A 57,671-nucleotide genomic window follows, 5' to 3' on the forward strand; every position below is an offset into this window, starting at 1 on the left:
TGAAAAATAGGTGGTTAGTAAACGAGCGAAATTCTCATGTATTCTGGTTAAATTTCGAATTTGGTCTTTCGAAAACCGTAAAGCTCTTTTAAAATCATAAACCCTTACTTTTCTTTCATTCTCTTCCTTTTTCAATTCATCTGCATCCATTTCACCAGTTGAGAGGGCAGATAATAATGCATCAATTTCATTCTGTGATAAAACCTCGCCAGACAATCGAATCACCTCCGTAGTTTCAGATACTTTTATGTCCGTCGCTTTTTATTGGAGAATAGACGAGGTAGTATAAACTTGAATAACCTTACCTTCCTGCATCAACTCGTTCACTTGTTCCTTAAGTTTATTTTCAAACTCCAGTTTGCCCTTTTTATCATTCAGTTGTTCAGATTTCATCTCAGATAATTCTTTAATAACAATGTCATTTACTTGGAAAATTCTTTTTTCTAATTCCTCTTTTGCCTTTTTACCGTCTGTTTCCATCATATATGTCACTCGAATTAACGTATTATCCGTTAAGTTAGTCGTAATTTCCGGTATTTCAACAGAATATTTAATAACCTCATCAATACTCGGTTCTTTATCTGCAGAGTCGCCTGTATAATTCATTAACACAACAACAGCGATGATCCCAAGCAAAGAAATAGCTGACAAAAATACAAGTATTATGGTGATTAATTTATTCTTCATCGTTATCCTCCCGGTTCTGCTGATGTCCTAAAACGTTTATGCTGCGATAAAAATGATTAATCAACTGTATAAGTTCTCTTTCCTCAGTTGCGACGATTAACTTTTTTCCATTGGTAAGTGTTATAGTCGTATCTGGATTGGCTTCTACAGACTCAATGAATAATGCATTTAAAAAGTATTTTTTTCCGTTCAATTTGGTTACCTGTATCATAATTGGGAGGGCTAAAGGATTTCTTTAGCCCCTGCCTCCTTTACCATTACCTTTTCAAATTAACTAATTCCTGAAGGATTTCATCAGATGTTGTGATAATTCGGGTATTAGCCTGAAACCCGCGTTGTGCCACAATCATGTCTGTAAATTCTTCAGATAAATCCACATTTGACATTTCAAGTCGACCTGATGTCAGTTTTCCTCGACCTGCTGTGTCAGCTGTTCCTATATTAGGTTCACCAGAGTTTACAGATTCCTGGAATGTATTATTGCCAGCTTTAGTTAAACCGGCCGGGTTAGTGAATTTAGCTACTCCAATGGTGGCTATCGTGCTACTAGTTCCATTTGCATCGACACCAGTAATTTCGCCGCCCTGTCCAATACTGAAGCTGACAGTACCAGCAGGGATAACAATATCAGTACCAGGGTCAGTATTATTCTGAACCTTAAATCCCTCACTCGTTACAAGTGTGCCTTCTTTATCTAAATAAAAATTCCCCGCACGAGTGTAAAATGATTCAGTTCCATTTCTAACCACGAAATATCCATCACCTTCAATAGAAAAATCCAGTGTACGATTGGTCGTTTGGGCACTTCCCTGTGTATCAATATTATCAATTGAAGCCAGTGAGCTTCCGAGGCCTACCTGAATAGCATTCGTACCGCCCTTATCAGCAGTGGCTCCACTGGCACCGGAAACAGTTTGGCTCATTGTATCTTTAAATGTAACCCTGCCCTTTTTAAATCCATATGTGTTCACATTTGCGATGTTATTACCGATTACATCCAATTTTGTTTGGAAGTTTTTTAATCCGCTAATACCAGAATACATGGAACGTAACATATTATTATTTTTCCCCTTTCAGCTTGGCTGTATCAGTCGATCAACAGCCTTGGCTTCCTCTCATGAGGTCCAGCCATCCATTTTTTATTTTAAAATGATTGCCCCATTAATATTTGTGAATATTTGGGCTCCCGCTTCGTCTCTATCCATTGCAGTAATGACCGTATTATTTTTTGCATTTACAATGAGAGCTGCATGATCCATCAACACCAATGAATCATTTAAACCCTTGCGCCTTGCTTCAGCCAATTTCACTTCCAACTGGCCCCATTGATGTTCATCTATTTGTAAATTTCGTTGTTGGATGCGCTGTTGGGCATGCTTGCTGATTGTAATACCTTTAGTTGCAGTTTCCAGTTCAGGCCTAAGAAAGCTTTCAAATGTATCATTTCCACTTTTCATTTGGTTTTTTTGTGCACTTTTAAGTGGATTGGCAACCGGCAATTGTGGCCTGAATATAATTTTTTGATCCATTGACTTCGCCTCTTATCTTTATCCTACTTTAATCAATTGATTGAGAAGCAAAGAGGTTTTCGCTTCATCATTCACCTCTAGTTTGACTTTTCCATCTCTTTGAAAGACCGAAGATACTTCTGCAGTGTGTTCTTCACCTTTATCATCCAGCCAGGTCACTTGTTTCCCTATTAAACGACTTGCTTCGGCAAGATTATTGCCCTCTGATAGCTGATTTATGGAAGAAATATTTGCTGGCTCTAAAACAGTTCCATCTTCTAGAATAAATTTCACACTCTCATCAACAAATTGAATTGATTTCACGACACCCTTTCCTTCTACAACCTCGGTGTCCCCACCTTCGTTATCTGGGTTCGCCATTTTATGATAGGTCACTTCCTGCCCTACAAACTGTGAATAGGTGATTAATAGATTTTGATTTTGTGAGTTCACAAAGCTCTCTAACGTCGTATTCATATTCGTCATTTGTTCAAGACTTGAGAAGGTTGCCATTTGCGCTATAAAGTCCGTATCGTCCATTGGGCTGGTTGGATCCTGATTTTGTAGCTGTGTTAGCAATAATTTCAGAAAATCATCCTTATCCAGGTTATTTTTTACTTCCCTCGTTTGATTTTGCAAGGAACTGTATAAAAGACTTGTATCAATCGTTGTCAAAATGATTCCTCCTATATTTCTTGATTAATGATTGATTCTTCCAGAACACTTGAAAAGCCTGAAAATAATTCTTCATCATGATCCCCAACATTATGATCTTCCTGGTGTTCATGCTGATTTCTCCTCTCTTCAGAAGGAGATTCTTCTTGAAAAAGCGCATCCTGTGATTGTTCAAGGTCTATTTTGTCGAAATCAATTCCCTGTGTAGCCAATGAGACTCTTAATCCTTGAAGTTGGGATTCTAATAGCTCTTTACCTTTTTGTGTATTGGCAATAATTTTGGCTACCAGCTGTCCGTCTTTTTGTATTAATTCAATCTGCAAGGTTCCCAGGTTCTCCGGTGTCAATCGAACAAATAATCTTTGAATACCATTTTGGTTTGTATAATTCGCTTTAGCTAAGAGAGATTCAAATGATTTAATAAATTCATCTGCTCCAACCGCTTGTCCACCTTTTTCAAGGGTCAAGGCAGGACTCTGCTGCTGTGTTTGTAACTGCAGTTCTCCAATCATGACTGGTTGGTTTAACGGAATATCTGCACTTTTTGCAGGCACGGGATTGAATCCTGCAATAGAACCACCATTTTTGAAGTTTACTGTATACGTTTTGGATTGCAGATTGTATGCATTCATTCCTATATCTCTTAGTGAGGCAGGATTGTTTTTTACATCTGCCGGGATTGCTTTTTTTGTTTCATTCATAGCTGTCAATTTATCTTTCCAGTTCAATAAAAGAGCATCCAATTGACCTACACTTTCTGTCCCTTTTTGATTGAACGTATGCTCATGGCTCATCACAACCAATTTCCCGAAATTCAACAGAGTAAGAAATGCATTTTTTTGATCATTCGTTAAACCTTCAAATGGTTTTGCTAACCCATTAGTTAAAATGCCATTCAGTGTTTCAATATCCTCTTTAGTGGGAGGCAATTGAGTAAAGTCAATCTCCTTAAAAGTATCCTGAGAATCCACTAAACTCCTGAGCGCTTCTTTAATTGCTTCAGAAGGATTTTCACCGAGGAGTTGTTGAATAAACTCTAATTTTGGGATAGCTTCCTGATTATTGGTTAGCAGTATATTTAACAGCTCAAATGCTTCTTCCATCTCTTCAAGTCCCTCTTTTTCCAGAAAACTCAAAGTATCATCTACTTCAACTCCATCATTCAGTACTTCATATACTTGATCCTCGGTTTTCTCTGGTTTGTCCAAGCTCTTTTCGTCTTGGAGCATTTTATGAAAAGGTTTGTCCTGAGATTTTTTATTCATTTGCACTTGGTCCTTAGGTAAAGCAGTTGTTTTTACAAATTGGTTGTTAGGCAATACACCCATCTGATTCATTCATTCACCTCCTTTCAATCTTTGCCTTTCCCCTTAAGAATCTTCAGCACCATTAGTTTTCTCAGCCGAGATTTTTTCCATTAATACGGCAGCTTTTTTAGCTTCCATCTTTTCCATAATGTCAGCCAAGGTTTCTGTAGTAATAGAGGATAAGATTTTCACCGCTTCTTTCTCATTCATTTCTGCTACTATTAAGGCCGCCTGCTTGGGCGCCATTTTCTCATAGGTATCAATGATATCTTTTGAGGATCTTGAGTTTTGTTCTTTTTTTTGATCTAGTTCTGAAATCGTCTGTTCCAGTTGCTCTACGGATAACTGAATGCGCTTCAGCTCAATCTCCTTGTTATCCAGCAATTTTTCAAGACTTTCCGTTTCTTTCTCTTTATCCTTAAGCTCTGACTTAAGACTTGCAATTTCTTTCACATAGTCCGCTTGATTTGTCTGTTTTTCTACCTTTTCCTCACTCTCACCTAAAAAGGGAATATTTTCAGCAAGTTTTCCAGCTTGACTCCCTATACTTTTACCTGAGAAAGTTGCAATGATTACCACAATTCCAGCTATAAATATCAGAACAATCAATAAAGTAAGAACCAAATTCAGTTTACTAAAGCCTTTGTTTTTCTTTTCTTCCATACGATCCAACTACTACGCCTCCATCATGAACGGCTCATATATTGTTGAATAGATATTTCATCCATTTGCCGATTTTCTTCGTATTTCATTGTATTAAAATATCTTTGAAAATCTTTCTCTTTGATCTTCTCGTATTTCTTTACCTCTACATTGCTTTCAATCAGAAGCTGATGATAAAAGTTCATTTTAGACCGTGTATCCATCACGCGCTTTTGATAATGGGCAATCATCTTTTCATGATTATCCAAAAAATGCTGATTATATCTGACTTGCTGTACGGATAATCCCTGTTTTAATTGCTCTGATTGTGAATCTAATAACTCTTCTTTCTTTTTCAGCACTTGATAGAGATTTTCGGCTTCTGATTCAAACTCTTTTACAGCTTCTGTATATTTTGACGCTGAATCGTTCTTTTCTTTTTCTTTTATCGTTAATATTTTTTCGAATTTATACTGATAGTGCATTGAATCATCCACCCATCTCTACTAATAAGTTCAATTGTTCGATACTTTGCTGTTTCGTCACTTTTTCATTTACACCCTGTTTTAAATACTCAATGATTGCTGGATATTTAGTAATAGCTTCATCGATGATTTGGTTAGAGCCTTTTTTATAGGCACCAATATTAATTAAATCTTCTGCTTCCAGATAAGCAGCTAGGGATTGTCGTACCTTTTCAGCTGCTTTAGCATGAGTTGGTTCTATAATATGAGCCATTATTCTACTGATACTTTTTAAAATATTGATTGCTGGAAACTGTCCCTTATTGGCAAGGTCTCTATCTAAAACAAAATGTCCATCTAATATTCCTCGTACTGTATCAGCAATAGGTTCATTCATATCATCACCGTCTACCAATACTGTATAAAAGGCTGTTATCGTTCCCTTACTGTTCGTTCCGGTTCTCTCTAGCAATCTTGGCAGGATACTGAAGACAGAGGGAGTATATCCTTTAGTTGTCGGCGGTTCCCCAACAGCTAACCCCAATTCTCTCTGTGCCATGGCAATCCTTGTAACCGAATCCATCATCAGCATGACATTCATCCCCCGATCGCGAAAAAACTCAGCTATGGCTGTTGCTGTATAAGCGGCCTTAATTCTCATTAAGGGCGGCTGATCAGATGTGGCCACAACTACTATCGATCTTTTTAATCCATGAGGGCCTAAATCTCTTTCGATAAATTCACGGACTTCTCTCCCACGTTCACCAACAAGAGCTATCACATTTAAATCAGCTGTAGTATTCCTGGCAATCATTCCTAATAATGTGCTCTTTCCTACTCCGCTTCCGGCAAAAATTCCGACCCTCTGACCTTTTCCAACCGTTAGTAAACTATCAATCATGCGGACACCCGTTTCAATTCCCTCATCAATGGGCGGACGTGACATTGGATTTGGAGGATCCTGCTCTGTTGCTGTAGAGGATAAACCGTATGGAAGTGATCCTCCATCAAGTGGGTTTCCGATTGCATCAAGTGCCTTGCCTATCAAACCTGTTCCTACTTTGATCTCGAGCGGTTTTCGAGTCGCCTCTACAATAGAGCCGGGTGCTATCTCACTTACAGCACTATACGGCATTAAAATGACAATCTCATCCCGGAATCCTACTACTTCAGCCTTTACCTTGTTCTTTTTGCCGGTATGGATCAAGCATACATCTCCAATTGAGCTGGCCGGCCCCTGAGACTCAATCATAAGACCTACCACTCTTTTAATTCGCCCGTATCTCTTAAACGTATCGAGGGTATCAATTTGATCTATTAATTGAGAGACTTTCATGAGAGGTCCTCCTCAAGGATTTCCTGAAGCTTAATTCTGATTTGTTCCAGCTGTTCATCCACACTTGCTACCAAACGTCCATTGGATGATTCAATTACACATCCATTTCCTTCTAACTCATCATTCGGATAGATATAAAACTCTGTTTCTCTTGGAAATAAGGACATTAATTCTTTTTTATGTGTTAAGACAAAAGAGTAATGAAGTGGAGGAACATGCAGTTCAATATTTTTATATTCTCGCGCTTCCTTAATTGCTTTTTTCACAATAAATAAATAATCTTCCTCATTTTCGTCTAAGTGCTGATTCATAATTTTTTCAGCTACCTTTATTCCGAGGTTGAGGATGGTAAACTCAGACTTTTCCACAACAGATTGGTATTCTTTTTTAGCTTGGTTCATTGTCTCTTGTGCAAGGTTCAGCATGTGCTGATATTCTCTTTTTGAGTCCGAAGCACCCTGTTCCTTGCCAATGAGATACCCTTCCTGTCTGGCCTCTTCAATGAGAATTTGTTTTTCCTTATCCCATTGCTTTACTTCTTCCTGTATCTTTAGATAAACTTGGTCAGCCTGTTTCTGAGCTTCTAAAACAATTGCCTCAGCTTTTTGATTGGCTTCCTTCAAGAGCCGATTTAAATCAGAAGCTACTGACTCTTCTTGAAAAAGGGACTCATTCTGTTCATTCATTATTTTTTTAATCTGGATTATTTTCTTCTCTTGCGCATGTGTTTCTGTATAATGGGACTTTATAATTCTAGACAATAATGTCATCTCCCCCACCACGGGCTAGGACGATTTCACCGGCATCCTCCAGGCGTCGAATAATCGCAACAATTCTTGACTGCGCTTCTTCTACATCCCGTAAACGAACCGGTCCCATAAATTCCATCTCCTCTGTAAATGTATCGACCATCCGTTTGGACATGTTTTTATAAACAATTTCCTTAACCTCTTCACTGGCGACTTTAAGAGACAGCATTAAATCTTCGTTTTCTACATCTTTAATCACCCTTTGGATGGCTCTATTATCCAAGGTGACAATGTCTTCGAATACAAACATTCGTTTCTTGATTTCTTCAGCTAATTCTGGATCCTGTATTTCTAAAGCATCCAAAATGGTTCTTTCTGTTGAACGGTCAACGCCATTTAACACTTCTACAACAGCTTCAATTCCACCGGTTTGTGTATAGTCTTGCGTAACAGTTGCAGATAGCTTTCGTTCCAGAATTTGTTCTACCTCATTGATTATTTCAGGTGATGTGCTGTCCATTAAGGCAATCCGTTTTGCTACATCTGCCTGCATTTCCTGAGGAAGCTCCGATAAAATCTGTCCTGCCTGTCCCGCTTCCAAATACGATAGGATTAAGGCAATCGTTTGAGGATGCTCATTTTGTATAAAATTTAGGATTTGGCCTGGATCTGCTTTTCTGACAAAATCAAAGGGCTTCACCTGCAGAGATGATGTTAATCGATTGATAATGGCCTGCGCCTGGTCACTGCCCAATGCTTTTTCTAATACAGTTTTGGCATAACCAATTCCACCCTGAGAAATGTAATCCTGTGCCAGCGCAATCGTATGGAACTCATCTACGATATCTTCCTTCTCTTTTGGGCCCACCTTTCGTACGCCTGAAATTTCTAAGGTCAGCTTTTCAATTTCTTCTTCCGATAAATGCTTATAAACATTAGCAGATACATCTGGTCCCATTGAAATGAGCAGGACTGCAGCTTTTTGTTTTCCCGTTAGACCAGTTTTCTTATCTCTGATAGACATGTCTTCTTACCTCCTAGTCTTCCGTAATCCATGATCTTAAGAGCTTCGCAAATTCATCAGGCTTTTCTTTCGCCAATTTTTCAAGTTGCTTTCTTTTAACAGTGGCTTCTGATTCTGCTTCGTCTTCAATATCGGCTACCAAAACAGGAGGGATCGGTTCTTCATATTGTTCTATCTCAATTTCTTTATTCTTTCTGGATTTGATAATAAAAATTAAAAGCAAAATAATCGCTAAACATAATACACCGCCAATAACATAAATCCACCACGGAATACTGCTTTCCTCTTGTTCGTCAAATGTAATTTTTCCATTAAATGGCTGGATGGAAATCGCGATTTTTTCCTCTAATTGATCATCTGTCAAAGGATTCTCATTTTCTGATTTATCGATACTTGTTCGCACAATCGTCCCCAATATATCTCTAATATCAGTTATTCTTTCTTCTGGGAGAGAGTTGGTGTCATTGGCATCAGGTGGTTCAACCATAACCTGAATCCCCAAATCTCTTACTTTGTATGGTGATTCACTAATCTCTTTACGTATTCGATTTACCTCTGTATTTACTGTTTCCTCAGTCTTCTCATAATCGCCATTTCCATTTGACCCTTCAAGATACTGCGAACCCAATGAGTCTGAAGGATCTTCAGTAACAGGTGTACCGCCTTCTGCTCCTGCCCCCCCTGTATAGGTCTCAGATAGTTTTTGGGCACTAATCGTAAGACCTTCCATATTCTCCTCATCCACGGGTTCAACAAGATTTTCTTCTCTATTTTCTTGGGTAAAATCTACATCAGCTGTTACAGAAACAACAACTTTATCGTTACCCATGATTGTTCCAAGCATACTTTGAACCCTGCGCTGTATATCCTTCTCTATCTCTTTTTTTATTTCATTTTGAGATGCAAAGCTATCCGTACTATTGCTGCCATTATTATTTAAATCAAAGTACTCAAAATATTGATTCATAATGACGATATTATCTGTAGGAAGATTCGGGACGCTTTTTGAAACTAAATGATATAACGCTTGTATTTGCTTCTCTTCAAATTCCTGTCCAGGCTTTGTATTTAATACAATGGAAGCCGAAGCCTCTTCTTTTGTATCGCTGACGAATACCCCCTTGTCAGGGAGGGTGAGAATAACCTCAGCGCCTTGAACTCCTTCTATCCCTTTAATAAGGCCTGCTATTTCATTCTGCATAGCATCCTGTTTAATGACATTAAATTCATTATCAGTCATACCAAAGCTTGCATTTTCACTGAAATACGAATAATCTATACTTCCTGATTTCGGAATACCCTCTGCAGCAAGCTCAACTAGCAAAGTATCTGCCATTTCACTTGGAACTAGTATCGTACTGCCATTGTCAGCGATTTCCGACTTGATCCCTCTGCCATCCAGATTCTCTTTTATAGATCCCGTTTCTGTTGGTGAAAGATCACTATATAGAGGAACGAGCGTTGTTCTTGAAGTAAGATAAACCACAGCAGCAGCAATTAGTATTACTGCAGCCATCATACTGATATAGAGTGTTTTCTGTTTACTAGAACGACTCTTCCAAAAATCTTTGATTTGATTTCCAATTTTTATGAACGTTTCCTTCATCATGATCCCCCGAACTTAGCTTTTGCATCAATATTAACGTCCACAGAGACTTCCCTGTCGTTTGTAGGGAATATTAATTTCGTTGGGACAATGCATATATTATTTTTTCTACATGCTCATTCTCATTATTTCCTGATAAGCTTCGACTGCTTTATTGCGGACTTCCATTGCTGCCTGCAGCGTTATACTCGCTTTTTGTGATGTAATCATTACATTATGCAAATCAACATTTTCACCAAGTGCTAATTTTTGTGTCATCGCAGCTGATTCTTGCTGAGTCGTATTAATTTCTTCAATAGATTTCTTGAGGACGGACGCAAAGGAGTTTTGAGATTCGTATGGTGTAGTATTGGGTGATTTAGGTAGTTTTTGAGTGAAAATTGAAGAAACAGAGTTGTTTAATTGAATTGGTTCCATCCTAATAGCCCCCTAATTTTATTTTCCTATTTCAAGTGCTTTCATCATCATCCCTTTGGATGCATTGAATACTGTAACATTCGCTTCATATGACCTTGTTGCGCTAATTAAATCAACTGTTTCACGCAATGGATCAACATTAGGCATTTTAACGTAACCCGTTTCTGGATCAGCGTCTGCATGGGCTGGATCATAGACAAGTTTATAATCAGGTTCCTCGATATACCCAGCTTCATTGGCTGCCTGATTACTTGGGTCGTAAACCATATTGACCTCTTCCTTAATCGAAGCAACTCTAACACCATTACCAACAGTAGATTGATTTGTTTTATTCATAGCAGTATTTAAAAAACTCGAAAACCCATTATCCTTTGTTTGCAATACAACCGATTTCCTTTGATAAGGTTGCCATTCCCCATCAACATACTTGCCTCTTGTTGTTTCAGCGTTGGCCATATTGGATGAAATCACATCCATACGCAGTCGCTGTGCTGTTAACGCACTGGATGTAATGTTCATGCCAGTGAACAAACCCATACCTACTTACCTCCCTGTATAACACTTTTTAATGTTTGAAAATTGCCATTCAGACGTTCAATCAATGCATTGTAATAGATTTGGTTAGTAGCCAAATCGCTCATTTCACTATCCATATCCACACTGTTTCCTGTACTATTGTAATTCTTATTGTCACTGGTTACTTGGATGGCACTGCTTCCTGTTTTCTCAAATTCAAAGTGTCTGCTATCGGTTTTAAATGATTGATTATTTATTTGTGTTGCTTGATTTAATTCAGATTTAAAACTCACATTTTTCGCTTTATAGTTAGGCGTGTCGACATTTGCAATATTTTGGGAGATAGCTTTCGATTTTAATGACGAGTAATTCAACCCTTGTTCTAGCAAGTTGACTGTGTTGGAAAAAAGCTTCATTTTATCACCCTTTCATTCTTAAAGAGTTTTCCCTACTCTATTAGTTATTCATTTACTACGACAAATCCTTCTATATATTGAACATCTATTCAATATACTACTATATTCACTATTATTTTACAGAGTAATATTACATATTTCTTTATTTTAAGTATAAATAAGACAAAATAGTCACATTTATAAAATATTTGTCATAATTTATATTAAAGAAAATTAACATAAAATGATAAGTACAATAGTCCTATTTTGACCAAGAAATTAACTTTTTTTATTTTTTATAGTTTATTTTTGCATTTACCTGGCTATTTTCACATTTTGTTCAAATATCAGCTGACAAAAAAACCGAACCCTATTTTATGGGTTCGGTTTTTTTCATTACAAATAGAGGTAAGAAGATAGCATGAAAACTTTTCATTGTTTCCCCACTAAAGTAGAGTAGTCATTTTTTAGTTTTTTCAGAAATAAAAAAGAGGATGGGGCATAACTTATAAACGATCCTGAAAAGACGAACGATATCTATTTTTTCGACTCTGAGTTAAGCTGAAGAAAGTACGTTCCATTGCGCGCTTCCTCCACTCGCTTTCCGCGGGGAGGAAGGCTTTAGCCTCCGTTACTTCCCGCAGTAGTCGGTGGCTTCCGCTCCATTCCACTAAGTTTAATAATGGTATACAGAAGTAACCAATCTATTGAAAACAAATAAAAATCCGAACTATTAGGCGTATTAAAATATCACCTATTAGTTCGGATTTATCACTGACTGAAATACTTATGTCCAAGCCTCTATTATTTGCTGTATTAACGTTTTAAACCTTCAAGCTCGTTTAAGAATTTAGCATTCAATACTTTGATATAAGTACCTTTCATACCTAAAGAACGAGATTCAATTACACCGGCACTTTCTAATTTTCTTAATGCATTAACAATAACAGAACGTGTAATTCCTACTCGGTCAGCTATTTTGGAAGCAACTAATAAACCTTCATTGCCTTTTAATTCTTCAAAGATATGCTCAATAGCTTCTAATTCACTGTAAGATAATGAACTGATAGCCATTTGAACAACAGCCTTGCTTCTAGCTTCCTCTTCAATTTCTTCTGCCTTTTCACGCAAAATTTCCATTCCAACAACAGTAGCACCGTATTCACCAAGAATTAAATCATCATCAGCGAATTTTTGTTCTACGCGGGAAAGAATTAGAGTACCAAGGCGCTCACCGCCACCTACGATAGGAATAATTGTTGTCCAGCCTGATTTGAATAATTCTTTGTTTTCAACAGGGAAAGCTGTATATTCGCTCTCAACATCAAGATTGGAAGATGTTTCTTTAACATTAAAAAGATTATTCGTATACTCTTCTGGAAATTGACGGTCTTCGAGCATTTTTTTCATACGCTCATTTTCAATTTGTTGGTTGATCTGGAAACCAAGTAATTTACCTCTGCGGCTGACTACGAAGATATTCGCCTGAATTACTTCACTTAAGCTTTCAGCCATTTCCTTAAAGTTAACTTGCTTTCCGCCTGTTTGTTGCAGCATCGAGTTTATTTTTCTTGTTTTATTCAGTAAATCCATTGTTTACTTCCTCCTATATTGTCTTCTTTTATGGATATTTATCAAGTTTATTGAGTGAACAGGATAATGGAAAAGAGTAAAATGTAACTAATTAGTTGTACCCTTGAGCAATAATCTGAAACATCAAACTACTTATAATATAAACTCACTTAAGTCTTTATTTTTAGATATTGCGCCCAGCTTTTCATCCACATACTTAGGGGTAATCATGATGTTCCCCATAGAAATTTCAGGAGCTTCAAATGATAAGTCCTCTAAAAGCTTTTCCATAATAGTATGTAATCTTCTTGCTCCAATGTTATCCGTGTTTTGGTTCACTTCAAAAGCAACCTCGGCTATCCTACGAATAGCTTCGTCTGAAAATTCAATTTCTATACCTTCTGTTTCTAATAATGCTATATATTGTTTAATTAGAGCGTTGTCAGGTTCTATTAACACTTTATAAAAATCATCCACAGATAATTTTTTAAGTTCTACTCTGATTGGAAAACGCCCTTGCAGTTCAGGAATAAGGTCAGAAGGCTTTGCTATATGGAAAGCACCTGCAGCAATAAATAAAACATGATCCGTTTTAACAGTACCGTATTTCGTTACGACTGTCGAACCTTCAACAACAGGCAGGATATCCCTTTGGACTCCCTCTCTGGATACGTCTGCTGAAGAGGCGCCGCCGCTCTTACTTGCTATTTTATCTATTTCATCAATAAAGATGATACCAGTCTGTTCAGCTCGTTCTATAGCTACCTGTGTTACCTCATCCATATCAATTAATTTTTGCGCTTCTTCATTTGCCAATACCTTACGTGCATCTTTAATAGCTAATTTTCGTTTTTTCTGTTTTTTAGGCATTAGATTACTGAATGCATCCTGCATATTCATGCCCATTTGTTCCATACCGGATCCCTGAAGCATATCAAACATGGATGGAGCCTGTTCTTCTACCTCAACAGTAATTACTTCTTCTTCTAACTCACCTTTTAATAAACGCTCTTTCATTAATCTGCGTTTTTCATATATATTTCTTTCTTCTTCCTGATTATCTTGATCAGATGAATTAGTAGTATCACCTGAACCGCCGAAAATCATTTCGAAAGGATTTTTAAAGGAAGACGACTTTTTGCCAGAAGGTACTAACAAATCTATAATTCGATTGTTAGCATTTTCTAATGCTTTATCCTTCACTTCCAGCATTCTTTCTTCTTTTACAAGTCTAACAGAAGTTTCAGCTAAATCACGCACCATGCTTTCCACATCACGTCCGACATAGCCAACCTCTGTGAATTTCGTTGCTTCCACTTTAATAAAAGGCGCTTTCACAATTTTAGCTATTCGTCGAGCTATTTCAGTTTTTCCAACACCAGTCGGTCCAATCATGAGAATATTTTTTGGTACAACCTCATCACGCATGTTTTCTTTTAAAAGACCGCGTCGATACCTATTTCTTAATGCAATAGCGACTGCTCTTTTAGCATCCGCTTGCCCAATTATGTATTGATCCAATTTCTCAACTATTTGTCTCGGTGTTAGATTTTTGATGTCCTGTTTCATTCTGACCCTCCTTTGTTCATAGCTCTTCCAAAATAATATTAGAATTCGTATATACACAAATTTCAGATGCAATTGTTAACGAAGCATGAGCAATTTCTCGAGCTGTCATATTTTCACCGGAAAATCGTTTTAAGGCACGTCCAGAGGAAAGCGCATAATTCCCACCGGAACCGATTGCCAATATTCCATCATCAGGCTCAATCACTTCTCCGGTACCTGAAATCAGCAGCATATGATTCGTATCCATTACGATCAACATAGCTTCAAGCTTACGTAAAACTTTATCGCTTCTCCAGGATTTAGCAAGTTCAACTGCTGCACGCTGCAAGTTTCCATTATATTCATGTAACTTACTCTCGAACATTTCAAATAATGAAAAAGCATCCGCAACAGAGCCTGCAAAACCGGCTAACACTTTTCCATTGAATAGTTTTCTCACTTTTTTTGCAGTGTGTTTCATAACAACGGCATTTCCCATTGTTACCTGACCATCACCAGCCATTGCACATTCCCCATTATGTTGTACTGCAAAAATGGTAGTAGCATGAAACTGTTCCATAATACAACTCTCCCTCACTAAAATTAAGGCACATATATCTTTCAAGCTCTCGGATGGCTGTTTCTATAAACTTCTCTTAGTCTTTCCTTACTGACATGCGTATAAACCTGCGTCGCTTGTATGGAAGAATGACCGAGAAGTTCTTGTACAGAACGTATATCCGCACCGCTATTTAATAGGTGTGTCGCAAAACTATGCCGCAACATATGTGGATATAAATGTTTGTTTACGGATGCTTTATCTATAATATTCGTTAAAATATACCGAACACCCCTCGGGGTTAAAGGGTTACCTCTTTGGTTAACAAACAGAAAAGCATGCGTTTGTGAAGATTTTTTTATTAACTCTTTTCTTGGTCCTTCAATATATTTCTGCAATGCTTTTTTTGCATGTTCGCCAAAAGGAATATAACGATCCTTCTTACCCTTCCCATGGGCAAGAACAGTCATAAGAGAAAAATCCAAATCCCCCAGTTCCACACTGCAACATTCACTTACCCTCATACCTGTTGCATACAGGAGTTCTAATATAGCCAAATCCCGCTTTCCTATTGTTGAAGTATGATCGATAGCTGAAAATATCGCTTCCATCTCTTCTTCATACATAAACCTAGGCAGCCTCTGTTCTTTTTTTGGCAACGAAAGCATTGCAAATGGATTTTCATCCACCATATTTTCCCTCATGAGAAACTTATAAAACGATCGTAAGCAAGATATCTTCCTGCTGATACTTCTTTTAGACAAATTACGTTCAGTGAGATTCGTAACATATAATCGAGCATCAGGATATGTGACTGCTTTCAAACTGGAAATAACTTGTTCACTCATGAACAAGAAAAATTCCTCTATATCCTGTTTGTAATATGCAATAGTATATTTTGAATAGTTTTTTTCGATTTGTAAATACTTTATATAAAATTCTAAAGAAGTTCCATTATTCAAAAAAGTCACTCCTGTTCAAGGGTTACTAAATACTAACATATAATAGTAACCCTTGCAATTATTTTACTAACTATTCAAAAAGTTCCGAATTGTTTGTAAAGCGCGTTCAGCATGGGCTTCAGCTCGTTCTTGTTTGGATTTAATCTTCCTTCCTAAATCCGGGAATAAGCCAAAATTAGCATTCATTGGTTGGAAATTTTTAGCATTGGTTGATGTGATATAATGAGCCATGCTTCCCATTGCTGTTTCTTGAGGGAAGGTCAATGGTTCCTGTCCTGAAGCCATCCGTGCTGCATTGATGCCTGCAATTAAGCCTGAGGCAGCCGATTCTACATATCCCTCTACACCTGTCATTTGACCTGCAAAGAATAAATTAGGCTTTGCTTTTAGCTGATATGTAGCTTCCAGCACTTTAGGCGAATTGATAAAGGTGTTTCTGTGCATGACACCATATCTCACAATTTCAGCATTTTCCAGACCTGGAATTAACCTAATTACTTCTTTTTGCGGGCCCCACTTCAAATGAGTTTGGAATCCAACAATATTATACAAAGTTCCAGCTGCATCATCCTGACGAAGCTGAACAACTGCATATGGTCGTTTTCCTGTTTTAGGATCTTCAAGGCCAACCGGCTTCATCGGGCCAAATAGCATCGTTTTCTTTCCACGTTTCGCCATTACTTCAATCGGCATGCATCCTTCAAAGAAGATTTCCTTTTCAAACTCTTTTAACGGAACAGTTTCTGCTTCAATTAAAGCATCATAAAAAGTATTAAACTCCTCTTCAGTCATTGGGCAATTTAAATAGGCTGCTTCCCCTTTATCATACCGTGATTTCAAATAAACTTTGTCTAAATCTATACTGTCTTTTTCAATAATTGGTGCAGCCGCATCATAAAAATAGAAATAGTCCTCACCTGTTAATTGGCTGATCTCACGCGATAATAATTCACTGGTAAGAGGACCCGTCGCAATAATTGTTATCTCATCTTTCGGTATTTCCGTTAATTCCTCATTATGAATTGTTACATTTGGATGATTTTTTAATGTATCTGTTACTCTGCCTGCAAACTCATGGCGATCAACAGCAAGTGCTCCCCCTGCAGGTACAGAACAGTGATCTGCAGAATCAATAATCAGTGAATTTAATTGACGCATTTCCTCTTTCAATACTCCAACCGCATTGGTTAAAGTATTCGCTCGCAAAGAATTGCTGCAAACCAATTCAGCGAACTTATCAGTATGATGTGCCGGAGTTTGTTTCACAGGTCTCATCTCATATAAATCAACCTGTATGCCTCTCTCGGCCAATTGCCAGGCCGCTTCGCTGCCGGCTAATCCGGCACCTACTACTATTACTCTTTGCATTATGTATACCCTCCAGCTATATTTATTACGTAAATCGTTATATCATGTAACACATTTAAAAACAATACATTTTATAAGTCATACGTATCTGTTATTAAAAAGTTTCAGGATCTTTCACGTATTTTATTCAGATTTAAGAAGGAAGAGCCTCAGCTCTTCCTTCCTTTAACTCTGCGGTTCTTCCTTATAATTACAATCAAGACATGTAACTTGAATGCCTTTTTTAAGTTTTTTCTCAACTAACGGTCCCTGACATTTTGGGCATGGTCGTTGTATCGGCTTATCCCAAGAAATGAATTCACAAGCCGGGTAACGATCACAGCCATAGAAGATGCGGCGTTTTTTGCTTTTTCGCTCAACGATGTTTCCTTCATGGCATTTAGGACATTTCACACCGATTTCTTTAACAATCGGCTTGGTATTCCGGCAATCAGGAAAATTACTGCATGCCGCAAATTTTCCGTAACGCCCCATTTTATACACCATCGCTGATCCACATTCTTCACATGTTTCGCCTGTTGGCTCATCCTTTATTTCGATTTCTTTCATCTCTTCTTCAGCCTTGGCTAAATCCTTTTCGAACTCTTTATAGAAGTGATCGATAATATTAACCCATTCAACTTCTCCATCTTCTACATTATCCAGTTCGTTTTCCATTTTAGCTGTGAATTCTACATCCAGGATGTCAGGGAAGAATTCACTCATAACCTCAATAATAATCTCGCCAAGCTCTGTCGGAATAAAACGCTTATTATCTAGAGCTACATAGCCTCTCTTTTGGATAGTGTCTAGTGTTGGCGCATAGGTTGATGGTCTACCAATGCCTAATTCTTCAAGGGTTTTAACGAGCCTTGCTTCTGTATAACGCGGAGGCGGCTGAGTAAAATGTTGATTTGACTCGATGTCCTTCGAGAATACAACATCCCCTTCTTTCAAATCTGGCAGTAAATTTTCCTTTTCTTCATTATTATCATCATTGCCTTCAATATATACTTTCATAAAACCGGCAAATTTTACTTTGGACCCATTTGCTCTAAATACGACATCACCGTTTTTTAAATCTACGGCCATCGTGTCCATAATGGCAGGCGCCATCTGACTGGCAACAAATCGTTCCCATATTAATTTATATAAGCGGTATTGGTCACGAGAGAGATATTGCTTCATCATAGAAGGTTCCCTGATAACCCCGGTCGGCCTTACTGCCTCATGGGCATCCTGTGCTCCAGATGTTTGCTTATCCTTCCTTTGGGTCTTTGGTAAGTATTCTTCCCCAAACTGAGATGTAATCCATCCGCTTGCTTCTTTTTGAGCAGTTTCTGAAATCCTGGTAGAGTCCGTTCTCATATACGTAATCAGACCGACAGTTCCTTCTTTGCCAATCTCAATACCTTCATACAGTTGCTGAGCAATCATCATGGTTTTCTTTGCTCTGAAATTAAGTTTACGAGCCGCTTCCTGCTGTAAGGATGATGTTGTAAACGGAGGAGCTGGATTACGTTTTCGCTCCTTCTTCGTTACCGATTGTACTAAGAATTCGTTTCCATTTAATTTTGAAAGTATATTATTTACATCGTCTTTAGATTGCAATGGGACTTTCTTGCCGTTCAGAGATTGAAAATTAGCTTCAAAATCCTTCTTGCCTTTCAGAAACGATCCATTAATGGACCAGTACTCTTCCGGTTCAAACGCCGCTATTTCTTTTTCACGATCGATAATCAGACGTACAGCAACGGATTGAACACGTCCGGCACTCAAGCCTTTTTTTATTTTTTTCCATAGAATTGGGCTAATGCTGTATCCCACAATACGGTCTAATACTCTTCTCGCTTGCTGTGCATCTACCAGATTCATTTTAATAGGTCTTGGATGTTTAAATGACTCTTTAATCGCGTCTTTTGTTATTTCATTAAATACGACACGGCAATCAGAGCTTACATCCACACCGAGACTATGAGCTAAATGCCACGCGATTGCTTCCCCTTCTCTGTCGGGGTCAGCCGCGAGATAAACTTTCTTGGCTTTTTTTGCGGCTGTCTTTAAATCTTTAAGTACATCACCTTTACCGCGAATGGTGATATATTTTAATTGATAATTTTGTTCAAAATCTACACCCATCTGGCTCTTCGGTAAATCGCGTACATGGCCCATGGATGCTTTTACTTTATATTTTTTTCCTAAATATTTTTCAATGGTTTTCGCTTTAGCAGGCGATTCCACTATAACTAAATAATCCGCCATTTCTTTCCTCCTTAAGAGGGTATCATTCTCTATATTCATGCATGTATGATTATGAAGGTTTAGATTTACTTCTGTCAATGGTATGTTCTAATGATTTTTCACTATTAACAACAATCAATATAATCTGAATAATTACCCTGACTTAAAAAACCTTGTCTGAAGCACAATGTATAACAGAAATTATAATTTTGCAACTTAAATAGTTTTAAAATAGCCTAACTAACAAAATGGTAATCTTCATCCATTCATGTCCCGAAGCTCTGTTTATGTCACCACTCATAGAGAATATCATTAGCATGATTGATTAATTTGGCACCCTCTTTAATCAATTCATGTGGGCCGGCAGACAGTTCAGAAAACACACTTCCCGGGACCGCATAGATATCTTTACCCTGTTCTAATCCATGCTGGATCGTGATAAATGTCCCACTTCTTTGTTTTCCCTCTACCACTAGTATCGCCCGTGATAAACCACTAATAATTCTGTTTCTCATAGGAAAATGCCAGGGTTCCGGTTTCATGATTGGTGGATATTCTGACAATACTACACCATTTTTCATAATTAATTCAGCAAGTGCTGTATTTTCTTTTGGGTAAATATTAAAAAGCCCACCACCAATAACAGCTATAACCTTACCACCACTTTGGAGAGCTTTAATTTGTGCATGTGAATCGATCCCTCTTGCTAATCCACTTACGATACATACATCCGCCTTAACTAAATCGGGAATTAGATAGTTAACCATCTTTTTTCCGTATTCAGTAGGGGCACGGCTACCTATTATGGCTAATATCCTTGAATTATGCAAGAGTTCAGGATTTCCTTTGCAATATAAAATCCATGGTTGTTGATAAATAACGGAAAGTTGTCCGGGATATAGGTCATCGAGGAATGTTATACAGCGGATTTGGTTTTTCTCATAAATAGAAGGCATTTTTTGAAGATCTTTGTTTTGGAGGTCTTTCATGAATAAGGAGATTTTTGCAGAGGATAACTCCAATGTTTCCGCCCAATAACGGTAGGGCTGATCATACATCTTCTGAAGGTTCGGATCATCTTTCAATATGCGGAATTTCGCTTTCCAACTCATACCCCGACAATGATCCAGGTGCACAAGCCTATTCTTCCATTCATCCATAACAGCTTCACCTCTTAATATTTTTAATATATAAAGACGCTCCCCTTAAAAAGGATAAGGGGAGACTTGTCTTATTATTAATGCGTTTTACATTTATCGTATAGCCCTTTTTCTTTTAATACGCTTAGCATCGTTTCGCCCATTACAGCGGGAGTTTCCGCCACTTTTATACCGCATTCATTCAACACACGAATTTTCTCATCAGCTGTTCCTTTTCCACCGGAAATAATAGCGCCTGCATGGCCCATTCGTTTCCCTGGAGGAGCTGTACGGCCGCCGATAAATCCGGTAACCGGTTTTGTCATATTTTCTTTCACCCATTGGGCTGCTTCTTCTTCTGCTGTACCACCTATTTCACCAATCATAATCACCGCATACGTCTCCGGATCCTCATTAAAAGCTTTTAAAACGTCGATGAAATCAGTTCCATTGACAGGGTCGCCGCCAATACCAACAGCTGAAGACTGTCCAAAGCCCGCCTGAGTTAATTGATGCACCGCTTCATAGGTTAATGTACCCGAGCGAGAAACAACGCCAATATGCCCTTTTCTGTGGATATAACCAGGCATGATCCCTACCTTACATTCTTCAGGAGTAATGACGCCCGGACAGTTTGGCCCGATTAGACGTGTTTTCTTCCCTTCCATATATCGTTTCACTTTTACCATGTCCAATACAGGGATATGCTCTGTAATACAGATTACGAGATCAAGCTCTGCATCTACTGCTTCAAGAATCGAATCTGCAGCAAAAGGTGCTGGTACATAGATAACTGATACATTGGCACCTGTTGCTTCTTTTGCTTCAATTACGGTATTGAAGACAGGAACACCCTCAGCTTCTTCGCCGCCTTTACCAGGTGTTACACCTCCCACGATTTTCGTGCCGTATTCTAGCATTTGCTTCGTATGAAAGCGGGCTGTAGATCCTGTAATACCTTGTACAATCACTTTTGAATCTTTATTAACAAATACGCTCATCTCATATATCCTCCAGTCTTAGCCTATTAACGAAACGATTTTTTGTGCACCATCAGCCATTGATTCTGCAGCTGTGACATTAATACCGGATTCCTCTAATATCTTTTTGCCAAGGTCTACATTTGTTCCTTCTAAACGAACGACCAGAGGAACCTGTAAGCTAACCTGCTTAGCTGCTTCGACAACACCCTCAGCAATAACATCACATTTCATTATGCCGCCAAATATATTTACAAAAATCCCTTTAACATGGCTGTCTGAAAGGATAATCTTAAATGCTTCCGTAACTTTTTCAGCCGTTGCACTGCCTCCTACATCGAGGAAGTTGGCAGGAGTGCCACCATAATGATTAATAATATCCATTGTGGACATAGCCAGTCCTGCTCCATTAACCATACAGCCGATATTGCCATCAAGAGATATATAGCTTAGGTCATACTTGGAAGCTTCTATTTCTTTTGGATCTTCTTCCTCAAGATCGCGATAAGCAACAATATCCTTGTGGCGATAAAGCGCATTTTCGTCAAAATTCAACTTAGCATCCAAAGCCATCACTTCTCCGTCGCCTGTAACGACCAAAGGATTGATTTCTGCAATGGAGCAGTCTTTTTCAATAAATGCTGTATAGAGACTAGTCATAAATTTTGCTGCTTTGTTAATTAATTCTTTTGGTATATTAATATTAAAAGCTATTCTTCTAGCTTGGAATGGTGTTAATCCAATTACAGGATCAATAACTTCCTTGAAGATTTTTTCCGGTGTCTTTTCAGCAACTTCTTCTATTTCTGTTCCGCCCTCTTCAGAAGCCATTAATACTACTCTTGAAGTTGCTCTATCAAGAACAAGCCCAACATAATATTCTTTCTTGATATCACAGCCTTCTTCAATAAGTAAGCGTTTTACTTCTTTGCCATCCGGACCCGTTTGATGCGTTACCAATACTTTGCCGAGTATTTCACCAGCATATGTACGAACCTCATCCAGCGATTTGGCAACCTTGACCCCGCCAGCTTTCCCTCTTCCACCCGCATGGATTTGAGCTTTCACAACAGTAACCGCTGTTCCAAGTTCACTTGCAGCGTTAACTGCTTCCTCTACTGAAAAAGCAACTTTTCCATTTGGGACATTTACCCCGTATTGTCTGAGGATCTCTTTACCTTGATACTCATGGATATTCATTTCTTATCCTCCCATCAAAACTTTCAGACTATAAAAAATATATTGCGTTTTCATTGTATTAAAACTAGTATTCAAAGTCCAATATTTTAAAGCGTTTTCTCCAAATATCGGTAATTTTTTTACACTTGATTGCATAATACGATAAAGAAAGCATACTAAAGAAAGGCTGAAATCATCTTATTCAACCTTCAAAATGAATGTATATATATTTGGAAATCTGTAGAAACCTCTCTTTAATTACAGAGAATAAGTTTCTATCTTAATAGATGATTATTCTATCCACTACTTGTTCATTTCTCGCAAATTTTCTTTTAGCCTTTAGATTCATTCCAACATCCCACTTGAATATATCCTGGAAATTCCCCTGAATAGAGCTAAACCCATTAGGCTTGTTTTCGATACAATTTAATTAGCGAAACGATGATGGCAATCAAAAAGACGGCGATACTATTCCACAGCAAAATAGCTGCTAGGTTAAATCCGTAAAAGAACGCAAACCCATCTTCTATCAGCCAGACGGCTAACATTCCAGCAACGAGACCAAACACACCCGACAATAATAAAATGACTAATGCAGCTAGATACAAATTACGTTTTTTATAATAAACAAAGCACGCAATTAAATTCGTTGCCAGAATAAAAATAATGGTCAGAATCAGAAAAAAATCGATCACGCCCACTCCTTTTTTACCCATATTTTAATCAAAAAGACGCCAATGCACAGTACAACAGGAATTCTATGCCGAAATTCTTTATCTCTCAAAAATCGATTATCTACAAATTATTTACTAGTTTTATGGTCAACCTTATATATAAAGGCAAAAACCTCTGCAACTGCCTGATAAAGTTCCTCAGGAATCGATTGATTAATCTCAAGCTGCGATAATAATTCTGTAAGACTAGGATCCTTTCGGATAGGAATCTCATGTTTTTCAGCTTCCTTTAAAATATGATCAGCTATAATGCCCTTTCCCTTAGCTATTAATTTTGGTGAAACATCCTGATTTTCCTCATATTTTAAAACAGAGGCAGATTTTCTGCTTTCTTTCATATTTTATAATCAACTCCGGTATACCCTGAAGAGGGATAATATGATTTATTTATCTCAGAATTTACTGACTTCTCGTGCGAAAAATCAGCAAATTTCACAGTCGATAGAATATACCCCTTCTCCTCCAAGTTTTCCTTTAGTATGGTTACCAGGGAACTGGCAGCAATATTGGCGTCTTTTTCTTCATCGGTCCATATCTTTAGACTGATAATCCGGTTTTGGATATTCATGTCGATAACAGTTTCTTTTAAGTGTGCTAGCTCTAAATAAAATACAATTCGGCAATATGCTGGATCGATTGTCCCATCTTTTCGTTTTCTACCAGTCCATTGCAATGTCAAATCATCTTTAACCGCAGCAAAGGGGACTGGAATCTGCATAAATACATTCTGCAGTGGCCCCGTTTCCTGGGATAATAATTGAAACGCAGCTAATCTTGTTAGAATGGCTTCAGCCTGGTTTTTTAGTTGGATCGGTGTTTTTTCGGCCGTCAATTGGATCAATGTATCCTTTAATATATCTGTCTCAGGCTGTTCTGATGGATCCTTAATACCCAGTGATTGCATGATGGAGTTCATCGCTTTATATAATGTGTTATTCTTATCAAGATGACTGAACAGATCACTTTTCGAAATTTTTTCCTGAACTTTTTGCCATTCTTCTGCTGTTAATTCAGAGGGAAGTGTACTATTTCCACTAATGACCCTTTCTATCCATTCCTGCACCCTATTATGGCTAGAATTTGATAAAATTGCTTCACCCTCCTTAAGGATCAGCCCAGCCTTTTGAAGAATTTCCACATCTTCATCCTTAAGAGACATAACTATCCCTTGAAAGGCTTCCCTCTTACCTGTTTGAAGAAATTCCTCTAATCTATTAATTATACGAGCATATTTACCTGTATCAGAGGCCTGTAGATATGTTGTTAAGGATTTAAGCATACTAGTTAATGATTCTCCATTTTTCAATGATAAAAGAGCATCCAATACAGTTTTATGTATCGGAAGCTGGTTCAGGTATGCTAATTTAACAGTCGAGATTCCTATTGATGAATCACCTGTTGAATTCAGCCAGTTCAAAGCCTCGGTAAAGCTATCTTTCGTCACAGCCAGCTGGTTGGCAATCACCATTTCAGCCAGATTCGTCCCCGTCCTTGATGGCTTTATCTGAAATGCACTTAATAGTTGAGCAGGCAAATCCGGCTTTGATTTTGCACTGCCAAATGGCAATACCTTTAATTGAATCAAACCATTTTCTGTTTGACTGACCTGAAATAATTGACGCACATTCGCTTCCACAGATACTTGCAATTTCGCCATCATTTTTGTTCCATTTACGAAAACTTCCGCCATATTATGAGGATAAAATTTTGTGATTTTCCCAGCAAATATTTGACCATCTCTGAATCCTGTTGATACCTTACTATAAGCCAGCTTATTGATCCATGAATCTATATTTATGACAGGCTGCAAAAAATCACACCTCTCTTATTAATAATTATTCTTTAAAGGAGCAAATGTCATCCTGTGCCAATTAAGCGGACCATATTTTTCAATAGCTTCTAAATGGCTGCTCGTTCCATATCCCATATGCTTATCAAATCCATATTGTGGATAGATCTCTGCATATTCCTTCATAAGTCTGTCTCTTGTTTCTTTTGCAATGACTGAAGCAGCTGCAATAGAGATAGATTTGGCATCCCCTTTAATCAGTGACATTTGTGGTATAGGCAAGTCTAACTTCATGGCATCTATCAATGCATATTCCGGGAATACTTTTAATTGATTCACTGCTGAAAGCATCGCCTTTTTAGCAGCTTCATAAATATTTATTTTGTCGATTTCCTCACTGTGTATAATGCCAACTCCAACCGCAAGCGCATTCTCCAGTATGTACTCGTAGTATTGCTCTCTTTTTGCAGCAGAGAGTTTCTTAGAGTCAGTAAGGCCGGCTAAATAAAAATTTTCAGGCAAAATCACAGCCCCTGCTACTACAGGACCGGCAAGTGGCCCTCTGCCTGCTTCGTCTATGCCTACTATATACTGATATCCTTCTTCCCTTAGTTGGTTCTCAAAGACCGATATAGAGTCGAAATGACGTCTTTCCTCTACTTTCCTGGCAATTGCTCTTTCAAAGCCTGAGAGGGCAACCTGGACGCCTTTACGCTGATCCTTGCGGCATTGCTGAACAAACGGATCCTCGAGGGTTTCTAACTCTTTAAGCTTATTTTTTATTTCTGATATGGTAAGTGAATTCGTCATTTCTCTTATCCTTCCTAATTAATATCGGTTTTGGCACACAAATGTAAAGACCCCCAAACAAGGGGGCCTTCCAGTTTTTTTATTATACATCAGTTTCCAAATCAGATGGAGATTCAAACGTTAATCTTCCAAATTTTTGTGTACGGATATCTCTTATAATCAATTCAGCAGTTTTATCGTAATCAACTATGCCACCGCCAGCTAAACATCCACGCAATTTGCCTACTTGATCAAAGGCTTCCACAATTTCTTCTGGAATTTCCTCAAGCTTATACCCATCGAGCAACCGCGCTGGATATTCCTTCTCCAAAAATTTCAATCCATAAATTGCAATATCATGAAGATTTAAAATGGTATCCTTAATAGCACCTGTTACAGCCAATTTACAGCCGACTTCCTGATCCTCAAACTTCGGCCATAGGATACCAGGGGTGTCCAATAGTTCAAGCTCTTTACCAACTTTAATCCATTGCTGCGCTTTTGTCACACCTGGCATATTACCGGTTTTGGCAATATTTTTCCCAGCAAGCCGATTTATTAATGTAGACTTCCCAACATTGGGAATTCCGACAATCATGGCACGAATTGCACGTGGTTTTATCCCTCTGGATTTCATCTTTTCTATTTTTTCTTTAAGAACTTCTTGAGCTCCCGCCATAATGCTTTTCAAGCCTGTCCCTTGATGTGCATTTACGGCTACGGCTTTAATTCCCTTAGCTTCGAAATAGGCTAACCATTGATTTGTTTTACTTTGATCTGCCATGTCTGCCTTATTTAAAATCACCAGCCGTGGTTTATGCTGGATAATTTCATCAATCATCGGATTTCTGGATGATTGGGGAAGCCTTGCATCTACTAATTCAAATATTATGTCTACCAGCTTTAATTTTTCTGTTACTTCACGCCGAGCTTTAGCCATATGCCCGGGAAACCATTGTATCGTCATACTTTCACCTTTTCAGTCATTAGTCAACAATTCTAAATTCTTTTAACGGCCAGTACACTAGACTGGTTTTGCCCAAAATCTCACTTTGCTTGATCGTACCAATATGGCGGCTATCTTTCGAGTATCTTCGATTATCCCCCATCACAAACACTTCACCCTCCGGAACCGTTTCCTGGCCAATAATTTCTTCCAGCGTAAATGGTTCTGTCAAAGGTCCTTCAATCATTTGTTCCTTGGCTTCATCCAGGTACGGCTCTTCATATGCCTTACCGTTAATATATAAAGTATCATCTTTATATTCTATTTTATCTCCAGGCAAGCCAATTACTCTTTTAATGTAATCTTTTTCTTCTGTAGCGTGAAATACCACTATATCAAATCGCTCAGGTTCACCGATTTTATAGGAGATTTTATTGACTACCATTCTATTTTCATTATGCAGGGTTGGCATCATCGATAAACCATCAACCAATATAGGTGCAAATAGGAAATATCGGATAATTGCTGCCAATACGATCGCAATAACTAAAGCTTTAATCCACTCAAAGATTTCACTTTTCCCTTTAGACCTAGCCATATTCGTACACCGCCTATATCTTCTATATATATGTATAAATATATACTTTTCACATAAAAAAGCAATAATTTGCTGTTTAATGTGAAAAAGGAGCTTGTGTCAGCACAAGCTCCTTGTATCCACTCACGTTACACACGTAATTATCGGATTTCTTTAATACGCGCTGCTTTACCGCGTAGGTTACGCAAGTAATAAAGCTTAGCACGGCGTACTTTACCGCGACGGATAACTTCCAATTTAGCGATACGTGGTGTGTGCAATGGGAATGCACGTTCAACACCTACACCATAGGAAATTTTGCGGACTGTGAAAGTTTCACTGATTCCGCCTCCACGACGCTTGATTACTACGCCTTCGTATACCTGAATACGTTCACGAGTTCCCTCAACAACCTTAACGTGTACTCTTACAGTATCACCGGAACGGAAAGAAGGAAGATCAGTTCTTAATTGATCCTTCGTGATTTCTTCGATTAATTTATGCATCGTATTCAACTCCTTCCACCCAATGCTCTTGCCACCCCTTCTCGAGATAATGACAGCGGAACATTGTTATAAAAGCAAGGCTTAACAGCCTAACTCACAAAATGTATCTTATCATATAAAACACCTAAAGCGCAACTATCTATCTTCACTTTTTATTTCTTCAAGCCATTTTTTTTCTTCTTTGGTCAGATCATAATGATTCAATAAATCCGGACGTCTTTGCCAGGTTCTGCGCAGAGATTCTTTCTTTCTCCATTCCTCAATATATTTATGGTTTCCCGAAATGAGAACATCCGGGACCTTCATCCCGCGAAAATCAGCCGGACGCGTATAATGAGGGTGTTCCAAAAGACCTGAACTAAATGAATCCAGCACAGGTGAATCCTCATTCCCGAGCACCCCAGGCAATAGCCGCACAACACTATCAATGATCACCATTGCTCCAAGCTCTCCACCCGTTAATACAAAATCACCGATGGATATTTCGTCTGTCACCGCATGTTCGCGTATTCTTTCGTCATACCCTTCGTAATGCCCACACACAAAAATAAGCTGATCTTCCTTTGCCAGTTCCTCTGCTTTGGCTTGGTTATAACGTTCCCCCTGTGGACATAAAAGGATGACCCGAGGCTTTTTCTTCTGCTCTTTTGGAGTGATTTGCTCTAAGCAATCAAAAATCGGCTGAGGTTTCAGTACCATTCCTGCCCCACCGCCATATGGATAATCATCAACAGACTGATGCTTGTTATCGGAATACTCCCGGAAATTATGGGTATGGTATTCAACTGCCTGTTTCTCAGCAGCCTTCTTAAGGATGGATGATCCAAACACCCCGCTGAACATTTCAGGAAATAAAGTTAGGATATCGATTCTCATTAATCAAGCAGTCCTTCCATCGGATCAATCGAGATCATTTTTGCATCTACATCAATTTCTTTAACAACATCATCAATATAGGGAATCAATACTTCCTTACCATTTTTCCCGCTGATGACCCATACATCATTTGCTCCAGGTGAAAGGATTTCTTTTACCACACCCAATTCGGCACCATCTGCAGTACGTACCGTGCATCCGATGATTTCATGGTAATAATATTCCCCTTCATCAAGGTTGCCCATTTGTTCCTCTGATATCTTTAATACGCCTTCTTTATAAGACTCTACTGATTCTATTGTGTCATGTCCTTCAAAGGTCAATAAATAAAAGTTTTTGTGTTGTCTCGAAGATTGAACAGTGACTTCAACAGGCTCGTTTGAGCTCTTTTTAAAGATATATAAAGTGCTTCCTTTTTTATATCGTTCTTCCGGGAAATCAGTACTTGAAATAACCCGGACCTCACCTTTTATTCCGTGAGTATTAACAATTTTGCCAACTTTAAACCATTTTTGCATTTCCTTCTGTTCACCTCTATTTAAATTCATCAATGATTCCATCTTTAATAATGATGGTTTTAGTTTGTACAACTTCTTCCCAATTTTGCCCGACTTCAACATCAATTATTGCCTGAACTTCACGTTCCTTTAATTCACTTCCATATGGAAGAATATCAAGCTGTTGAATTTGAAAGTCGAGCAGCTTCACTTTTTCTTTACGCATATCGATTTCTTTTTCAAAATGCGTTTTTAAGCTTGCCGGTTGAAATTTCTTTGTCTTTTCCAGCTTCTTTAATTCAAAGCGTAATTGATCACATTCTTTATTCAAAACGCTTTTTTTATATTCAAACTGCTCCAACAGCTGTATTTTACTCTTCTCAGTCAATACCTGTTTCACTATAACATTTTGAAGTATTTTCATTATGGCACCTCTTTCATACATACCAATCCACCAATTGTATTACGGTACTGAAGAAATCCTGAAACTTATCAACTCATCATCATTATAGCTACTTTCAAATCACGGTACTATGTATGGATTATAAACTTCACTCTAAAACCAACCCAAAACCCTCATAATTCATAACTTAATACTATCCCGAACCACAATAAATGACAACCAAAAGCTGAGGCGACTGTTCAGACCCGACAAGCATAAGAGGAGGCACGTAGGGAGGCGTCCTTTCCTCCCGAAGAGACCATGCTTATGTCCTGAGCTTCTAGCCGTCGAAGCTGGATGACAACCAAAAGCTGAAAGCCCAAATTCAAGGAACGAAGACTAAATACGCCACGTCCTGTGGCAACGTCTTCATGACCTACCTCCTGTAGGCCCGTGAGGAGCATAAGACAGAGGCTCGAAAGGGGGTTTTTCCCTGTAGAGGCTATGCTTATGTCCCGAACTCCTAGCTCTTGAAGCTGGATGACAACCAAAAGCTGATGGGCCTTGCTCAGCTGCGACAAGCATAAGAGGAGGTGCGTAGGGAGAGCGCTTTTTCTCTCCCGCAGCAGCTACATTTATGTCTCGAGCGGTTAGACCCTGAAGCTGGATGACAACCAAAAGCTGAAAGGCCCTAATTCAAGGAACGAAGACTAAATACGCCACGTCCTGTGGCAACGTCTTCATGACCTACATCCTGCAGGCCCTCTTGCTCAGCCCTTAGTGAGTATGCATGAATATATAAGAAAAAGGAGGGATTGCTCCCTCCTTTTTTCAATCGCGTATTTCCAGATAGACTTTTTTGTCATTCTTGGATGCAGCAGTATACACTACTGTTCGAATAGCTTTAGCTACACGCCCCTGTTTGCCGATTACCTTCCCCATGTCTTTCTGATTGACCGACAGGGTAAAGACAATCTTATTGGCTTGTTCATCCATTGATACGGTCACGTCATCCGGATGATCGACAAGAGGCTTTACGATTGTTTCAATCAATTCTATCATAACGGACCTTTATATTACTTGCTTTGCTTCGCGTTGTGGAATTTTTCCATGATGCCTTCTTTAGACAACAAGTTACGAACTGTGTCAGATGGTTTAGCACCGTTTTGAAGCCATTGTAAAGTAAGTTCCTCGTCAATTTTCACTTCAGCTGGGTTTGCAACTGGGTTGTAAGTTCCAACTGTCTCAATGAAACGACCGTCACGAGGAGAACGAGAATCTGCTACTACAATACGATAGAAAGGAGACTTTTTAGCTCCCATACGTTTTAAACGAATTTTTACTGCCATTTTATACTTGCACCTCCGAATAGTATCACACAAGATAGTATATTACCAAATCAATATACCCTTGTAAAGTGTTTTTTCTTAACACCCATATTTTTTTACATAAAAGGTAGCTTAAAGCCGCCTTTTTTCTTACCTTTTTGCTGCATGCCAGTCATTTGCTTCATCATCTTCTTCATGTCTTCAAATTGCTTCAGAAGTCGGTTTACTTCCTGAATCGGTCTTCCGCTTCCTTTAGCAATCCGTTTACGTCTGCTGGCATTAATAATTTCAGGCTGATCCTTCTCTTTCTTCGTCATTGATTGAATGATTGCCTCAACATGAGCAATTTGCTTATCATCAATGGAAAGATTGTTCATCCCTTTAATTTTGTTTGCACCTGGAAGCATTTTTAAAATGTCATCCAGCGGTCCCATTTTTTTGACCTGTGCTAGCTGTTCGAGGAAATCATCAAATGTGAAAGAGTTTGTACGCATCTTCTTCTCGAGTTCGCGCGCTTTCTCCTCATCAACATCCGTTTGGGCCTTCTCAATCAGTGTGAGAACATCTCCCATCCCTAGAATCCTGGAAGCCATTCGTTCCGGGTGGAATGGCTCTAATGCATCCATCTTCTCACCCATACCGACAAATTTAATCGGCTTTTCAGCTACTGAACGAATTGATAATGCTGCACCACCACGTGTATCTCCATCCAATTTGGTTAAAATAACACCGGTGATTTCGAGTTGGTCGTTAAAGCTTTTAGCTACATTGACCGCATCCTGTCCTGTCATGGCATCTACAACTAAGAAAATCTCATCTGGTTTTACGGCTTCTTTAATTTCAGCCAATTCGCCCATCAGATTTTCATCAATATGCAAACGCCCTGCTGTATCGACTAAAACATAATCGCAATGCTCTTCTTTAGCTTTAGCAACCCCTTGCTTGGCAATTTCTACAGGACTTACTTGATCTCCCATAGAAAAGACAGGCATAGAGAGCTGACCACCTAAAGTTTCCAGCTGCTTAATCGCTGCCGGACGATAAATATCGGCTGCAACCAGCATTGGTTTTCGATTATATTTCTTGCGGAGCAGATTAGCCAGTTTACCTGTGGTGGTTGTTTTACCGGCACCCTGTAAACCAACCATGAGGATAACAGTTGGAGGACGATTTGAAACAGCAATCTTGCTTTGTTCGCCACCCATTAATTCCGTCAATTCTTCCTTAACGACCTTAATTACCTGTTGACCAGGTGTCAAGCTCTTTAAAACTTCTTGACCAATAGCCCTTTCATTGACACGTTTGATAAAATCCTTAACTACTTTAAAGTTAACGTCCGCTTCAAGAAGTGCGAGCTTTACTTCTCTCATCATTTCTTTTACATCAGCTTCCGTCACTTTACCCTTGCCTCGAATTCTTTGCAAAGTGCCCTGCAGTCGGTCGGCTAAACCTTCAAATGCCATTATGCCGCCTCCTAATCTAACTTTTCAAGAGATGCTATAATCTCAATCAGTTGTTCTTTAACATCATGTTCATTCATCTGTTCTGTTAAACTTCCTAACTTATTGAGCAAAAGGCTGCGTTCCTGTGATTTATAAAACAGTAAAAGCTTAGCCTCGTATTCTTCAAGCATCGCTTCTGTTCGCTTAATATTATCATAAACGGCCTGGCGGCTCACCTCATATTCATCGGCAATTTCACCCAGGGAATAATCGTCCAGATAATAAAGAGACATATAACTTTTTTGCTTTGGTGTCAGCAATGATTGATAGAAGTCATATAGGTAATTCATCCGCATTGTTTTCTCGAGCATTACTGACCCTCCAACTCTGTTAAGTGAAATACCTTTACAATATACAAGTTTAATCGGAAAATCAAAGAATGTCAAGAACCCTTATCTGAAGAGCTAAAGCTTGTGTTACCAATGGTTTACTGCCATATTTCAATTTTAAAATTACATGTAGAAAAGCGAAGTATTTATTATTTTAAAAGTTAGGTTAATCTCTAATGTGGCACCCATCGTTAAATTTCTTCTATCCTTTGCTCCTGCGTTCCCAACTGTCATATCTCGAACGATTCTCCCTACCTAAAAATCCTCTAAAATTACGTCATAGGCTCCATAAAAGAAAAAAGAGCCCGTGATCAACACTGGCTCTTCCCTTCAAAATAATGGTTTACTCTTCTGCTTCATCTACTAACTCAGCAAATAATCCATATACAAATTGTTCTGCATCGAATTCCTGCAAATCATCCATTTGCTCACCAAGGCCAGCAAATTTAACTGGAATGCCGAGCTCATTGCGAATGGCGATGACAATACCGCCTTTCGCTGTTCCATCTAGCTTTGTTAATACAATCCCGGAAACATCTGTTGCTTCCTTAAATGTTTTGGTTTGTATTAACGCATTCTGTCCAGTTGTGGCATCGAGAACCAGCAACACTTCATGTGGCGCACCCGGTACTTCACGTTCAATAACCTTCTTAACCTTTTCAAGCTCTTTCATAAGGTTAACCTTGTTTTGAAGCCTTCCCGCTGTGTCACATAGAAGGATATCCGCTTTACGTGATTTTGCAGCCTGTACAGCATCAAACATAACAGCAGCCGGATCTGAACCTGCTCCCTGTTTAATGACCTCTACACCAACCCGGTTACCCCATACTTCTAATTGTTCAATGGCACCGGCACGGAAAGTATCTCCTGCTGCCAAAAGGACCTTTTTACCCTCACTCTTATATTTATGAGCAAGTTTTCCAATCGTTGTCGTTTTACCCACACCATTCACACCAACAAACAAGATAACTGTCAGTTGATCGCCCTGGATGTTTACAGCACTGGATTTCTCCTCACCAGCCTGATAAATTTCAACAAGCTTCTCAGAAATAACGCTTCTCACATCTTTTGTATCTTTTATATTGCGGCGTTTCACTTCAAATTTCAGCTTATCAATCAATTCCATCACGGTTTCAACACCAATATCCGCCTGGATCATCACATCTTCAAGCTCTTCAAAGAAGTCTTCATCTACTTCTCTGTAGCGGGCAACTAAATCATTGACCTTTTCAGAAAATGAATTTCTTGTTTTAGTCAATCCCTGTTTGAACTTTTCAGATGTACTAGTTGTTTGTTCACTAAATTTTTCTTTTAGCTTCTTAAAAAAACTCATGTATTTACCACCTTTAAGTTGATTCAATTAATTCTTTTGATTCCTCTAACCGGACAGAAACCAGCTTCGAAACTCCTGATTCCTGCATAGTAACACCATACAGGACGTCCGCTTCTTCCATTGTTCCCTTGCGGTGCGTGATTACGATAAATTGCGTCTCTTTACTAAATTGCTTTAAGTATTGGCTGAAACGGTACACGTTCGCTTCATCAAGCGCCGCTTCCACTTCATCCAATATACAAAACGGAACCGGTCTTACGCGCAGAATAGCGAACAAGAGAGCGATGGCTGTTAGTGCACGTTCTCCACCTGATAATAAACTGAGATTTTGCAGCTTTTTACCAGGAGGCTGTGCAATGATATCCACACCGGTATTTAGTATGTCCTCTGGATCTGTTAACTTGAGCTCTGCTCGACCTCCACCAAACAGTGAAGGGAACACCAGATTAAATTCTTTTTTAATCGCATTGAAGGTAATCTCGAAACGGCGCTTCATTTCTTCATCCATTTCCTCAATCACATCAAATAATGTATCTTTTGCTTCCTGCAAATCATCTCTTTGAGCTGTTAAAAATTCATAACGCTCTGAAACGCGATCATATTCTTCAATCGCACCAATATTCACTGTGCCAAGCTCTTCGATAGAAAGCTTGATTAATTTCACTTTACGTTTCGCTTCTTCAGGTTCAACCGTAAGTGGGTATTGTTCTTTAGCTGCTTCAAAGGTGAGTGTATATTCCTCCCGAAGCGTATCCAAACGAGTATCCATTTCCACATCTAAACGATTGAGTTTGATTTCTTCGTCTTTTAATGTTTCTGATAACCCTCTATGCTGGCGTTTCCACTCTTTTAGTTCCAATTCATTTTCTTCAACAAGCTCTAATAATTCCTGTCGCTTTGCTCGTGAAGCTTCAATTTCACGAACCGCTTGTTCCTTTTGTTCCAGCTTCTCTGCTGCAGTTTGTTCCAGATTGGTTTCACCTGTGGAGCTTGATGACATTTCACCATTTAACAGGGAAAGATCTTCTTCATTTTCACGAATGTTTTGTTTAACCTCATTTAATTCTGATGTCAAACGCTCTACTTCATTCTGCTGATGCTGAAGCTGTTCGGTTTTTGATGCTAATTGAATCTTTAATTCATTCAATTCCTCTACGAGAGAATCCTTGCTCGATTGATCCATCTGCTTTTGCTCGGTATACCTGCTAATATCAGCATCCATTTGTTTAATGGATTGTTCATAGGAGGCGAGACTGTTTAGCAATTCCTTTATACGACTTTCTTTCATATGGCGTTCTTCATCAAGTGACGATTTTTCCATATCATAAATCGTTAATCGTTCATTGACATTTCGTTCCTCAAGCTGCAGCTCTCTTATTTGTCCTTTAATGGATTCTTCATTTAAACGAAGCGTTTCACCAGCTTCACGAAGACGGGTGACTTGTTTCTCAGAATCAGCTAAATCTGCTTTGATTTTCTTTACATGAGCCTCCAGCTTGGCTGTCTGCTCGTCCATTTGCGCGATTTTCTCAACAAGCTCCTCTTTTTCTCCCTTACGCGAAAGAATAGATGAACCTGATTGTCTGTTCGCTCCACCTGTCATGGCTCCACCTGGACTGACAATGTCCCCTTCAAGGGTAACAATTCTATATCGATATCCTGTAAGCTTTGCGATTTCATTAGCTCCGACCAAATCCTGAACAATAAAAACATTGCCCAAAAGACTCGTCATAACTTCTTTATACTTCTCATCATACTGAACAAGATCAGCAGCAAGCCCAATAAAAGCCTGATGAGACCCAGCAGTCTGTAAAACCTGTGAAGGAACAGACTTACCTTTTATTGTGGATAAAGGCAAGAACGTAGCTCTTCCAAGTCGATTTCGTTTTAAGAAAGCAATCGCTGTACGGGCATGATGTTCTTCTTCCACGACGATATTTTGCAGAGCTCCACCCAGGGCCGTCTCAATGGCAACCGCATAATCCTTCGGCACATTAAGTAATTCTGCAATAGCGCCTTCAATTCCATGTAATTTTTTATTCTTTTCTTTAAGGATTTCTTTTACACCCTGGAAAAACCCGGAGTAATCCTCTTCCATCTCTTCAAGCATCTCTTTTCTAGATTTTGCTTTTTGCAAATACTGATATGCCTGATAAAGAGTTTTTTCCTGTTTTTCATATTGGGTTTTTAAATTTTCATGCGAATGCTGTAGTTCACGATAACGGTAAATCTGGTTTTCAAGATCCTGCTGGACAGCATGGAGGCGGATTTCCGTTTCTTTCAAACGAGCCGTCACCTGTTCCCTAGAGGATAATAATTTGCCATTATCAAGGTCTAATTTTGCATGCTTACTTTGCTGTTGGCTTAATTGCTGTTCTAAATAGGTCAGCTCATGTTTTGCCGCAGCCTGCTGGTTTAACTGTTCAATATATTCACTTTTCAGAGCATCTATTTTAGCCTCCAGGTCTCCAGCAAAGTTACTAAGCAAATTTTGCTTTTCCTGTAATTTTTGTTTAAAGTTTTTCGTTTCTGCCTGAAGAAGATGCAATGTACCCACTTTTTCATCTCGGATACGTGAGACCTGAATTAATTTATCTCTCCAGTTTTGCAGGCTTTTTTCTAAATGCTGCTTGTTTTGGCTTGCATTCTTCATTCGTTCAATTAAAACTTGTTTACGGCCTTCTACCTTTTCAAGTTCTTCACTGACAGATAACAAAGTAGACTGTAAGGACTGAATACGATTATCCAGCTCTGTCAATTGTAAGCGGGTCGCCTCTACTGTGGATTCCTTTTTCTGAATTAATAAACTGAATTCAGAATCCTTTACTTGATGCTCTTCAAGCTGCTTTGATAGTGCAGTCCATTTTTTGTGAAGGACTTCAATTTCATATACAAGCAAGGCAGCTTCAAATTCCTCAAGTTCCTCTTTTTGCTGAAGATAATCGCGGGCAATGGATGCCTGTATCTTGAGGGGTTCCACCTGTCCCTCCAGTTCATGTAGAATATCATGAACACGGTTCAGGTTAGCCCTGGTTTCCTCAAGCTTAACCTCCGCTTTCTTCTTCCTGGTTTTATATTTTAATACACCAGCCGCTTCTTCAAATATGGTGCGGCGTTCCTCCGCTTTACTGCTTAAAATCTCTTCTACTTTCCCTTGGCTAATGATCGAAAAAGCTTCCTTCCCGAGTCCTGAATCCATGAATAAATCAACGATGTCTTTCAGTCGACATGGTTTTTTATTAATGAAAAAGTCACTGTCACCAGAACGGGTCACCCTTCTTGTGACACTAACTTCATGGAAATCAATCGGAAGGAACTGACTTTCATTATTTAATGTAAGGGTAACCTCTGCAAAGTTAAGAGCTTTTCTGGAGTCACTTCCAGCAAATATTATATCCTCCATTTTGGAGCCCCTCAACGATTTTGCAGATTGTTCACCCAACACCCAACGGATTGAATCTGTGATATTGCTTTTTCCGCTTCCATTCGGACCTACTACAGCAGTTACGCCCGAAACAAATTCAACGGAAATACGTTCAGCAAAAGATTTGAAACCTACTATATCCAATCGTTTCAAAAACAATTGTTTATCTTCTGACATGGTACCCAACTGCCTTTTAATCATTTATTTACTGCTTTTCTGCAAGTGCATCAGTGCTTGCTGCGCAGCATGTTGTTCTGCTTCTTTTTTCGATTTGCCCTTACCTGCGCCAAATTCCTTCCCATTCAAGGATACTCTGGCAATAAATTCTCTGTTGTGTGCAGGACCTTTTTCATTAAGAATTTTGTACTCCAATGTACCAATTCCGTCTTTCTGAACCAATTCCTGTAACTGGCTCTTAAAATCCATCACATGAGAAAAAGCACCGTTATCGATTTTTGGGTAGACTGATTTTTTAAGGAATTCAATTACGACATCTAACCCCTGGTCTAAGTATAATGCCCCGATAAAAGCCTCAAAGACATCTGCCAAAAGAGCTGGACGTTCCCTTCCTCCAGTCATTTCTTCCCCTTTTCCAAGTAATATTAAAGGACCAAAGGAATATTCAGTGGCGAACTTAACAAGAGAAGGCTCACACACGATCGCTGCTCTGAGCTTTGTCAATTCTCCTTCACTCATCGTATTGAATTTTTTGTATAAAAATTGTGATACAGTCAATTCCAATACCGCATCCCCCAAAAATTCCAATCGCTCATTATCTTCATATGGCTTGCGACGATGCTCATTCACATAGGATGAATGTGTAAATGCTTGTTTTAATAAATTGATGTTTTCAAACGAAACACCAAGCCGATCCTGAAATGCAATAAAATCTGCATCATTGTTTATCTTTCTTTTACTTTTCTGCATATTGACCCCCTGCTAATCTGACTAAAAAGTTTCTCACATTTTAGTATATATAAATCCAAAGAAATGGAAAAGGTGCAAATTGATAACGGTATTCTTTGATATATACAGGCTTTTATTATAATAGCATGAAAAGCCCCGTATTTATACGGAGCTTTTCATAGGAACTAATTAGTTTTGGCTTTTTATGTAGTTCACAGCATCGCCAACTGTTGAAATTTTTTCAGCATCATCATCTGAAATTTCCATACCGAATTCATCTTCAAGTTCCATAACCAATTCCACAACATCAAGGGAATCAGCACCAAGATCATCTTTAAAAGAAGCTTCAAGTGTTACTTCGGATTCATCTACACCAAGGCGATCTACGATAATTTTAGATACTTTTTCTAATACGTCTGACACAACTTCACCTCCCTTCAAGCGTTGCATCTAGTATATTGTACAAGGGTTAATCGACATATTCAATCATGAGTTATTACATAACCATTCCGCCATCGACATGAATCGTTTGGCCTGTAATATATCCGGAATCTTCCGCAGCCAGGAAAACAGCTGTTTTAGCCACATCTTCCGGCTTCCCAAATCGTCCCAGCGGTATTTGCTTAAGCATTTGCTCTCCCAAATCCTCATTTAATGCATTTGTCATATCAGTCTCAATAAATCCAGGGGCAATCGCATTTACGGTTATTCCGCGTGTTGCCAATTCTTTAGCCGATGTTTTGGTTAACCCTATGACTCCAGATTTAGCAGCTACATAATTGGCCTGACCGGCATTTCCGCTCACACCCACCACAGACGAAATATTAATAATCCGTCCCTGCCTTTGCTTCATCATTTGCCTGGATACAGCTTTTGTACAAAGGAAAACACCTTTTAAGTTTGTATTGATGACAGAATCCCAATCATCTTCTTTCATACGGACCAACAAATTGTCACGTGTGATACCAGCATTATTTATTAAAATATCAATCTTGCCTAATTTTTCTGTGACAATTTTCACCATATCAGTAACAGACTCCGCATTTGTCACATCACCTTGGATGGATATTGCTTCTCTGCCTATCTCCGTTATTTCTTTAACAACATTTTCAGCTTTTTCGCTGTTCCCGGCATAATTAACAGCAACTGAAGCCCCTTCTTTTGCCAGAGCAATAGCAATGGCACGACCGATCCCTCTAGATGCGCCCGTCACAAGCGCAATTTTCCCATCCAATTTACCCATTTGCTTTAACCTCCGCATCAAGTGAACTGACCACATTTTTACATGATTCAATATCTTTGACTGAGTATACTTTAACACCGCGGTTGATTTTCTTAACCAGGCCTGAAAGAACAGTCCCAGGACCAAATTCGATAAAGGTTGTCACACCTTCATGAATCATATACTCAACCGATTGCTGCCATTTCACTGGAGAATACAGCTGTTTGACCAGACTGTCTTTTATTTCTTCGCCAGTTCCAGCCATGGTTCCCGTATAGTTCGATATGATTGGATAATCAGGAGTCCTAATTTCTATTGTATTGAGTGTATCCGCAAGCTTACTCGCTGCGGGTTTCATCAACGAAGAGTGAAAAGGACCGCTGACTTCCAGGGGAAGCACTCTCTTTGCTCCTTTTTCCTTTGCAAGCTCTCCTGCCAATCTTACCCCATCCATTGTTCCAGAGATAATAATTTGGCCTGGGGAATTTAAGTTTGCTAATTGTACAGGATCACCTTGATTCGTTATCGTTTTCGTTACTTCTTCTAGACTTGACTCATCCATACCAAGAACAGCACTCATCGTGCCTATCCCAGATGGAACAGCCTGCTCCATATATAAACCTCGATTTCGCACGAGTTTTACCGCATCCTCGTATTGAATGGACCCAGCTGCAGCATAAGCCGTATATTCACCTAGGCTGTGGCCTGCCATATAATCAGGTTTTAAATCGGACATTTCACGAAATACGCTAAGAAGCGCTAAACTTGTAATTAACAGACTCGGCTGAGCATTGTATGTACGTGTCAATTTATCTTGCGGTCCTTCGAAAATAAGCTTACTGAACTCTTCAGCCAAGCATTCATCTGCTTTTAAAAAGAGTTTTTTCACATTTTGATAATTGTCGTAAGCATCTTTTCCCATACCTACAGTTTGTGAGCCCTGACCCGGAAAAATAAAAGCAAATTTAGTCATCATATCCCCCTAACTATTCGTCCCCTTACATTTCGTTCCCTTTTTTCTTCGTTTATTTTATTGCCTCATGAATTGTTTCTGCAACATGATGTTCGACCATAATTTTCGCCTGACGAATGGCATTATAGAATGCATTGGCATCTGAGGAACCATGCGCTTTAATGACAGGTGCTTTTAATCCAAATAGACCTGCACCGCCGTATTCAGAGTAATCCAGCTTATTTTTCAGCTCTTTAAAACCTGGCTTTAAAACAGCTGCGGCCAGTTTGCTCTTTAAATCGACCATCATTGCTTCTTTTAACATTTTAAATAAAGCAGAAGCCGTACCTTCAGTTGTTTTTAAAACCATGTTTCCGGTAAACCCGTCGGTTACGACAACATCAGCTACTCCATTTAACAAATCCCGAGCTTCTACATTACCGATAAAATTAAAGTCCGCATCCTTCAATAAAGCAAATGCCTGCTTGGTAAGCTCATTCCCTTTTTTATCCTCGGTACCAATATTCAATAAACCAACTCGCGGTTTTTCAATATTGCGGACTTTCTCAGCATAAACAGACCCCATCAAGCCATATTGGTATAGATGCTCTGGCTTCGCATCAGCATTGGCCCCCACATCCAACAGAACAAATCCCTTTCCATCAATTGTCGGTAATGTCGGGCTAAGTGCAGGTCGATCAATTCCATCAATTCTTCCAACCACAAAGAGACCTGCGGCCATTAGAGCTCCCGTATTTCCTGCTGAGATGCACGCATCGGCCTGTCCATCTTTAACATACTGAGCAGCAAGCACCATGGAAGCATTTTTCTTTCTTCGCACGGCTCTTACTGGTTCATCATCACCCGTTATAACCTCATTCGTATGGATAATGGTTATCCGTTCATCTGAAGTTAAATGCTTTCTAATTTCAGCTTCATCGCCAATAAGCATAATTTCTAGTTCCGGGAAAGATTTAATCGCTTTTTCTGCGCCTTTCACAGACTCTTTTGGTCCGTGGTCTCCACCCATAGCATCTAATGCAATTTTCATTCTTGTTCATCCTTTTTCTCTGTAGTCGTTCGGTACATGGAAAACTCCCCTTTAAATACAAGCTCCTTACCTACATAGCTATGCACAGTAATCAGGGATCTTCCTTTATCGTTATCCACTTCAATAACCTTTGCTTTGGCAATTACACGATCGCCTTCATACACAGATTTTGTGAAGTGGATGGCAGCTTTTGCTGTTAATGCCAGTTCCTCATTCGTTACCGCAACTGCCAGTGAATTGGCTTGTGCGAATAAATGATGCCCTCTGGCTATTTTATTTCTTTTAAATACATGTTCAGGTTTTATATCCAACAAGGAAATAGCACTGTTATCTAAATCAAGATCAATAATATCCCCGATTATTTCATCAACAGGTAAAGATTTAATCTCGTCTGTCATTCTTTTCTCAGCGACAGACTTTATTCGTTCTCTCAATTCCGGGATGGATAGCTCGAGGCGATCCAGGCGAATCGTTTGGATACTAACCTTTAATTGTTCAGCCAGTTCCTCATCGGTAATAAAAGGATTATCCTGTATCATATCCTTTAATATAGCTTGTCTATCCTTCTTGTTTCTTTTCAAAAACTTCACCTTCCGAAGTGTTATGACTAGGTACTAATAGTAGTATATAATTTAGAAAACCAGATTGCAAGAATTTTTCGGTTATCACGCAACCTGTCAATCAATCTAATTTCTCTCCCTCAAGAACTCCAGAGCCAGCCAGATAATCTCTTAGGTATTTATACTTTTCGTCAGTCCAGAATTCTTTTCCTGAAATTAACTCTTCGGCATCCTTCCTGGCCGTTTCAAGCGCACGGTAGTCATGTACCATGTCTGCTATCTTAAATTCAGGTACGCCACTCTGCTTTCTGCCAAAAAAGTCCCCAGGTCCTCGTAATTCCAGATCCTTCTCACTCAATGCGAAACCATCAGTTGTATCGCACATTGCATTCAATCGTTCAATTCCAACCTCTGTTTTTGGATCTGCAATTAAGATACAATAGGATTGATCTGCGCCCCGACCTACACGTCCTCTTAATTGATGAAGCTGCGACAAACCAAATCTTTCAGCATCATAAATCACCATCACAGTAGCATTGGGTACATTCACACCAACTTCCACAACGGTCGTTGATACGAGCACTTGAATGTCATTATTTCCGAAACCGCGCATGATTTCATCCTTTTCATCTGAATGAAGCTTACCATGCATAAGCCCAACAGAATATTTCGGACTAAAATACTGCGTCATAGCGGTATGAACATCCAATACATTTTGCAAATCCAGCTTTTCTGATTCCTCAATCAGAGGACAAATCACATATGCCTGCCGTCCATTGTCCAATTCCTTGCTCATAAATGCTAGAATTCTGTCTAACATATTATGCTTGGCCCAATACGTTTCTATTTTTTTCCTTCCGGATGGCATTTGATCAATGATTGATACATCCATTTCACCAAATACCGTTATCGCAAGAGTTCTTGGAATAGGCGTAGCGGTCATGAATAATACATCGGGGCTCTCCCCTTTTTCCCTCAATACACGACGTTGCTCCACACCAAAACGATGTTGTTCATCTGTAATGACAAGGCCGAGGTTTTTGAAATTAACATCCTTTTGTATTAAAGCATGTGTTCCTATTAATATATCGATTTCACCTTGTTCAAGCATCTCCATCATTTCTCGCCGGCGTTTTCCCTTCACACTCGATGTAAGAAGAGCTACATTTACACCAAAGGGCTGCAGGAGTTCAAACAGGGAATTGGCATGCTGCTCCGCCAAAATTTCAGTCGGTACCATTAAAGCGCCCTGATAACCAGCAGTTACTACAGCGTAAAGAAGGATTGCTGCCACTACCGTTTTTCCAGAACCAACATCCCCCTGGAGCAGTCGATTCATTCGATAAGGAGACCGTAAATCCTGCGCAATTTCATTTACGACCTTTTTTTGTGCATCTGTCAGCTCAAATGGTAGAGAAGCAATAAACTTCTTCAATTTCGTATTATCGTACATATGAGATTGTCCGTTTGAATTTTCCCTTTTAACTTTCCTAAGGGCTTGCATTTTAATTTGAAACAATAAAAATTCCTCGTAGACAAATCTCCTGTGTGCATGCTTTACTTCAGCAGCGTTTTGAGGAAAATGCAAGTAACGTAAGGCAAGGCCTCTTTCCGGTAATTTATATTGGGTAAGATAGTGTTCAGGTAGAATTTCTACAAGATCCTCTCTATGGGCAAGATACGCATTTTTAATCCATTTACGCAGTGATTTGACAGAGATATCACCTTTTGTATGATAAACTGGTTCAAATTCCTGCTCCCTCGCCTCTGAACCGAGTTTATATTCAGATGCCGTCAGGGTTAAGCGGTTTTTATCCCATTTACCTGTTACCGTTATCGTTTCATTCAGTTTTAATTTGTTTTTCATATAGGGTTGATTGAAGAATGTAACCGTAATAATGTGGCGTCCCGTTAAAAGCTTAACATTTAAGCGGGATTTTTTTCGTCCGAAATAGGTTAAATTAGGGGCTGATTGAATAACACCCTCAATCGTTAGACGTTCATCATGGGCTGCTTCCACGATATCTTTAATTCGAAAATCTTCATAGCGATACGGAAAATATTCAAGCAAATCCGCAACTGTATAGATGCCAAGGTTATTAAGCTGCAGAGCGGATTCAGGTCCTATCCCCTTTACTGTATCTACTGATAAATCATTTAGTCTACTCATTTTTTATCCTTTGATGTTCTAAGTATTTTTTCATTCAATTCTTTGCCCGTTAGTGTAGCAGCTAATCCACCTTGAGCTGTTTTACGCAATGCAACCGGTATCGTTTGCCCGATGTTATCCATTATTGCTTCAATTCTTTCTTCACATAGGATGCTAAACCCTGAATGAGAACGAATGCCATCCCATCCTCTTTCGATAGTTTGTTCCAAAACAGCCGGAATTTGATCCATCTGCTTGATAAGCGTTTCCTTTGATAGTACGATGCACTTCATTTCCTGCTGAATCATGTCAAATATCTTCTCACCTTTACTTTCAGCAAGTTCAACTAATTCGGCAACATTGCGAAACATACAGTAACCTCCTAATAAAGGGTAGTCTGCTTTTAATCTGAAACTTTTGTAACTTGTGTTACATGATTCAGCAATGAAATTTCCTCTACTATATCATCACCGATATTTTGATCGACCTCTATTGTCATTAGAGCCATTTTCCCTACATCTTTTCGCGATACTTCCATATGACCAATATTAATCTCATGCTTGGCCAGGATATTAGAAACACTTGCTATAGCTCCGAAACGATCGTCGTGTACAACTAAAATGGCCGGGTGATGGCCTGATAAGCGTAATTCAAACCCATTCAGTTCAAGTATTTCTATTTTTCCACCGCCAATAGAAATGCCGACTAATTCCATTTCTCCGGCATCATCACCCATCCTAATTCTGGCTGTATTTGGATGATCTGTTACAGCATCTTCTTCTACAAAGGTAATTTCTATGTTCTGCTCTTTTGCTATGTCAAGAGATTGAATAAGGCGTGTATCCGAAGTATCGTAATCTAATAACCCAGCCACAATGGCGACATCTGTTCCATGTCCCTTGTACGTTTTAGCAAATGAACCATAAAATGAAATAATGGCCCATTTAGGCTGTCTATTAAACAGGCTTCTCGCCACCCGTCCTATTCGTGCAGCCCCAGCCGTATGAGAACTGGAAGGGCCAACCATGATTGGGCCGATTATATCAAATCCACTTTTATATTTCATTTCTTACCCTCTCCCAGTAAAAATTAAAAAATCTTTACATACTGAAATAGAAGGGGTATCCCCCTTCTATTAATGTGATGATCTATATATGCTTTTTATTCAGCTGCAAAAATATAGGAGTACAATGGCTGTTTTCCGTTATGCACTTCAACTTCTACTTCTGGGTAGCTATCCGCGCAGTATTGAACTAGACGGTCAACTTCATCCTGTGAGCTCTCTTCACCATAAAGAATCGTTAAGATTTCAGCATCATCCAGAATGTTTTCAAGCACTTGTTTAGCCGCTTCCACTCTATCCTTATTTTTCACTTTAATCTTACCATCAATTAGGCCCATATAGTCGTTTTTCTCGATTTCAAGCCCTTCAATGTTTGTGTCACGTACTGCAAACGTAACTTGTCCTGTTACGACACTCTCTAGAGCGTCCTTCATTATACCTTCATTCTCGCTCGCTGATGCAGCAGGATTAAAGGATAGCAAGGCAGTTAACCCTTGAGGAATCGTCTTACTAGGAATTACGGTAACAGCCTTTTCCATTACATCGGAAGCCTGTTCAGCTGCCATAATAATATTTTTATTATTTGGAAGGATGTATACATGATCTGCATTAACAGATTCAATTGCTTTTACGATATCTTCAGTTGAAGGGTTCATAGTTTGTCCGCCTTCAATCACCACATCTGCACCGATGCTTCTGAACAAATCAGCAATCCCTTCACCCATAGCAATCGCCACTACACCAAAATCTTTCTTCTCCATTTTTACAGGTGCAGCTTCTCGTAAGTCATTCGCAGTTTCGTTTAAAATCGTTGAATGCTGTTCACGCATATTCTCAATTTTGATTTTAATCAAGCTGCCGTATTGTTGAGCGTAATTTAAACAGTTCCCTGGATTTTCTGCATGCACATGGACTTTTACGATATCCTCATCTGCAATGACAAGCAGGGAATCACCGTATTGGCTTAAGTCATTTCTGAACTGCTCTTCATTGAAAGGATTCTCAGCAATCTTTTCAGGTTCAAAACGGACCATGAACTCTGTGCAATATCCAAATTCGATATCTTCTGTTTTCATATGTCCCTGAACATTGATATGATGCTCTGCCTTTACAAGCTCATCCATTTTAGGCATGGATTCAGGTGTTTCAGCAAGCTTTTCACCTTTCAATTCAGCCAGAAATCCTTCATAAACGAAAACTAATCCCTGACCGCCACTATCTACTACGCCTACTTCTTTAAGCACTGGCAATAAATCAGGAGTACGTTTTAATGAAGCTTTAGCCTCTTTCAAAATAGCTTCCATTATTGCAATGATATTTGTTTCCGTTTCAGAAGCCGCAAGGCCTGCTTTGGAAGCTTCTCTTGCAACCGTCAGGATTGTTCCTTCAACAGGTTTCATAACCGCTTTGTAGGCAGTTTCTACACCAGCTTCAAATGCCAAGGCAAATTCCTTACCATCAATGGTTGCTTTTGGTTCAATGTTTTTTGCAAATCCCCTGAATAATTGGGATAAAATAACGCCTGAGTTTCCACGCGCTCCCATCAACAATCCTTTAGCTAAAGAAGAACCAACCTTACCAATATGGTCCTGTACATTATTTTTCACTTCTTTAGCACCTGATGTCATGGAAAGATTCATATTTGTTCCTGTATCCCCATCAGGCACAGGAAATACGTTTAATGAATCAACTAATTTAGCGTTGGCAGACAGCCTGTTCGCACCCTGTATGACCATTTCGGCGAATCTTTTGCCGTCAATAGATGTTATAGCCACTCAAATTTCCTCCTTAAATTACGGATTCGTAACACGAACCCCTTGAACATAGATATTAACGGATTCTACCGAAAGTCCAACAGTTTGGCTTAATGTATATTTAACCTTAGATTGAACATTATGAGCTATTTCGGATATTTTTGTTCCGTAGCTTACAATGATATACATATCGATATGTAATTCATCTTCAACCTGTCTGACTACGACTCCTTTGGAAAAGTTCTCTTTACGCAGTATTTCACTTATTCCGTCTTTAATCTGATGTTTTGAAGCCATACCGACGATCCCGTAACAATCTACGGCTGCTCCACCAGCAATGATTGCTAATACATCATTAGAAATATCTATTTGTCCGTATTTTGTACTCATTTCAATGGACATGTTTGTTCCCCCTTTATAGTAACCATAGCTAGAATCCATTTTACTATAATCACTTTTGAATGGAAAGCCTTTATCCTTTTCCAATTAATCAAAGATAAAATAGTATGTCAAGGTTTTTTTCTTGAAAGACCCTTTCAATTGTATTGCATTATAGCGATAGGTATGTTAAATTATTAAAGTATCTTTTGAAGAGACCGACTAAAAAAGAAATGATTAATATAGGCAGTAAGGAGGGAATTGGGCTATGTCACGCAAATGTGTTATTACCGGCAGAAAAACAACTTCCGGAAACCATCGTTCTCATGCCATGAACGCTAACAAACGTACATGGAAAGCTAACGTTCAAAAAGTTCGTATTCTTGTTAACGGAAAACCGAAAAGAGTATACGTTTCTACAAGAGCGTTAAAATCTGGTAAAGTTGAACGCGTATAATAAACGAAAACAAGCATCCTTTTAAAGGATGCTTGTTTATTTTTCCCATTATAAACCCTGTTTAGTCTTGTGTTCTTGAATATTTTTATAAAAATAAAACCACTTGAGGAAAAATTTTATATTTTCCAGGACTAAGCGTAAGGCATGAAATTTTTATAAAGATTTAAATTAAACATAAGAAAAACACCCTTTTACAGGGTGCATATTTAATTATCCTTTCTTAAAAGCTCCCAACATCGCCTTGACGATTCCTCCTAAAAAGCGGGGCAATTTAATTGTATAAAATTTCATTGTGTCCCTCCTTAGCTCTGCCCGGTTCTCATTATTCATTTTTCATTTATATAGTAAAAATTCCAACACATAAATTAATCTGTGCTTCTTATCACCAATAATATGCCTTTCAAAAACGAAAAAGTACCAGTTTTAAAATTTAATTCATTGCTAACAGATATTGTCCGGCCACGATAAAGAGTGACATTTGATAATGGATATTTAAAGTTTACAAGGGTTATCCCCTCTATTTCTTCGGTTATTGGTATAAACGATATGTATTTAAACTTAGTCTCATCCAACACATAGGAACCGGGTTTAAAAAGTGTGATTTCATTGTTACGATCCACTATTCTTGTAGGAATCCCTGCTTTCATATGCTTATCCTCTGCCAGCATCATAATATTCGCCAATGTATGGTCCATTCTGCCGCCCGTAGCCCCATAAATCGTGATTCTATCCGGTGCTTGCTTATAAGCCCATTCAAGAGCTAATTCCAGGTCTGTAGCATCTTTTTCAGGAGGATACTCATAAAAATGTTCACTATTCTTCCGTACACGTTTGAGCTCATCCTTAGAGATTGAATCAAAATCACCAAACACACTATACAGATGAATACCGGCCTCTAAAATTTGTAGCGAGCCCCGATCAACACCAACCCAAATCATCTCTTTGCTATTTAACTTCCTTAAATCTGGAATATATATGTCAGGTCCGCCGGCGACGATATTTATTTCCATAACGTCAGCTCCTTTACTAATTTTCACAAAAAAAGGGTTATCCTCTTTTAGTGAATGGACAACCCTTTACTTTTTATTATATGATTCTTTACTAATTCAGATACCAGATCTGAATACCCTTGAGATCCAAAATCTGCTCACTACTTTTATACTTACACTGACCTGGCTAATAGGCTTAGAATCATTTGTAGGCCATAAATAAACGGCATTACTAACCAATAAGAAAATCATTCACCACGGATGGCTGCAATTGCTTTCTTTCTATCTTCCTTATTATATATAGCCGATCCGGCCACTAGAACTGTTGCACCTTTTTCAATGCATAACTTGGCAGTTTCCTCATTAACACCGCCATCAATCTCTATTTCTATAGATAAGCCTTTTTCTTTGATCATTTTATCTACTTGCTCTATTTTATCAAGAACACTTGGAATAAAGGCTTGTCCACCAAAACCAGGATTGACTGACATGAGGAGGACCATATCAAGATCATCCAAAATATATTCCAATACGGCAGGTGACGTCGCTGGATTTAATACTACTCCTGCCTTTACCCCATAGGATTTGATTAATTGAATCGTACGATGCAAGTGTGTACATGCTTCCGCATGAACTGTTATATAGTCAGCACCGGCCTTTGCAAAGGCTTCAATATATTGGTCGGGATTTTCAATCATGAGATGAACATCAAGCGTTAATTTGGTGATAGGACGTATAGAGTCAACAATAAGCGGACCAATCGTGATATTAGGAACAAAATGACCATCCATTACATCGATATGAATCCAATCTGCTCCCCCTCTTTCTACATCCCGTATTTCCTCTCCCAATTTCGAAAAATCAGCTGATAATATGGATGGAGCAATTTTAACCATCGTTAATACCTCGGCTTTCTCTCTTTTATTTCCTCCAGAAACTGCAAATAATGCTCGTATCTATATTTCTGGATTTCCCCAGCTTCAACACTATGCTTTACAGCACATTTTGGTTCTTTTACATGCAGGCAGCCTCTAAATTTGCATTCTGAGCCTTTCTCCCTAATTTCAGGGAAACAGCCCGGCAGCTCCTCCGCTTCTATTTCTGTAAATTCTAGCGAACTGAAACCCGGTGTGTCAGCTAATAAGCCATCACCAAGGTCAATAAGCTCCACATGTCTCGTTGTATGCTTACCCCTGCCCAAATGGGAGGAAATGATATTAGTTTTTAAATTAAGAGTAGGATCAAGCACATTTAACAAGGATGACTTTCCTACTCCGGATTGTCCTGCAAATACTGAGATTTTCCCCCGCAAGAAAGGCATTAACTCTGAAACTCCCGCTTCTTCCAGGGAAGACGTTAATATAACATCATAGCCAATTGCCCTGTATTGATCGGCATAATCATGAATCCTTTTTTCATCCTTAGCTTCCAGCAAATCCATTTTACTGATACAAATAATTGGAGCAATATTCTTGGATTCAACCAAAACGAGAAATCGATCCAATAAACTTGTACTGAAATCTGGTTCTGCAGCGGAAAATACGAGAATCGCTTGATCCACATTCGAAATAGGAGGACGTACCAATTCATTTTTGCGTTCTTTAATTTCCATTATATATCCATCTGTTGGATTTTCCGCTTGATAAATAACTCTATCTCCAACAAGCGGAGTAACCTTTTGTTTTCTGAAAACACCTCGGCCTCTGCATTGAATGATTTGATCTTCATCCGCTACATAATAAAAGCCGCTCAGTGCCTTAATAATTTTTCCTTCAGGCATATATTCCCTCCTTTAAAATTAACTGTCCGAATAACTAATAACGCCCTCATCATAAACACTGTTATCCTTTATAATCTTATACCCTGCTTTTCCATCATGCGGGATAGTAAATTGCAACGTTTTTTTGACAGTTGAAGTCATTTCAAACGTTTCAACAGGTTCTGTCATATTGTTATTTAAGTCCTCAATTAGAATGGTCACTGTTTGTGGCACACCGGCTAATTCTTCATCATACGTTATGGTAACCTCTTTACTCATAACCTTAGGAGGAATTTCTTCTTCTCCTTTTGAAACTGTTACTTTGACTTCCGACCCAATCTCAACAGCAGTCCCGGCAGCCGGTTCCTGGGAAATTACTTGTCCCTCTTTAATTTTCGAACTGTACTCCTCTTTTGCGATTGTTATCTTTAACCCGGTATCAGCCTCATAATCATCCAGTGCTCTCTGGTTGTAATCCGTTAAATCTTTCAGGGTAATTTTAGCTGGTCCGCTGCTCAACGTTAATTTCAAAATTGTTTCCGAAGGGATGACCTCGTCCCCTTGTCTAGGATCCTGTTCAAGTACAGTCCCTACTTCTGAATCGTCATTTACTCGCTCTATCTCAATATCTTTGAATCCGAAACCCTCAATGAGTGATTTAATATCTTCATAATTGCGGTCCTCATAATCGAGAACTTCTACCTGTTCTTTGCCACTGCTGAAAAATACATTAATAACTGAACCTTCCTTAACGGTATCACCTGCTTCAGGATCAGTGTTTATGACATTTCCTGCGGCAATTTCCTCATCAGGCTTTTCAACCGTCTCACCGATTTCAAAACCTTGTTCAATTAGAGTCGACAGGGCGTTTTCCAATTGTTCATCCCTTACATCAGGTACTTTAACATCCTTTGCTGCGAGCATTCCCGGCAAAAATAAGACAGCCAGAACAGCAAGCAAAATTAGACTGGCTAAAATAATCCCAATTATTTTAGGCCATTTTTTCTTTTTCTTCGGCTGTTGCTTTTGCTTTGTTTTATCTTTCTTTTGCTTCTGTTTTTGCTTTTTGTTTTTTAAAAATCCTTTTTTACCACTTGATTGTTCCGCGGGTTCCATCATCACGGTATCTTCATCCGGAGTGAGGATTTTCGTTTCATCGTGATCTTCATACAATTCATCGTTTGTAATAATCGGAATCGCTTTTGTCACATCATCATCACTTGGTATGGTAAATTTACTTTCATTTAATCTTTCTGGATTTAAAGCCGTCTCTATATCTTGTTCCATTTCATCTACACTTGAATATCGGTGAAATGTATCCTTTGCGGTTGCCTTCAGAATGATATTTTCCACACTTTGAGGTATGGCCGGATTCCATCTTCTTGGAGACGGCGTCTCTGATTGAAGGTGCTTCAGGGCTATAGAAACAGCAGACTCTCCTGAAAAAGGCAGTCGACCTGTAAGTAATTCAAACATCACGATCCCCAAAGAATAGATATCGGACTTTTTATTTGCCATACCGCCTCTTGCTTGTTCAGGAGACAAATAATGAACCGACCCAAGAACAGAGTTCGTTTGAGTTATGGACGTTGCACTGAGAGCCATCGCAATCCCAAAGTCAGTAATTTTCACATTGCCGTCATGATCAATTAATACATTATGCGGCTTAATGTCTCTATGTACAATATGGTTCTGATGGGCATGTGTGACCGCTGATGTAATTTGTTTCATGATATCCAATGCTTTTTCAACTGGAATTGGCGAATAGGCCTGAATATATTGCTTTAAGGTCATACCATCAACAAATTCCATCACAATATAATAGATATCGCCTTCTTCTCCAACATCATAAATACTTACAATGTTTGGGTGAGTCAGACTTGTGGCGGATTGTGCTTCCCGATGAAAGCGCCTGATAAATTCCTCATCATTGGAAAAGTCCATACGAAGAATTTTTAATGCTACATCCCGATCAAGAATCATATCTCTTGCCAGATAAACATTAGCCATGCCGCCTCCGCCAATCATACGGAGGATTTTATATCTATCGCTAATTCGTTTGCCGGTCAACATATAACTCACCCTCTTTCACTTTCAAAGCTGTGCAGAAGGATTACTAGAGTTATATTATCTTCTCCTCCGTTTTCATTAGCTTTTTGAATAAATGTATCTGCAATATGGTCTAAAGAATCATTGCCTGTAATAATGGTTTCTATTTCGGTTTCAGATAGTTTATCAGAGAGGCCGTCTGAACATAATAACAGACGGTCCCCTTCCTCAAAACTGATTGTTTTAATATCAACATCCACACTATTTTCTGTTCCAAGAGCGCGAAGAATGACATTTTTTCTAGGATGATGTGCGGCGTCTTCTTTAGATATTTGACCGGAACGGACAAGCTCATTAACCAGGGAATGGTCTTCTGTTACTTGTTTAAATCCGCTATCATTAAGCAGATAACATCTCGAATCTCCAACATTCACAATGGTGGCTGTTTTGTCTGTACAAATTACGCCAACTATTGTTGTCCCCATTCCTTCACATTCCTCGTGTGACATGGAGTGCTCAAAAATTTCATGGTTAACCCGTTTAATCTGCTCCTCCAAAAACAATTCGATTGAACTTGGCGAATCAGACTGCAACTCGGTTTCCCATGCTTCTTTTAGTTTGGAAACAGCCATTTCACTTGCTACATCACCAGCTTTGTGACCACCCATTCCGTCGGCAATGACAGCAAAAACCATTTGAGGATTTTCCTTGTAAAATATACCACCCTGATCCTCATTATGGATTCTCACCTTGCCCCGGTCTGTCCTAAAAACTGCCTTCATCCCTTCACCTCGTCTCTTCTTTCCTCTCTTTTGCTCTTAGTTGTCCGCAAGCCGCATCAATATCATGCCCTTGCTCTCTTCTCGTAGTGACATTTATGCCTTGATCCTTCAATGTTTTTTCAAACAGATCGATTTGCTCTCTTGGTGTCCGGACATAATCCCGTTCTGGAACATAGTTAACCGGTATTAAATTTACATGGCATTTTATATCTTTGATAAGTGCGGCAAGTTCGAGCGCATGCTCTACCTGGTCATTTTCACCACCAAAGAGACCATATTCAAATGTAATCCTTCTGCCCGTTTTTTCAACATAGTACTTAACAGCTTCCATTAACTGCGGAAGCTTGTATGCTCTGTTAATAGGCATAAGCTTACTGCGAAGTTCAGTGTTTGGTGCATGCAGGGAAATCGCAAAATTAATTTGCAATTTCTCATCTGCAAATTTATATATTTTAGGAATGATTCCACTAGTTGAAACCGTTATATGACGTGCTCCGATATTTAACCCTTTATCATGGTTAATGATCCGTAAGAATCCCATCATATTATCATAGTTATCAAATGGTTCTCCGATACCCATGATGACTACGGAGCTAACACGCTCATTAGTTTCATCAAGGGCCTGCTGCACTTTTACAACCTGCGCAACAATTTCGCCTGCTTCTAGATTTCGCTTTAACCCGCCCAGAGTGGATGCACAGAATGTACAGCCTATTCTGCAGCCAACCTGTGTGGTTACACAGACTGAGTTTCCATAATCATGGCGCATTAATACGGTCTCGATTGAATAACCATCCTTCAATTCAAATAAGAATTTAATCGTGCCGTCTTTTGATGTTTGCTTGATTAGTGTATTTAAAGTGGTTAATGTAAATGATTCTTCCAATTTTGTACGTAAATTTTTAGAAAGGTTCGTCATATCTTCATAAGTAGAAACCCTTTTTTCATATAACCATTCAAAAATTTGTGTTGCCCGGAATGCTTTTTCTCCGTTTTCTTCAAGCCATTCTTTCAGTTGATCTAATTGTAAGGAATATATAGATGGGAGTTGCTCCTGTTTCTTTACTTCCTTAGCTGTTGTTTGTTCCATTCCTTATGCCTTCTTTCGAATAGAAGCAATAAAAAATCCGTCGCTTCCAAAATATTGAGGTAGTACTTGCAAACTATTATCCATTATATATGGTCTTACCGGTTCCGGCATTCTATCCTTTAGGGTAAGATCCTTTTCAAACTCAGGATGCGCCTGTACAAACGCATCAATCACATCATTATTTTCATCATTGCCAACAGTACAAGTACTGTAAACTATTGTACCGCCTTTTTTTACCAATTGGGACACTTGATGTAAAATATCAAATTGAATTTTCGCAAGCGCGCTCAAATCGTTCTCGCTTTTTGTATACTTAGCATCCGGTTTACGCTTTAACACTCCCAGTCCTGAACAAGGAGCATCGACAAGGACTTTATCAAACATCTCTGTTTCAAAAAATTCTTGCGTTTTTCTTGCGTCCATTTGTTTGGTTACAATATTCGATAAACCAAGGCGTTTTGCCTGCATATCAATTAATTTAGTTTTATGTGCATGAAGGTCAAGTGCGTAAATTTGTCCGGTATCATTCATCTTTTCTGCCATATGCATGGTTTTCCCGCCTGGAGCTGCACAGCTATCAAGAATCGTATCATTTTCTTTCGGTGCTAATGCATAAGCTACAAGCATAGAGCTCTCATCCTGTATGCTAAAAAGTCCTTCTTTAAAGCTAGCTGACAAAGCCATATTACCTTTGAGGCAGCGAATTCCTTCTTCTATTAAAAGACTTGATTCAACCATGTATCCTTCGCTTTTCAGCTTTTCCATCAATTCTTCCCTGCTGATTTTCGTCAGGTTTACTCTTCCGGTTTGAACAGGAGCATGCAAGTTCTCCTCACACATTTCCTTGGTTTTATCCACTCCAAATTCCTCTGCCCACTTTCTTACAAGCCATAATGGATGGCTTGTTGCGACTGAGATCTTTTCCAGGGGATCTTTTATGTCATCCAAAGACGGAACTCCTTCACGCTGGATAGACCTCAGTACACCATTAACCAATGAGGCAATTCCGCGATGACCGCGTTTTTTCGCAATTTCCACTGCTTCATGAATCGCAGCCCGATCAGGAACCCGATCAAGATATAGCATTTGAAAAACAGTCATTTCAATGAGCAATAACACCCATGATTGAAGCTTTTTAGGGTTTTTAATAAACGGCCTTACATAGTATTCCAATGTCATTTTCCGTTGTATTGTTCCATACGTCAGCTCGGTCAACAATCCTACATCCTGCGGGGAAAGTTCATTTTCTTTTATGGCATGGTTTAATGATAGATTACTGTATGCCTGGCTTTTTTCGACAGACACCAGAATATCAAGCGCTACTTCTCTTACATTCTTTTTTTGTGGCATTCTTTATTCTCCCAATTTCATTCCTGTTGATATGATTGCAGTACCTCGGAGCATTTGTTCAGCGGTCATTCTCTTTTTACCAGCCAGTTGTAAATCAGTAATTTTAATTGCTGTATCATTACCTGTTTTCACAACAAATCCATCTTTTTCAATATCAAGTATTTCACCGGCACTTCCTTGCTTGGCGGTCTTCACTTTTTCGCCCCACCAAACCTTTAAAACTGTTCCATTTAACAAAGTATAGGCTACCGGCCATGGATGTAAACCGCGGATATGGTTATAAATCGCTTCTCCGCCTTGTGTCCAATCGATTAATTCCTGTTCTCTTTTAATATTGAAAGCAAAGGTAGCATCTTCCTCATTTTGTTTAATTGGAGTGATTTCTCCATTCAATAATTTTGGAATGGTCTCAGAAACCAGTTGTGCACCAGCTTTACTCAATTTATCATGTAAACTGCCTGTATGGTCAGTTTCCTCAATTGGAACTTCTACTTTTGCCAGCATGTCACCTGCATCCAGCTTTTCTACCATGTACATAATGGTTACACCCGTCTTTGCTTTCCCCTGCATGATTGCATAGTGAATAGGTGCACCACCTCTTAATTCAGGCAGCAAGGAAGCATGTACGTTTATACATCCATACTTTGGAGCCTCTAATAAACGATTCGGCAGGATTTGTCCAAATGCCGCGGTAACAATTAAGTCTGGATTTAAAGCAAGTACCTTGTCAACTTCTGAATCCACACGAATTTTTTCTGGTTGGAGAACTGGAATACCATGTTTCTCGGCTGTCACCTTTACAGGAGGTGGTGTCAAAATGCGTTTCCGGCCAACTGGACGGTCAGGCTGGGTTACGACACCAACGATTTCATATCCATCATTTATTAAACGTTCTAATACACCGACAGAAAAATCAGGTGTTCCCATAAATATTATTCTAGTCATTCTACTTCATACCCTTCTAACTCTTCTTCACTTATATAACGTACAACTTTTGAAGTAAATAAGATTCCTTCCAAATGATCCATTTCATGTTGAATCGCTCTGGCCAGGTAATCCTCAGCTTCTAAAATATACGTTCGTCCCTGACGATCCTGTGCCTGTATTTTAACATATGCAGGTCGTTCAACCTCTCCATACAGATTCGGAAAACTTAAACAGCCCTCTACATCACGATCCTTACCCTTCGTGGAAAGAATTGTCGGATTGATTAATTCAAATGTTCCTGACTCATCATCTACATCAACAATCGCTACTCTTATATTTTGGCCGATCTGCGGCGCAGCCAATCCCAC

Annotated in this window: 63 protein-coding genes (2 of these 63 only partly in view); 1 reads left to right on the forward strand and 62 read right to left on the reverse strand. The window is 38.9% G+C overall.

The window, feature by feature from the left end:
• The 52 genes from fliM to AC4D4A_RS10870 all read right to left on the reverse strand — a co-directional run.
• Positions 1-216: the 5' end (the start) of a flagellar motor switch protein FliM gene (gene fliM, locus AC4D4A_RS10615; RefSeq protein WP_490995880.1), read on the reverse strand. It extends 777 nt beyond the left edge of the window; the window shows 216 of its 993 coding nt (coding positions 1-216); its start codon is at positions 214-216; its stop codon lies off the left edge, out of view.
• 45 nt (positions 217-261) lie between these two features.
• The gene (gene fliL, locus AC4D4A_RS10620) at positions 262-687 is read right to left on the reverse strand and encodes a flagellar basal body-associated protein FliL (protein WP_490995881.1); all 426 of its coding nucleotides are present in this window, start codon (positions 685-687) and stop codon (positions 262-264) included.
• Positions 677-898 (reverse strand): flagellar FlbD family protein, encoded by a 222-nt coding sequence (locus AC4D4A_RS10625; protein WP_490995882.1) that lies wholly within the window; start codon positions 896-898, stop codon positions 677-679. Before AC4D4A_RS10625 ends, fliL begins: the two co-directional genes overlap by 11 nt.
• Before the next feature lie 46 nt (positions 899-944).
• Positions 945-1,742 (reverse strand): flagellar basal body rod protein FlgG, encoded by a 798-nt coding sequence (flgG, locus tag AC4D4A_RS10630; RefSeq protein WP_490995883.1) that lies wholly within the window; start codon positions 1,740-1,742, stop codon positions 945-947.
• A gap of 84 nt (positions 1,743-1,826) precedes the next feature.
• Positions 1,827-2,216, reverse strand: coding sequence for a TIGR02530 family flagellar biosynthesis protein (locus AC4D4A_RS10635; RefSeq protein ID WP_490995884.1), 390 nt, complete (start codon positions 2,214-2,216; stop codon positions 1,827-1,829).
• 18 nt (positions 2,217-2,234) lie between these two features.
• Complete coding sequence (gene flgD, locus AC4D4A_RS10640) at positions 2,235-2,870, reverse strand: flagellar hook assembly protein FlgD (protein WP_490995885.1); 636 nt, start codon at positions 2,868-2,870, stop codon at positions 2,235-2,237.
• An 11-nt stretch (positions 2,871-2,881) separates the two neighbouring features.
• A complete protein-coding gene (locus tag AC4D4A_RS10645) occupies positions 2,882-4,207 on the reverse strand; it encodes a flagellar hook-length control protein FliK (protein ID WP_490995886.1) in 1,326 nt (441 codons plus the stop codon).
• 33 nt (positions 4,208-4,240) lie between these two features.
• Positions 4,241-4,840 (reverse strand): MotE family protein, encoded by a 600-nt coding sequence (locus AC4D4A_RS10650; RefSeq protein ID WP_490995887.1) that lies wholly within the window; start codon positions 4,838-4,840, stop codon positions 4,241-4,243.
• A 23-nt stretch (positions 4,841-4,863) separates the two neighbouring features.
• A complete protein-coding gene (fliJ, locus tag AC4D4A_RS10655) occupies positions 4,864-5,304 on the reverse strand; it encodes a flagellar export protein FliJ (protein ID WP_490995888.1) in 441 nt (146 codons plus the stop codon).
• A 4-nt stretch (positions 5,305-5,308) separates the two neighbouring features.
• The gene (gene fliI / locus AC4D4A_RS10660; protein WP_490995889.1) at positions 5,309-6,619 is read right to left on the reverse strand and encodes a flagellar protein export ATPase FliI; all 1,311 of its coding nucleotides are present in this window, start codon (positions 6,617-6,619) and stop codon (positions 5,309-5,311) included.
• A complete protein-coding gene (gene fliH, locus AC4D4A_RS10665; protein WP_490995890.1) occupies positions 6,616-7,380 on the reverse strand; it encodes a flagellar assembly protein FliH in 765 nt (254 codons plus the stop codon). Before fliH ends, fliI begins: the two co-directional genes overlap by 4 nt.
• Complete coding sequence (fliG, locus tag AC4D4A_RS10670) at positions 7,373-8,392, reverse strand: flagellar motor switch protein FliG (RefSeq protein WP_490995891.1); 1,020 nt, start codon at positions 8,390-8,392, stop codon at positions 7,373-7,375. Before fliG ends, fliH begins: the two co-directional genes overlap by 8 nt.
• A gap of 13 nt (positions 8,393-8,405) precedes the next feature.
• Entirely contained in the window at positions 8,406-9,998 is a 1,593-nt protein-coding gene (gene fliF / locus AC4D4A_RS10675; RefSeq protein WP_490995892.1) for a flagellar basal-body MS-ring/collar protein FliF, read from the reverse strand.
• 108 nt (positions 9,999-10,106) lie between these two features.
• Positions 10,107-10,415: a flagellar hook-basal body complex protein FliE gene (gene fliE, locus AC4D4A_RS10680; protein WP_490995893.1), complete on the reverse strand. Its 309-nt coding sequence runs from the start codon at positions 10,413-10,415 to the stop codon at positions 10,107-10,109.
• A gap of 18 nt (positions 10,416-10,433) precedes the next feature.
• The gene (locus tag AC4D4A_RS10685) at positions 10,434-10,952 is read right to left on the reverse strand and encodes a flagellar basal body rod protein FlgC (protein WP_490995894.1); all 519 of its coding nucleotides are present in this window, start codon (positions 10,950-10,952) and stop codon (positions 10,434-10,436) included.
• A gap of 2 nt (positions 10,953-10,954) precedes the next feature.
• Positions 10,955-11,347 (reverse strand): flagellar basal body rod protein FlgB, encoded by a 393-nt coding sequence (gene flgB / locus AC4D4A_RS10690; protein WP_490995895.1) that lies wholly within the window; start codon positions 11,345-11,347, stop codon positions 10,955-10,957.
• A gap of 795 nt (positions 11,348-12,142) precedes the next feature.
• A complete protein-coding gene (gene codY / locus AC4D4A_RS10695; protein WP_490995896.1) occupies positions 12,143-12,919 on the reverse strand; it encodes a GTP-sensing pleiotropic transcriptional regulator CodY in 777 nt (258 codons plus the stop codon).
• A gap of 132 nt (positions 12,920-13,051) precedes the next feature.
• Positions 13,052-14,467 carry an ATP-dependent protease ATPase subunit HslU gene (gene hslU, locus AC4D4A_RS10700; protein WP_490995897.1) on the reverse strand — a complete coding sequence of 472 codons (1,416 nt, stop codon included), beginning with the start codon at positions 14,465-14,467 and terminating at the stop codon, positions 13,052-13,054.
• A gap of 16 nt (positions 14,468-14,483) precedes the next feature.
• Positions 14,484-15,026, reverse strand: a complete 543-nt coding sequence (gene hslV, locus AC4D4A_RS10705) for an ATP-dependent protease subunit HslV (protein WP_490995898.1) — start codon at positions 15,024-15,026, stop codon at positions 14,484-14,486.
• A 41-nt stretch (positions 15,027-15,067) separates the two neighbouring features.
• Positions 15,068-15,967: a tyrosine recombinase XerC gene (gene xerC, locus AC4D4A_RS10710; protein WP_490995899.1), complete on the reverse strand. Its 900-nt coding sequence runs from the start codon at positions 15,965-15,967 to the stop codon at positions 15,068-15,070.
• Positions 15,968-16,033: 66 nt separating this feature from the next.
• On the reverse strand, positions 16,034-17,335 hold the full coding sequence (trmFO, locus tag AC4D4A_RS10715) for an FADH(2)-oxidizing methylenetetrahydrofolate--tRNA-(uracil(54)-C(5))-methyltransferase TrmFO (RefSeq protein ID WP_490995900.1): 1,302 nt from the start codon (positions 17,333-17,335) through the stop codon (positions 16,034-16,036).
• Positions 17,336-17,500: 165 nt separating this feature from the next.
• The gene (topA, locus tag AC4D4A_RS10720) at positions 17,501-19,576 is read right to left on the reverse strand and encodes a type I DNA topoisomerase (protein ID WP_490995901.1); all 2,076 of its coding nucleotides are present in this window, start codon (positions 19,574-19,576) and stop codon (positions 17,501-17,503) included.
• Between the two features lie 269 nt (positions 19,577-19,845).
• Positions 19,846-20,715 carry a DNA-processing protein DprA gene (dprA, locus tag AC4D4A_RS10725; RefSeq protein WP_490995902.1) on the reverse strand — a complete coding sequence of 290 codons (870 nt, stop codon included), beginning with the start codon at positions 20,713-20,715 and terminating at the stop codon, positions 19,846-19,848.
• 77 nt (positions 20,716-20,792) lie between these two features.
• Positions 20,793-21,695 (reverse strand): succinate--CoA ligase subunit alpha, encoded by a 903-nt coding sequence (sucD, locus tag AC4D4A_RS10730; protein WP_490995903.1) that lies wholly within the window; start codon positions 21,693-21,695, stop codon positions 20,793-20,795.
• An 18-nt stretch (positions 21,696-21,713) separates the two neighbouring features.
• The gene (sucC, locus tag AC4D4A_RS10735) at positions 21,714-22,874 is read right to left on the reverse strand and encodes an ADP-forming succinate--CoA ligase subunit beta (protein ID WP_148629561.1); all 1,161 of its coding nucleotides are present in this window, start codon (positions 22,872-22,874) and stop codon (positions 21,714-21,716) included.
• A gap of 383 nt (positions 22,875-23,257) precedes the next feature.
• A complete protein-coding gene (locus AC4D4A_RS10740; RefSeq protein WP_490995904.1) occupies positions 23,258-23,548 on the reverse strand; it encodes a 3-isopropylmalate dehydrogenase in 291 nt (96 codons plus the stop codon).
• 107 nt (positions 23,549-23,655) lie between these two features.
• Positions 23,656-23,925 carry an EscU/YscU/HrcU family type III secretion system export apparatus switch protein gene (locus AC4D4A_RS10745; RefSeq protein WP_490995905.1) on the reverse strand — a complete coding sequence of 90 codons (270 nt, stop codon included), beginning with the start codon at positions 23,923-23,925 and terminating at the stop codon, positions 23,656-23,658.
• A complete protein-coding gene (locus AC4D4A_RS10750; RefSeq protein WP_490995906.1) occupies positions 23,922-25,397 on the reverse strand; it encodes a hypothetical protein in 1,476 nt (491 codons plus the stop codon). The genes AC4D4A_RS10745 and AC4D4A_RS10750 overlap by 4 nt, the downstream gene beginning before the upstream one ends.
• Positions 25,398-25,415: 18 nt before the next feature.
• Complete coding sequence (gene rnhB / locus AC4D4A_RS10755; protein WP_490995907.1) at positions 25,416-26,186, reverse strand: ribonuclease HII; 771 nt, start codon at positions 26,184-26,186, stop codon at positions 25,416-25,418.
• An 82-nt stretch (positions 26,187-26,268) separates the two neighbouring features.
• Complete coding sequence (ylqF, locus tag AC4D4A_RS10760) at positions 26,269-27,132, reverse strand: ribosome biogenesis GTPase YlqF (protein WP_490995908.1); 864 nt, start codon at positions 27,130-27,132, stop codon at positions 26,269-26,271.
• A 19-nt stretch (positions 27,133-27,151) separates the two neighbouring features.
• Entirely contained in the window at positions 27,152-27,709 is a 558-nt protein-coding gene (gene lepB / locus AC4D4A_RS10765; protein WP_490995909.1) for a signal peptidase I, read from the reverse strand.
• Positions 27,710-27,849: 140 nt separating this feature from the next.
• A complete protein-coding gene (rplS, locus tag AC4D4A_RS10770) occupies positions 27,850-28,194 on the reverse strand; it encodes a 50S ribosomal protein L19 (protein WP_490995910.1) in 345 nt (114 codons plus the stop codon).
• Between the two features lie 135 nt (positions 28,195-28,329).
• Entirely contained in the window at positions 28,330-29,070 is a 741-nt protein-coding gene (gene trmD, locus AC4D4A_RS10775) for a tRNA (guanosine(37)-N1)-methyltransferase TrmD (protein ID WP_490995911.1), read from the reverse strand.
• Positions 29,070-29,588, reverse strand: coding sequence for a ribosome maturation factor RimM (rimM, locus tag AC4D4A_RS10780; protein ID WP_490996025.1), 519 nt, complete (start codon positions 29,586-29,588; stop codon positions 29,070-29,072). Before rimM ends, trmD begins: the two co-directional genes overlap by 1 nt.
• Before the next feature lie 16 nt (positions 29,589-29,604).
• Complete coding sequence (locus AC4D4A_RS10785) at positions 29,605-29,991, reverse strand: YlqD family protein (RefSeq protein ID WP_066102285.1); 387 nt, start codon at positions 29,989-29,991, stop codon at positions 29,605-29,607.
• 789 nt (positions 29,992-30,780) lie between these two features.
• Positions 30,781-31,011, reverse strand: coding sequence for a KH domain-containing protein (locus AC4D4A_RS10790; protein ID WP_490995912.1), 231 nt, complete (start codon positions 31,009-31,011; stop codon positions 30,781-30,783).
• 14 nt (positions 31,012-31,025) lie between these two features.
• Positions 31,026-31,298: a 30S ribosomal protein S16 gene (gene rpsP / locus AC4D4A_RS10795; RefSeq protein ID WP_490995913.1), complete on the reverse strand. Its 273-nt coding sequence runs from the start codon at positions 31,296-31,298 to the stop codon at positions 31,026-31,028.
• Between the two features lie 95 nt (positions 31,299-31,393).
• The gene (gene ffh, locus AC4D4A_RS10800; RefSeq protein WP_490995914.1) at positions 31,394-32,740 is read right to left on the reverse strand and encodes a signal recognition particle protein; all 1,347 of its coding nucleotides are present in this window, start codon (positions 32,738-32,740) and stop codon (positions 31,394-31,396) included.
• Positions 32,741-32,751: 11 nt separating this feature from the next.
• A complete protein-coding gene (locus AC4D4A_RS10805; protein WP_490995915.1) occupies positions 32,752-33,090 on the reverse strand; it encodes a putative DNA-binding protein in 339 nt (112 codons plus the stop codon).
• Between the two features lie 361 nt (positions 33,091-33,451).
• Positions 33,452-34,441 (reverse strand): signal recognition particle-docking protein FtsY, encoded by a 990-nt coding sequence (ftsY, locus tag AC4D4A_RS10810; RefSeq protein ID WP_490995916.1) that lies wholly within the window; start codon positions 34,439-34,441, stop codon positions 33,452-33,454.
• A gap of 13 nt (positions 34,442-34,454) precedes the next feature.
• Complete coding sequence (gene smc, locus AC4D4A_RS10815) at positions 34,455-38,024, reverse strand: chromosome segregation protein SMC (protein WP_490996026.1); 3,570 nt, start codon at positions 38,022-38,024, stop codon at positions 34,455-34,457.
• 42 nt (positions 38,025-38,066) lie between these two features.
• On the reverse strand, positions 38,067-38,792 hold the full coding sequence (rnc, locus tag AC4D4A_RS10820; protein WP_066100529.1) for a ribonuclease III: 726 nt from the start codon (positions 38,790-38,792) through the stop codon (positions 38,067-38,069).
• Between the two features lie 168 nt (positions 38,793-38,960).
• Positions 38,961-39,194: an acyl carrier protein gene (locus AC4D4A_RS10825; protein ID WP_066100531.1), complete on the reverse strand. Its 234-nt coding sequence runs from the start codon at positions 39,192-39,194 to the stop codon at positions 38,961-38,963.
• 73 nt (positions 39,195-39,267) lie between these two features.
• The gene (fabG, locus tag AC4D4A_RS10830) at positions 39,268-40,014 is read right to left on the reverse strand and encodes a 3-oxoacyl-[acyl-carrier-protein] reductase (RefSeq protein WP_490995917.1); all 747 of its coding nucleotides are present in this window, start codon (positions 40,012-40,014) and stop codon (positions 39,268-39,270) included.
• Positions 40,007-40,966: an ACP S-malonyltransferase gene (fabD, locus tag AC4D4A_RS10835; protein WP_490995918.1), complete on the reverse strand. Its 960-nt coding sequence runs from the start codon at positions 40,964-40,966 to the stop codon at positions 40,007-40,009. The genes fabG and fabD overlap by 8 nt, the downstream gene beginning before the upstream one ends.
• Positions 40,967-41,018: 52 nt before the next feature.
• Positions 41,019-41,996, reverse strand: a complete 978-nt coding sequence (gene plsX / locus AC4D4A_RS10840; protein ID WP_490995919.1) for a phosphate acyltransferase PlsX — start codon at positions 41,994-41,996, stop codon at positions 41,019-41,021.
• On the reverse strand, positions 41,993-42,577 hold the full coding sequence (gene fapR, locus AC4D4A_RS10845) for a transcription factor FapR (RefSeq protein ID WP_066100552.1): 585 nt from the start codon (positions 42,575-42,577) through the stop codon (positions 41,993-41,995). The genes plsX and fapR overlap by 4 nt, the downstream gene beginning before the upstream one ends.
• A 100-nt stretch (positions 42,578-42,677) precedes the next feature.
• Positions 42,678-44,726 (reverse strand): ATP-dependent DNA helicase RecG, encoded by a 2,049-nt coding sequence (gene recG, locus AC4D4A_RS10850; protein WP_490995920.1) that lies wholly within the window; start codon positions 44,724-44,726, stop codon positions 42,678-42,680.
• Positions 44,723-45,076, reverse strand: a complete 354-nt coding sequence (locus tag AC4D4A_RS10855) for a hypothetical protein (protein WP_490995921.1) — start codon at positions 45,074-45,076, stop codon at positions 44,723-44,725. The genes recG and AC4D4A_RS10855 overlap by 4 nt, the downstream gene beginning before the upstream one ends.
• A 32-nt stretch (positions 45,077-45,108) precedes the next feature.
• Positions 45,109-45,771: an L-serine ammonia-lyase, iron-sulfur-dependent subunit beta gene (sdaAB, locus tag AC4D4A_RS10860; protein ID WP_490995922.1), complete on the reverse strand. Its 663-nt coding sequence runs from the start codon at positions 45,769-45,771 to the stop codon at positions 45,109-45,111.
• Between the two features lie 95 nt (positions 45,772-45,866).
• Positions 45,867-47,543: a DAK2 domain-containing protein gene (locus AC4D4A_RS10865; protein WP_490995923.1), complete on the reverse strand. Its 1,677-nt coding sequence runs from the start codon at positions 47,541-47,543 to the stop codon at positions 45,867-45,869.
• An 18-nt stretch (positions 47,544-47,561) separates the two neighbouring features.
• Positions 47,562-47,924, reverse strand: coding sequence for an Asp23/Gls24 family envelope stress response protein (locus AC4D4A_RS10870; protein ID WP_490995924.1), 363 nt, complete (start codon positions 47,922-47,924; stop codon positions 47,562-47,564).
• 244 nt (positions 47,925-48,168) lie between these two features.
• On the opposite strand from AC4D4A_RS10870, the gene rpmB reads away from it, so the two are divergent.
• Complete coding sequence (gene rpmB / locus AC4D4A_RS10875; protein ID WP_066100570.1) at positions 48,169-48,357, forward strand: 50S ribosomal protein L28; 189 nt, start codon at positions 48,169-48,171, stop codon at positions 48,355-48,357.
• A 210-nt stretch (positions 48,358-48,567) separates the two neighbouring features.
• Here rpmB and spoVM read toward each other — a convergent pair whose 3' ends face one another.
• From spoVM to def, 10 genes are all read right to left on the reverse strand, one after another.
• Positions 48,568-48,648, reverse strand: a complete 81-nt coding sequence (spoVM, locus tag AC4D4A_RS10880) for a stage V sporulation protein SpoVM (protein ID WP_049671465.1) — start codon at positions 48,646-48,648, stop codon at positions 48,568-48,570.
• A 74-nt stretch (positions 48,649-48,722) separates the two neighbouring features.
• Positions 48,723-49,367, reverse strand: coding sequence for a thiamine diphosphokinase (locus tag AC4D4A_RS10885; RefSeq protein ID WP_490995925.1), 645 nt, complete (start codon positions 49,365-49,367; stop codon positions 48,723-48,725).
• Positions 49,368-49,594: 227 nt separating this feature from the next.
• The gene (rpe, locus tag AC4D4A_RS10890) at positions 49,595-50,242 is read right to left on the reverse strand and encodes a ribulose-phosphate 3-epimerase (protein ID WP_490995926.1); all 648 of its coding nucleotides are present in this window, start codon (positions 50,240-50,242) and stop codon (positions 49,595-49,597) included.
• Between the two features lie 2 nt (positions 50,243-50,244).
• Positions 50,245-51,126, reverse strand: coding sequence for a ribosome small subunit-dependent GTPase A (gene rsgA / locus AC4D4A_RS10895; protein WP_490995927.1), 882 nt, complete (start codon positions 51,124-51,126; stop codon positions 50,245-50,247).
• Between the two features lie 18 nt (positions 51,127-51,144).
• The gene (gene pknB, locus AC4D4A_RS10900) at positions 51,145-53,178 is read right to left on the reverse strand and encodes a Stk1 family PASTA domain-containing Ser/Thr kinase (protein WP_490995928.1); all 2,034 of its coding nucleotides are present in this window, start codon (positions 53,176-53,178) and stop codon (positions 51,145-51,147) included.
• A 5-nt stretch (positions 53,179-53,183) separates the two neighbouring features.
• Positions 53,184-53,936 carry a Stp1/IreP family PP2C-type Ser/Thr phosphatase gene (locus tag AC4D4A_RS10905; RefSeq protein WP_490995929.1) on the reverse strand — a complete coding sequence of 251 codons (753 nt, stop codon included), beginning with the start codon at positions 53,934-53,936 and terminating at the stop codon, positions 53,184-53,186.
• Positions 53,937-53,940: 4 nt separating this feature from the next.
• A complete protein-coding gene (gene rlmN / locus AC4D4A_RS10910; RefSeq protein ID WP_490551826.1) occupies positions 53,941-55,026 on the reverse strand; it encodes a dual-specificity RNA methyltransferase RlmN in 1,086 nt (361 codons plus the stop codon).
• A gap of 3 nt (positions 55,027-55,029) precedes the next feature.
• The gene (rsmB, locus tag AC4D4A_RS10915) at positions 55,030-56,376 is read right to left on the reverse strand and encodes a 16S rRNA (cytosine(967)-C(5))-methyltransferase RsmB (RefSeq protein ID WP_490995930.1); all 1,347 of its coding nucleotides are present in this window, start codon (positions 56,374-56,376) and stop codon (positions 55,030-55,032) included.
• A gap of 3 nt (positions 56,377-56,379) precedes the next feature.
• A complete protein-coding gene (fmt, locus tag AC4D4A_RS10920; RefSeq protein WP_490995931.1) occupies positions 56,380-57,321 on the reverse strand; it encodes a methionyl-tRNA formyltransferase in 942 nt (313 codons plus the stop codon).
• Positions 57,318-57,671, reverse strand: partial view of a peptide deformylase gene (gene def, locus AC4D4A_RS10925; protein ID WP_490995932.1) — the 3' portion only. 132 nt of this gene lie beyond the right edge of the window; 354 of the gene's 486 nt are visible here — the last part of the coding sequence; its start codon lies beyond the right edge, outside the window — the gene reads right to left on this strand; its stop codon occupies positions 57,318-57,320. The genes fmt and def overlap by 4 nt, the downstream gene beginning before the upstream one ends.

The organism is Pradoshia sp. Z5_111, assembly GCF_058267535.1.

Coding starts and splice junctions, on each gene's coding strand:
- fliL (WP_490995881.1), bottom strand. CDS start 687: ATGAAGAATAAATTAATCACCATAATACTTGTATTTTTGTCAGCTATT.
- AC4D4A_RS10625 (WP_490995882.1), bottom strand. CDS start 898: ATGATACAGGTAACCAAATTGAACGGAAAAAAATACTTTTTAAATGCA.
- flgG (WP_490995883.1), bottom strand. CDS start 1,742: ATGTTACGTTCCATGTATTCTGGTATTAGCGGATTAAAAAACTTCCAA.
- AC4D4A_RS10635 (WP_490995884.1), bottom strand. CDS start 2,216: ATGGATCAAAAAATTATATTCAGGCCACAATTGCCGGTTGCCAATCCA.
- AC4D4A_RS10645 (WP_490995886.1), bottom strand. CDS start 4,207: ATGAATCAGATGGGTGTATTGCCTAACAACCAATTTGTAAAAACAACT.
- AC4D4A_RS10650 (WP_490995887.1), bottom strand. CDS start 4,840: ATGGAAGAAAAGAAAAACAAAGGCTTTAGTAAACTGAATTTGGTTCTT.
- fliJ (WP_490995888.1), bottom strand. CDS start 5,304: ATGCACTATCAGTATAAATTCGAAAAAATATTAACGATAAAAGAAAAA.
- fliI (WP_490995889.1), bottom strand. CDS start 6,619: ATGAAAGTCTCTCAATTAATAGATCAAATTGATACCCTCGATACGTTT.
- fliG (WP_490995891.1), bottom strand. CDS start 8,392: ATGTCTATCAGAGATAAGAAAACTGGTCTAACGGGAAAACAAAAAGCT.
- fliF (WP_490995892.1), bottom strand. CDS start 9,998: ATGAAGGAAACGTTCATAAAAATTGGAAATCAAATCAAAGATTTTTGG.
- fliE (WP_490995893.1), bottom strand. CDS start 10,415: ATGGAACCAATTCAATTAAACAACTCTGTTTCTTCAATTTTCACTCAA.
- AC4D4A_RS10685 (WP_490995894.1), bottom strand. CDS start 10,952: ATGGGTTTGTTCACTGGCATGAACATTACATCCAGTGCGTTAACAGCA.
- flgB (WP_490995895.1), bottom strand. CDS start 11,347: ATGAAGCTTTTTTCCAACACAGTCAACTTGCTAGAACAAGGGTTGAAT.
- codY (WP_490995896.1), bottom strand. CDS start 12,919: ATGGATTTACTGAATAAAACAAGAAAAATAAACTCGATGCTGCAACAA.
- hslU (WP_490995897.1), bottom strand. CDS start 14,467: ATGAAACAGGACATCAAAAATCTAACACCGAGACAAATAGTTGAGAAA.
- hslV (WP_490995898.1), bottom strand. CDS start 15,026: ATGGAACAGTTTCATGCTACTACCATTTTTGCAGTACAACATAATGGG.
- trmFO (WP_490995900.1), bottom strand. CDS start 17,335: ATGCAAAGAGTAATAGTAGTAGGTGCCGGATTAGCCGGCAGCGAAGCG.
- topA (WP_490995901.1), bottom strand. CDS start 19,576: ATGGCGGATTATTTAGTTATAGTGGAATCGCCTGCTAAAGCGAAAACC.
- dprA (WP_490995902.1), bottom strand. CDS start 20,715: ATGGATGAATGGAAGAATAGGCTTGTGCACCTGGATCATTGTCGGGGT.
- sucD (WP_490995903.1), bottom strand. CDS start 21,695: ATGAGCGTATTTGTTAATAAAGATTCAAAAGTGATTGTACAAGGTATT.
- sucC (WP_148629561.1), bottom strand. CDS start 22,874: ATGAATATCCATGAGTATCAAGGTAAAGAGATCCTCAGACAATACGGG.
- AC4D4A_RS10745 (WP_490995905.1), bottom strand. CDS start 23,925: ATGAAAGAAAGCAGAAAATCTGCCTCTGTTTTAAAATATGAGGAAAAT.
- rnhB (WP_490995907.1), bottom strand. CDS start 26,186: ATGACGAATTCACTTACCATATCAGAAATAAAAAATAAGCTTAAAGAG.
- ylqF (WP_490995908.1), bottom strand. CDS start 27,132: ATGACGATACAATGGTTTCCCGGGCATATGGCTAAAGCTCGGCGTGAA.
- lepB (WP_490995909.1), bottom strand. CDS start 27,709: ATGGCTAGGTCTAAAGGGAAAAGTGAAATCTTTGAGTGGATTAAAGCT.
- rplS (WP_490995910.1), bottom strand. CDS start 28,194: ATGCATAAATTAATCGAAGAAATCACGAAGGATCAATTAAGAACTGAT.
- trmD (WP_490995911.1), bottom strand. CDS start 29,070: ATGAGAATCGATATCCTAACTTTATTTCCTGAAATGTTCAGCGGGGTG.
- rimM (WP_490996025.1), bottom strand. CDS start 29,588: ATGCAAAAATGGTTTAAAGTTGGCAAAATTGTTAATACTCACGGAATA.
- AC4D4A_RS10785 (WP_066102285.1), bottom strand. CDS start 29,991: ATGAAAATACTTCAAAATGTTATAGTGAAACAGGTATTGACTGAGAAG.
- AC4D4A_RS10790 (WP_490995912.1), bottom strand. CDS start 31,011: ATGATAGAATTGATTGAAACAATCGTAAAGCCTCTTGTCGATCATCCG.
- rpsP (WP_490995913.1), bottom strand. CDS start 31,298: ATGGCAGTAAAAATTCGTTTAAAACGTATGGGAGCTAAAAAGTCTCCT.
- ffh (WP_490995914.1), bottom strand. CDS start 32,740: ATGGCATTTGAAGGTTTAGCCGACCGACTGCAGGGCACTTTGCAAAGA.
- AC4D4A_RS10805 (WP_490995915.1), bottom strand. CDS start 33,090: ATGCTCGAGAAAACAATGCGGATGAATTACCTATATGACTTCTATCAA.
- ftsY (WP_490995916.1), bottom strand. CDS start 34,441: ATGAGTTTTTTTAAGAAGCTAAAAGAAAAATTTAGTGAACAAACAACT.
- rnc (WP_066100529.1), bottom strand. CDS start 38,792: ATGCAGAAAAGTAAAAGAAAGATAAACAATGATGCAGATTTTATTGCA.
- fabG (WP_490995917.1), bottom strand. CDS start 40,014: ATGGGTAAATTGGATGGGAAAATTGCGCTTGTGACGGGCGCATCTAGA.
- fabD (WP_490995918.1), bottom strand. CDS start 40,966: ATGACTAAATTTGCTTTTATTTTTCCGGGTCAGGGCTCACAAACTGTA.
- plsX (WP_490995919.1), bottom strand. CDS start 41,996: ATGAAAATTGCATTAGATGCTATGGGTGGAGACCACGGACCAAAAGAG.
- recG (WP_490995920.1), bottom strand. CDS start 44,726: ATGAGTAGACTAAATGATTTATCAGTAGATACAGTAAAGGGGATAGGA.
- AC4D4A_RS10855 (WP_490995921.1), bottom strand. CDS start 45,076: ATGTTTCGCAATGTTGCCGAATTAGTTGAACTTGCTGAAAGTAAAGGT.
- sdaAB (WP_490995922.1), bottom strand. CDS start 45,771: ATGAAATATAAAAGTGGATTTGATATAATCGGCCCAATCATGGTTGGC.
- AC4D4A_RS10870 (WP_490995924.1), bottom strand. CDS start 47,924: ATGTCCATTGAAATGAGTACAAAATACGGACAAATAGATATTTCTAAT.
- rpmB (WP_066100570.1), top strand. CDS start 48,169: ATGTCACGCAAATGTGTTATTACCGGCAGAAAAACAACTTCCGGAAAC.
- spoVM (WP_049671465.1), bottom strand. CDS start 48,648: ATGAAATTTTATACAATTAAATTGCCCCGCTTTTTAGGAGGAATCGTC.
- AC4D4A_RS10885 (WP_490995925.1), bottom strand. CDS start 49,367: ATGGAAATAAATATCGTCGCCGGCGGACCTGACATATATATTCCAGAT.
- rpe (WP_490995926.1), bottom strand. CDS start 50,242: ATGGTTAAAATTGCTCCATCCATATTATCAGCTGATTTTTCGAAATTG.
- rsgA (WP_490995927.1), bottom strand. CDS start 51,126: ATGCCTGAAGGAAAAATTATTAAGGCACTGAGCGGCTTTTATTATGTA.
- pknB (WP_490995928.1), bottom strand. CDS start 53,178: ATGTTGACCGGCAAACGAATTAGCGATAGATATAAAATCCTCCGTATG.
- AC4D4A_RS10905 (WP_490995929.1), bottom strand. CDS start 53,936: ATGAAGGCAGTTTTTAGGACAGACCGGGGCAAGGTGAGAATCCATAAT.
- rlmN (WP_490551826.1), bottom strand. CDS start 55,026: ATGGAACAAACAACAGCTAAGGAAGTAAAGAAACAGGAGCAACTCCCA.
- rsmB (WP_490995930.1), bottom strand. CDS start 56,376: ATGCCACAAAAAAAGAATGTAAGAGAAGTAGCGCTTGATATTCTGGTG.
- fmt (WP_490995931.1), bottom strand. CDS start 57,321: ATGACTAGAATAATATTTATGGGAACACCTGATTTTTCTGTCGGTGTA.